Raw genomic sequence first — 54,292 nt, 5'->3', positions numbered from 1 at the left:
AGCCAAAGCGCAGCTTCCCCAGCCAGACGTTCCCACTCGGCGCGGGTCAGCTCAGCGAGAAGCTGGAGCCGTTCCAGCTCTTCGGCCAGAATGCGCTGCTTCCGATCCAACAGACGGGCACCGTGGCGGGCTGTCATAAGCCGGCGCTCGACGCGGACCTTGGCGGCCCTCCCCATGCCATTCATGATCGGTGATTCCGTTGGGGAAGATAATTCTCCAGGAAGGCGGTCGACACCATGTTCAGCTCCTGTTCCGGCAGCGCCGCCAGGGCCGTCCAGGCCCGGCCCAGAGTGTCCTCAATGGACCGGATTTCGTCGCGTCCTTGGTTGAAGACACCGTTTTCCACCAGCGTTTGGTATTTGATGTAGCTGCGGTCGGTTTCACTGAGCGCGGCCTCACCGATCAGCTCAGCCAGTTCGGTGGCCTGCCGCGCGCGGGCCATGGCCGCAAGAACCTGGGCTGCAACGTCGAGGTGGTCTTCGCGCGTCCGGTCCTTGCCGGCGCCGTTGCGCATGAGCCGCGAAAGGGAGGACAAGACGTCCACAGGCGGATATATTCCGCGTGCGGCTATTTCAGGCGAAAGGACAATCTGTCCCTCCGTGATGTAACCGGTCAGATCCGGTACCGGGTGGGTAATGTCGCCGCCCGGCATCGTCAAGACGGGGATGATCGTTACCGATCCATCGTGGCCCTTGACGCGGCCACAACGCTCGTAGAGAGTTGCGAGATCACTGTAGAGGTAGCCGGGGTATGCCCGGCGGGCCGGGATTTCCCGCCGCGCTGCGGACACCTCACGAACCGCTTCGGCGTAACTCGTCATGTCTGACATGATGACGAGAACATCGTATTCTTCGGTGTACGCCAGGTGTTCGGCTATGGTCAGCGCGATCCGCGGCGTGAGGATCCTCTCAATCACCGGATCGTCGGCCGCGTTCAGCAAAAGAACCAACTCCCCGCCGGCAGAACGACTTTCCAGGCGATCCCGGACATATGCGATGTCCGCATGGGTCAACCCCATGGCAGCGAAGACCACCCGGAACGACCGGCCGCTTGAGGCCGCCTGGGCAGCGATCTGGGTGGCCAGCGTCAGGTGCGGGAGCCCGGGCACGGAGAAGATCGGGAGTTTTTGTCCCCTGACCAAGGTGGTCAATCCGTCGATGACGGAAATACCGGTCAAAACAGGTTCCTGGGGAGGTTCGCGGTAAACGGGGTTCAGCGGCCAACCACTGACAGGAAGTGTTGCCGAGCCCGTCACCGGCGGTCCGCCATCGAGCGGTTCACCGCGCCCATTGCAGACGCGCCCGAGCCATTCCGTTCCCACCTCGACGTGCAGAGGGCGCCCCTCAAAGCGGATCCGAATCCCTTCCAGCGACATGCCATCGGTGGTTTCGAGCACCTGCAAGGTGGCGAGGTCCCGGTCGACTTCAAGGACCAGGCCGTGCCGCTGCTCTCCGCCGTCCATGTCAATGGTGGCAAACTCATCCCAGCCGACGCCATCTATCCCGCCCGCGACGAGCAGCGGTCCGCGGAGCTCCCTGACGTCTCCATGCGAAATCTGTGCGGCGAAGGCCGGGGTCGGCGGTGCAGGGCCGGTACCGTTGATTTCCTGGGCTCTTTCATGGTTCATTGCAGGCCAACCAAAGCCTTGAGCATCTCGGCGTTTCGGGCTTTGACGGCCGCCGCATCCGAAGGCCCCGTTTCTTCCCGTGCACGAAGAACGCGACCAAGATCGGCTTGCTCGATGGTGGTGGCCGCCACTCCGCGTTCCACGAGTCCCTGGCAGGCATCGACGACGTCGAGCGCGAGGTCCAGCAAAGCGGCACCTTTCTCCGCGGAACAGAACCCGTCGTTGACGCTGAGCGCGTTCTGCATCAGCACTCCGTCCCGTAGCAGTCGACCGCCAAGCAGAATCATCCGCTCATGGCCGGGTAAGGACGAGGTCCCGATGATTTCCGCTAGTTCGGCCAGCCTGTCCGACTCAGCCAGCAGCGCAGCGGCCCGGGCCCGACGGGTAGCCCAGCCCGGGTCTCCGTTTGCCGTGTGCCAGATGCCGAGGGCTTCCGCATCGCGGGCAAAAGAGCCGGTCCAGCTCACCGCCGGATAGTGCCGGGAATAGGCAAGGTCCCGGTCCAACACCCACAAGGACCGGACAAAGCGCTGGGAGTCCGTGGTGACCGGTTCGGTCATGTCGCCGCCCGGCGGGGAAACAGCCCCGATCACGGTGACGGATGCGGTCTTCCCGCCTAGCGTTGTCACCCGGCCGGCCCGCTCGTAGAAAGAGGCCAGTTCCGACGCGAGGTTCGCCGGGTAGCCCTCCTCGGCGGGAAGGTCACCGTTTCGGTTGGCGAATTCGCGCAGGGCCTCTGCCCAGCGAGAGGTCGAATCCGCGATCACGACGACGTCGTACCCCATATCGCGGTAGTATTCCGCGACCGTAATCCCGGTGAAGATGCTCGCCTCACGCGCCATCATGGGCATATTTGAGGTGTTGGCGATGATGACGGTGCGGTCAATCAGCTTCCCGCCTGTCCGGCCGTCCTCAAGCTGCGAGAGTCCTTCGAGGACGTCGGCCATTTCGTTTCCCCGCTCCCCGCAGCCCACATAGACAATGATGTCCGCATCGCTCCACTTGGCGATCTGCTGCAACATCATCGTCTTGCCCGTTCCAAATCCGCCCGGAACCGCCGCTGCCGCCCCGCGCGCCACCGGAAACATCAGATCCAGGACCCGTTGGCCGGTATGCAGAGGCACGGTGCCGGTGTGCCTGGACCTGAAAGGCCGCGGGCGACGCACCGGACACCGCTCGGCGAGCGCCACATCGTGGCCGGCAATCACGGCTACGGTATCGAATAGGTGGACCGGGCCCTCCGTCGCCAGCCAGTCGAGCTCACCCGCCACCCCCGCCGGCACCAGGACCCGGTGCTCCACGGAGCCCGAGTCCGGCACAGTACCCAGGACGTCTCCGGAATTGACAAAGGTGCCAGCCACCTTTTCCGGTTTGAAGGTCCATTCGCGGGCCAACGACGTCGGGTCTTCACCGGATCCCGAACGCTCAGGTGTCAGCCACATCGGCGCCGACGACAGCGGGCGCATGAGCCCGTCGAACACGTGCCCAAGCAGCCCCGGACCCAACAGTCCGGAAAGCTCGCCGCCGGTGGGCACTGCGACGTCACCGACCTTCAGCCCACCGGTGTACTCGTAGGCCTGCAGCGTTGCCCGCGTCCCGGAAACGGCCACCGTTTCGGCGCTGATGCGCCGCGGGCCGACGGCGATCAACTCAAGCATGGACAGCCCGCCAACGCCTTCGATCTCCACGAGTGGCCCGCTGACATGCACCACGGTCCCGTCCCTCCGGGGTGCTACCGGGTCCATAGTGCACGCGCCCCTGGGGCGGATTCCACGGTTATCCCAGCCAGCACATGAAGCGACAAATCCAGACGGCGTGAGCCCGCTTCGGCGACGACGCCGCCCTCAGGGCTTTCTGACACGACGGCATCGCGGCCGAGCAGCTCCCGGCACTGTTCCGTCAGCCGCGCCATCAACTTCGCGTAGCGAGGGTCTGATTTGAGCCCGGCCGCCGCCTCCCGTACCCGGCGGTGGAGTTCCATGCGCAGGGAATTGCGCTGCGCCAGGACCAGCTCGTGCGCTTCGCGGCGTGCCCGCGCCAAGCTCAGCGCGGCCTCTGAACGGGCGGCGGATTCGCCCTCCTGGGCTGCGGCGGAAAGGATCGCTGCTGCTTCGGCCCTTGCCGCTTCCACGAGGGCATTGGCATTTCTGCGAGCTTCGTCCTGAAGCTCAGCGGCCTGTTTCTCGGCCGCTGCGCGGAGGGCCATGCGCACCGGCTGCAACGCAGCGTCGGATTCCGGCGCCAACCCGGTCATGGGAGGACCACGGTCATGGGTGATCGGGGATGAGCCAGGAGGGGCCCCAATGCGTGCGCAGAAGCGGGAGTGAGGATAACGATCGCCGTATTCGTGGGCAGCGCCCGCCAGGCGCGGAGGATTTCCGCATCGTTGGAACAGGCAAGGACGCTGACGCCAGCGAGACGAAACCCGTTCAGCAGGGCCTGTTCACCGATCGCGGCAATCGATTGGAACATCTCGGCGTCCCTTGCTCAGGCCTTGCCGATGAGGATGATGGCGATGATGAGTCCGTAGATGGCGATCCCTTCCGCGAGTCCGACCACAACCATGGCCCTACCGAAGATTTCCGGGCGCTCACTCATCGCGGCGAGAGCAGCCGACCCGGTGTAGGCAACGGCAAACGCTGCGCCGATTGAGGAACCCGCCACGGCAATCGCGGCCGCGATCAGTGCGGAGCCACCGGCGCCTGCCGGCGCGTCGGTTGCTGCCGCCGCGAGGGCCGGGGCAACTCCACCGGAAGCGGCCGCTGGCGGCGCATTCAACGCGCCGAGCAGTAATACCAGGGATCCGCCCATCACCAGGACATTGAGGGCTGCAAGTACCGTGAATGCGGACTTTCGCCAGCGTCTGACCAGGAGGATGGCCCCTGTTGCGGCGATGAGGAAGACAGGAACGGTTCCGAACCAAAGATTCACGGGAGTTGCCTTTCAGCCTGCGTGCCGGACCTGACATTTGGATTATCGGTGCCGGGTATTCCGGCGGTGGTGAGCTCCGGCGACCAGGGCTTGAACGGGCGGCCCTCGGACTGGAAGATTCGTGAAAACAGTTCGTAGTATTCGAGGCGCAGGGCCTGGATTCCCGCCACCAGCGCTTCGAGGGCAAAAGTTACGATATTGCCGACAACAAACAACAGGATCGCAGCGGCAGCGCGCCAATCCGGTGCCCACAACGCCGTCGTCCCGCTCCACACCACTGTCAGCAGTGCAGCGTGGGTCAACCCGAAGGCCGCGAGCCGGGCGAAGGAGACGAGGTTGGAGCCCAGCCGGATCACAGTGTCAACAAGTTCGACCCCGGCCTGGAAGGCGGCGGTGACCCCTCCTCCGGCCTCAACGTAGAGACCGATGAAGATGAAGACCAGCGCGCCAAGCGCGATGACCGATGCCACGGCGGTGAGAAGCCCGGTGCCGGTCCCGAGTCCCCAAACGAGAAGCCCCACGGCGAGGAACAGCAGGGAGCCTGCCACGCCGGAACGCGCATAGAGGGCGTATGCCCAGCCGCCCTCCCTGACACGGTTGATGGTGCCCACGGCATAGGCTCCGGCAAGCAGGAACGCTCCGACTCCCAGTCCCGCCAGCAGGAGTGGCACTGGATTGGCCAAGGGTTCCAGCCACAGCACGGGCACCAGCCCGGTGGGGCCGAAAGCTTCCCCGTACAGCGCTCCGAAGACCATTGCGGCCACACCCGCCCCACTCACGAAAAGCCAGGTTCTTTGCAGCTTGGCGAGTTTCTTGATGCGGCCGCCGCGCAGCAGGAGACCGGCGGCACAAAGGATCGCTCCGTGTCCCATGTCGCCGAACATCATCCCGAACATCAGAACGTAGGCAATTCCGGCGAGGCGCGAGGGATCCAGATCCTCATATGGCACGGTCCCGTAAGTATCCACAAGGGTTCGAGAGACCCTCGAGGTGCCGCTTCCGCCGTCGAGCATCGTGGGCGGTTGAAGCCACCTTGGCCGAGGGAGCGGGACGACGGCCGCTCCGATCCGCGCAAGATCTGCGCTGAGCTCGGGAATCCCGGATCTGGGCGTCCAGCCCACCAGACCCGCTGACGGCCCGGATACGATCGCGGCGGCCGCCGCCTTGTCCAGTTCTTCGGTGCTGTTACCCGGAACGTACGGGAGGTCTAGTTCGACGAGGGCGCTCCGTGCCACTTCGACGAGCATGCGCCGCCGGTCCTGCTCCGGCACCACGAGGGCTATCCGCTCCATCGGCGCCGGGGATGCCAATTCACGCCGCCTCATCGAGCACCTCGCTTGACCCGGCGCCCGCAGCAGCGGCAGTGAGCGCTGCCCGCACGCGCCACCCGTCTGTGAACAGGACGGCAATGGCGCCGAGCACCACGTCAGGTCCGGGCATCGGGCCGCGAAGCAGCTTAAAACCATCCCGCTCCACCGCGGCATGCAGGCGGGCCTCGGCACGCCACAGCTCCTTCGGAGACGAAATACCCCGGACCACCGGCCACAAAGACGGCGGAAGCGCGGAAGAGAACTCGGCAATGCTTTTGGCTGACTCCCAGGAGCGGCCGATGGCTGGCCGCAACAAGCGACGGACCATTTCCGGCGGCTCCACTCCGTCAACAGCCAGAATCCGGGCTGCCACAAGCACGCACACCGCGCCGTACCACGGCCGGGCAGCAGGTGCCACCGCCGCCAGTCTCCGCACCCAGGCCACGGTCAATGCGTCCTTGAGCGCTCCCGTACCGCCAGCACCTACGTCACCCCACGCCGAGCCGCTCAGAATGGTGGCCAGTTCTTCGCTCGACCCTGCCGCCTGCACACGAGGCCACGCGGTGGCAAGGGCACCCAAACGATAGGGCTCCGGGGCCTTTTCACCACCAGCAAGTTGGTGGGCCAAAGCCATGATGTTCTCAATTTCAAATGCGCCCGCAGCCCCCCTGGCAAGTGCGGTGCCGAACGCCGGAAGCCAACCGGCAAGCACCCGCAATTGCCACAGGACCGTCTCCTGGATGGCCCGTTCGGCGGCCGCAAGCCCGGATCTTCCTGAGAGGCGCCCGGCGTAGCTTGATCCCTCAAGCAAGGTCATCGCGCCATCGAGGCTCGGAAGAGCGGCAATTTCCCGGCTCGTGCCAGCTCCTACCCGGCGCTTCGCCATGGACCTGGCACGCACCGACGCAGCCACCCAATCCGCCTTCATTCCTGCCCGGCATCCTGTGCAGCCAGCAAGGCGTCAATGACTTCAGCGACGACTGTTGGGATGCGCGACAAGCCGGATTGCTCAAGAGCCGCAGCCTCGCGACGTGCCTGCTCCAACAGCTGCGCGTCCCGAAGCGACGCCGCTTGCTGAATCTGCGCGGCGGAGCGTGCGCGCTCGGCACCAGCCTCAAGCCGGGCCTTGGACAAGATCGCGGCGGCTTGGGCACGGGCCCGGACCACTTCGCCGTCCGCATCTCGTCGTGCTCCTTCAACAAGTGCCACGCAGTATGCGACATCGCTCGCCAGCGCGGCGAAAACCGGGCCGAGCTCAGCAGCCGGGCCTTGGTCATCAGCAGCGGGTACACCAGCCGGACCGGCGGGCCCGGGAGCGCCGACTGGCCTGAATCTGTCTAGGAAACTCAATCGTGCCATGGCACCTGCCTCGGGAATGTCCTCAGAGCCACAGTCTAGGCCCGCTCACGGCCGATTGACATGAACCACGTCACGCGACCCGGAGCGGCCGGTGTTTGGCTTGATTCGAGACGTGAGATCCAGCCCGCCAGGGTCACTGTGCCGGCGTCGCCATCTACGGTCGCCCGCTGCCCGGTGACTATGCGTTGTGTCCCGTTGCCCGCGCCCATCACCGCGGGGATGCCGTACTCGCGAGCGGCGATAGAGCCGTGGGCCGCCACTCCGCCGATGTCCGTGACCAGGCCCTTCGCTTGGGCGAGGAGAGGGGTCCACGCCGGCACGGTCGTGGGGACGGTCGGCGGCCGCAGAGTATCCGCCAACCGCATCCTCTCCCTCGCCGATCGCGGCGTACGCGCATCCACTATCCAGCTCCCCCGCACCGTGCACAACCGCACCGTGCACAACCGCACCGTGCACAACAAGGGAGACGGCGGATTCGCCGGGTTCCTCACCCGGATGGCCCACCAGACCGGTGTGGCAAGCTACCCGGGCGACGGCGACCAGCGCTGGCCGGCCGTGCATGCCCTCGACGCCGCCGTGCTCTTCAGGCTCGCGCTTGAGAAGGCACTCGGCGGCACGGCGTGGCACGCCGTCGCGGATGAGGGCGATTCGGTACGCGGCATCGTCACCGTAATCGGGCGGCGGCCCTAGCTTCCAATCGAATCGCTGCCGGCTGAGCACTTTGGCCCCCCTCGGTGCAATCTTCGTGGTCGACCAGCCAGCGTCAGGCATCCGCACCCGCACCGAGCTCTGCTGGTCAGTCGTTTGCCCGTGTTTCTTATCGAAGATATGAAGTGTGGTCGTTGCCGCGCATTCGAACGGCGACGACTAAGCCGGAGGCTGCGGTAAGCGCGGCCACGGTGGCGATGGCTGCGGGAACCCCATACTCGTCCGCGAGGAGACCGGCCAGGAGCGCCCCAATGGCGAACCCGCCGTCGCGCCAGAGCCGGTAGACCCCGACCGAGCGGGCACGCCAGGCGGGGTGTGAGACGTCTCCGATTGCAGCCAGGAGTGCGGGATAGACCATTGCCGTTCCAAGTCCCAGGAGGATTCCGCCGACGAGCCAGGGTCCGAAGCTGTGGGCTCCGGCGACTATCCCGAGTCCCGCGGACTGCACGAGCATGCCGGCCGCAATGAACCACTTGCGGCCCCACCGGTCCGAAGCCGCTCCGGTGAAGAGTTGCCCCGCGCCCCAGACCGCGGGATAGACGGCGGCCAGGATGCCTATTTGGTTCAGGCTTAGCCCGGAGCTGACGAACAAAACCGGGAAGAGGCCCCAGGCGAGGCCGTCGTTGAGGTTGTTCACTAGGCCAGCCTGGCTGGCTGCGGAGAGTGAGCGGTCCTTGAAGCTGGTGAGCGTGAAGACCTCGCGCGTGCTGAGGCCGGCGTGCGCATCGGCGTGAGCGCTGACGTGCTGGGACGCTTCAGTCCTGGCGTGGTGGTGGGTTTCGCTCACGGTCAGGACAGACAGTCCCAAACCGAGGGCGATGTATGCAGCTCCGAGGAGGAAGGGGCCGGGCCGGAGACCGTACGCGGAGGCGATGTACCCGGTCGCGAGGGCAGTGACGGCGACCCCGAGATAGCCCGCCGCTTCGTTCAGGCCCATGGCGAGGCCGCGTTGCTTCGGTCCGACGAGGTCCATCTTCATGATCACTGCCGTGGACCAGGTCAGGCCTTGGCTGACGCCTAGGAACACATTCGCCGCGACAATCCATCCCCAGGACGGCCCGAAGATGAGCATGACCGGCACGGGGATTGCCACAAGCCATCCGGCGACGAGGACGGGCTTGCGGCCATAGCGGTCTGAGAGGGTTCCGGCGAAGTAGTTCGTCGCGGCCTTGGACAGGCCGAACGCGAGAATGTACGTCAGCGCACTTGTATAGAGGTCCAGGTGGAATGTCCGGGAAGCGAGCAGGGGCAGGACAGTGCGTTCCTGCCCGAGCGTGCCGCCCACCAGGGCGTTAACTGCCACCAGCAGCATGAACTGGGCCAGGTTCCGCCGAAGACCCAGCATGGTTCCTGTGGATCCTGGGTTGTGGCTCGGCGGTCTACTTCCCGGCATTCGGGGTGCTCCGTTCATGATGGGGTCGAAGAAGTGCCCGGGCGCGTGGGGGACGCGCCCGGGCTGGATGTCCGGGCCGGAGGGGGGACCTGCCCGGACTGTTGGGGTTACTTTCCTGCGACGGCGTTCTGCTGCGTCTGATGCCACATCGTCCAGGCTGCATAGCTGCCGTCGAGTTCGACGACGTCGTAGCCGGCGCGGCGCAGGGCGCTCGCGGCAACGGAGTTCCGGACACCGGACTGGCAGTAGCTCACGATGGTGCCTTCGGCGGGGAGCTGGTGCAGGTGCCACATGACCCTGCCGCCGCTGAGCTGGTGCGAGCCGGGGATGTGTCCGGCGGTGTGCTCGGTACGGTTGCGGACATCCAGCACCATGAAAGCGTCGAAGCCGCCGAGTTCCTCGGGCTGGATCAACTTCGGGGTGGTCGCGGGCAGCCCGTCGATGCTGGTGAGGTAGCCGGCGACGTTGTCGATGCCGACGCGTACCAAGTGGTCCCACATATCCTGGGCCTGCTCATGGTCTGCTGCCAGCAGCACCAGCGGGTTCTTGTCCGTCTCAGGGTTCACCACCCATGCGCCGAAGCTTGCCATTGACTTGCCGGCGGGGACGTTCAGCGAGCGGGCAACGGTTCCCTGGTGGACCGCAGTGTTGGAGCGGGTGTCGATGAAGGTCAAGGTGTCTTCTTCCAGGCCTTCGGCGACGGTAGCGGTGTCGAGTTCCTTCAGCGGGGCTCGTTCGCCCATGACGGCCGGCCCTACCCGGTTTTCACGCTTCATCCGCCCGAAGTAGGCGTGTGCGTCCGGTTGGCCGTCCAGGAGTTCGTTGATGAAGCCCTGCTCGTCGTCCGCGGCAAGGTAGGGGCCCCACCAGGAGTAGAGCCGCTCGTAGCCCACCGTGGTAGAGGGAATGGCACCGAGGGCCTTGCCGCAGGCACTGCCGGCGCCGTGGGCCGGGTGGACCTGGACGTAGTCCGGCAAGGTCAGGAACTTGTCGCGCAGGCTGGCGAAGAGCTGTTTGGCGCCTTCGAAGCGTGTGTCCACCCCGCCGGCCGCCTCATCAAGCAGGTCCGGGCGGCCCAAGTCGCCGGAGAAAACAAAGTCACCCGAGAGCAGGTAGCCGGGCTGGTCGCTGAACGCGCCGTCCGTGATGAGGAATGACAGATGCTCGGGGGTGTGGCCCGGCGTGTGCACCGCCTGGATGCTGATATTGCCCAAGGCGATAGTGTCGCCGTCGTACAGCCGATCGCCGTCGAATTCGTACTGCCAGTCCGGCCCGCCCGCGCCGGAGACGTAGATCTTTGCCCCGGTCGCTGCGGCAAGTTCGCGGGTGCCGGAAAGGTAGTCGGCGTGGATGTGGGTTTCGGTGACGGCCACGATCTTCATGCCGTTCTTCTCGGCGAGATCCTGGTACACCGCGATGTCGCGGCGGCCGTCGACAACAATGGCTTCCCCCTTGGCCTGGCAGCCGATCAGGTAGCTGGCCTGGGCGAGGTCTTCATCGTAAATGCGCTCGATAAGCATCTGGCGCTCTCCTTCGGGTAGGGGTGGAGGGATATTTTTTCGGTGTGCTCGTAGCGGGGTATCCCCCGGCAATCCGTGCGTGCGTCAGGCCTGCTGCCGGGCATCATCAGCCCGGAGTTTGACCATGTCCAGGTTCTTTACGGCCTGGATGATCTCTTCCAGGCCGGTCGCGTTCAGGGCTCCGGGCTGGGAGAAGACCAGGGTCTTATCCTTGAAGGCCATCAGCGTGGGGATCGAAGTGATGCCCGCAGCTGCGGCAAATCCCTGTTCGGCTTCCGTGTCGACCTTGGCGAAGGTGATGTCCGGGTGCCGTTCTGCAGCGTTCCCGTAGGTGGGTGCGAACATGCGGCAGGGACCGCACCATGCCGCCCAGAAGTCAACGAAGACGATCTCGTTGCTCTCCAGGGTCTCGGCGAAGCTCTGTTCGGTGACGTCGATGGTTGCCATGATGATTCGTATCCTTTCGGGTGGTGGGTGGTTGGATTCGGGCAGGGCTCAGGTGGTGGGGAGTCCGGCGCTGATCCAGGCGATCATGCCGCCGGCCATGGTGTCTGCCGAAAAGCCGGCACCGTTGAGGGCGTCGGCCACGGCGGCGGAGCGGTTGCCGCTGCGGCAGACCGCGATGACCGGGATTGCCGGGTCCAGTTCGGACAGGCGTGCCTGCAACTGGCCCATGGGGATGTGCAGGGCGCCGGGAATCATGCCTTCGGCGACTTCGAAGTCCTCGCGGACATCGAGGATGCGGGCGGTGGTGCGGCGCTGATCGGCTTCGGTGATAGTGATTTCAGCCATGGGGTTCTCCTTCGAAGTATTGGGCGTTTCTGTTAGCGGACGGGTTCGCCGGCCTTGCGCCAGGCCGCCATGCCGCCGCGCAGCGAGTAGGCGTCGTACCCTTTCGGGGCGAGCAACCGGGCCGCGGAGGCGGACCGTACCCCGGAGGCGCAGACGGCGATGACGGGCCGGGCCTTTTGAATCCCCGCCTGGCTGGCCTGCAGCCGGTCCAGGGGGACGTGCTTGGCCTGGGGCGCTCGTCCGGAGCGCCATTCCTGGGCGGACCTGACGTCGATCAGGGTGGCACCCGAGGCCAGAAGTTCCTTGGCCTGGGCGACGCTTATGGTTCTGTAGGGCTTGTGGAATGCCTTCTTGAGGGAATCGATCAGTCCCATGGTGCTCTCCTATTGGGCGAGGTCAGGCGGTGACCGTACCGGCGGTGACCCACACCGCGACGGCGAAGATGAGTACCGCGAATGAGATGCGGATGTGCTTGTCCTTCAGGCGGCCGGCCAGCCTGGCGGCCACGAGGGAACCGAGGATGGCCGGGACCGCGAACGCCATGGTGGTGGCCCAGTCGATGGTGTAACCGGCAGCGTGGGCACTGAATCCGGCGGCGGAATTGATGACGATGATCGCCAGGGACGTACCGACGGCCTGCTTCATGCGCAGGCCCAGGAAGATCGTCAGTGCGGGGGTGATGAGGAAGCCTCCGCCCACCCCGAGCAGTCCGGTGAGGAAGCCCACGAGCAGCCCCACCCCCACCGCCTTTGGAGCGCAGGACCGGAAGGACCGGTGTGGGCCGGTGCTGCAGGATCCCTCGGTTTCGCGGGATCTGCTAAGCATTCGGATGCCCGCTGCCACCATGATCACGGCGAAGGCCAGCATCAGGATGTTCGGGTCCAGCAGCCAGCCTACGGCCGCACCGCCCCAGGCAGCCGGGATGCCGGCAGCCCCGACCAGCGCGATGACCGGCCAGTTCAGGCCTTCCCGGACCCGGGGCAGCAGGGCGGCCAGCGAGGACACCCCCACCACGAGCAGCGATGTGGGGATGGCCTGGGCGGGGCTCATGCCCACCCCATACACCAGGGCCGGAACCGCGATGATCGACCCGCCGCCGCCCACTACGCCCAGGACGATCCCGACGACGAGCCCCAGACCCAGGGCGGGAATCATGCCGCGGCGTCCTCTTCAAGGGCCGGCGCGGGAAGCCGCAGGATGGCGTTTTCGCGGGTGGGCTCCGTGGCGGCCTTGTTCCACGGCATGGCCGAGAGGGCCTTGCCCATGGCGCACGTGTTGGTGGCGGCCGAGAACGTCAGGCCGGCTCCGATGGCCCCGGCCAGCATGCGCACCTTGGGAGAGACGAACCTGCCCCCGGCCAGTCCCAGCACCACCAAGGAACCGGCAGCGAGGCGGACCTGGCGTTCCAGGTCCCAGCGGTCGTTGCCCTTGACAACATCGCCGCCTGCGACAGCGAACCCGGGAACACCGCCCGTCAGGACGTAGGCGCCGTCGATCCCTGACTTGGCAAGGCGCTGGCGTGCCTGCTCGGCGCGGACGCCGGACTGGCACACCAGGACCACGCGGGAACCCAGCCGCGCGGCGAGCTCGTCCGTGTGCTCGGAAAGCAGCGCAAGCGGCACATTGTAGGAGCCGCGGATGTGCATGGACTCGAATTCAGCGGCGGAACGCACATCGATCACCACCAGGTCCTGGTGTTCCTTGAGCCAGGACTGGAGGTCTGCAGGGGCGAGCGAGGTAACGGCAGGGGGCGTGGAAGGGGAAGTCATTGCTGGCCTCTCAATAGGGAACGTGAATACCCCACCGAGTATCACAGATACCCCTGGGGGTAGTCAAAACACCCTAGGGGGTATATTATTAGTGCAAGCACACCACTAATGGAGACCCCCATGGAACTGAACCCAACCGAACTCACGCCTGTGATCAACCGCCTCAAACGCGCACAGGGCCAACTCGCCGCCGTCACCCGCATGCTGGAGGAAGGCCGGGACTGCAAGGACGTCGTCACCCAGCTCGCAGCCGTATCCAAGGCCCTCGACCGCGCCGGGTTCGCCATCATCGCCACAGGCCTGGAGCAGTGCATCGTTCAGAAGGACGCAAGCATGGACAGGAAAGACCTGGAAAAGCTCTTCCTCTCCCTCGCTTGACCAACCCCGCCCTGAGGTCATCCAAGGAAAATCATGACGTTCACGCTCAGCACGACCATCGATCTTCCGTGGGCCGAAGCACTGGACCACACCCGGGACGCCCTGTCAGCCCAGGGGTTCGGAAACCTTACCGAAATCGACGCGCGTTCCACCTTCGAAGCCAAGCTTGGAGCCGAAGCCGCTGACGCTGTGGGCCCGCAGACCATGGTCCAGCTCAGCGCCGCGCCGGCCGTCCAAGTAATCGCCGACGACGCCGCCAATCGCCTGCGCAAAGCCCTCACCGCCTTGAGTAGCTAACACGCGCCATGCCCGCCGCCCAAGGCCCCGGCTCCACAGGAATGGTACGTCCCAGGCCTGCTCATCCATGCAGCCGGCCCGCTTGCACCAGACACTTTCGCTGGCATCCTTCGCAGTAAGGTCGCTGTTTCATCGACTAGACGACCGGTTTATTTTGGAATAGAGTCAGGCAGGTGCCCACTAAAATCGACAGCCGCCGGAGCATCCTGGATGCCGGGCAACGCGCCATCGCCCGCAAGGGCTGGGCTGCTGTCGGCCTCACCGAGATTCTCACAGCCGCTGGCGTGCCTAAGGGATCGTTCTACTATTACTTCGGCTCAAAGGAAACTTTCGGCGAGGCCATGCTGGCCGAGTACTTCATTGAATACTTGGCCGACATGGACCGGCTCTTCGCTCAACCAGGCTTTTCCGCGGCCGAGCGGCTGATGAGGTATTGGGAAGGTTGGCGTGCTACGCAGAGCATGGACGACTGCCAAGGGAAATGCCTCGCTGTGAAACTTGGCGCGGAAGTCGTCGACCTTTCCGAAACCCTCCGCCTTGCACTCAAAAATGGCACCGCCGCGATTACCGGGCGCATCGAAACGATCATCGAAGCCGGCCTCAAGGACGGGTCCCTGTCGATCGACATCCCCGTGCCGGTCGCAGCGCAGACTCTGTACAACCTATGGCTCGGCGCCAGCGTCATGGCGAAAATCCAACGAACGCCCGCACCGATGGACAACGCACTGACCCTCACGGGTCAAATGCTCCACCAATAACATTGCTTCCTCGTACCCCACCGGCAGTACGAGGCTTTACCGAATACTAGATGACCGGTCTACTGGAAGAAGAAGTTTTTCATGAAGATTCTCATGGTTCTCACGTCCCACGACCAGCTCGGCGATACCGGCAAGAAGACCGGTTTCTGGCTGGAAGAGTTCGCCGCACCTTACTACCGCTTTGTTGAGGCAGGAGCGGACGTCACTCTCGCGTCTCCCCAGGGAGGCCAACCGCCGTTGGATCCGAAGAGCAACGAGCCCGACTTCCAGACCGACCAAACCCGCCGCTTCGAAAGCGACACTTCAGCACAGCAGGCCCTTGCCACCACCGTTCGGCTGGACTCGGTGTCCTCCGAGGACTATGACGCTGTTTTCTACCCCGGCGGCCACGGGCCGCTCTGGGATCTCGCCGAGGATCAGGACTCCATCCACCTGATCGAGGCGACTCTGCGTTCCGCAAAGCCTGTTGCGCTGGTCTGCCACGCCCCCGGCGTCCTGCGCCATGCCCGCAATGAAGACGGCAGCCCACTTGTCAGCGGCCGGAAGGTCACCGGCTTCACGAACAGTGAAGAAGAGGCCGTGCAGCTGACCAACGTCGTGCCATTCCTGGTAGAGGACGAGCTGACTAAGTTGGGCGCCGAATACTCCAAGCGTGCCGACTGGGCATCATATGTCGTCGAGGACGGCCTGCTGATCACCGGTCAGAACCCGGAATCGTCGGCCCCAGCCGCCGACGCGCTGCTTGCCATGTTGCGCACCCTGACCGCATAAGCGGCAGTATCGACGGAATTTCCGCTCGCAGGCCATATTCCCGGTAGCCTACCGGAGTCCTCATCAACCGCCGATGCTTCTCCGGACAGGTTCGCCGTACACCGGAACGGCGGACCTGTCCCGGCATCTTCATCACGCCCCGGAGGAAACGAAAAACCGCCGGACCGGCGGTCCTCGATACGCCGCATCAAAGCCGCGAAATTGGCCCGGCGACAAATGCTTCCGGATACGGTGCCTGAGCAGAGATATCGTAGAACCCGACGAAATATCGGATTTCGATATCCACATTCGACAATGGGATTGCGATGCGTGAACTGATGCGTGCTGCGGTGCGACTGCACATCCTCCACCACGCCGCCAAAGAAGACATCCACGGCGCCTGGATGTCCGAAGAGCTAGCCAAGCACGGGTATTCAATCTCTCCCGGAACCCTGTATCCGACGCTGCACCGCATGGAGCAGGACGGCCTGCTGGTCTCCCGCCGGGAAGTGGTCGGCGGCCGGCGCCGCCGGGTCTACCGGTCCACTCAAGCGGGCCTTGATGTGCTGGCCGACGGTCGCAAGTCCGTTGCCGAGCTCGCCGCCGAAATCCTTCCCGAATCTCCGAAGGAGAATCCGCATGAGTAACCCCCAGGCTCTGGTCCGACGACTGGGCACCTTTGACGCCGTCATGATCGGCCTTGGCTCGATGATCGGCGCCGGCGTGTTCGCGGCTTTCACCCCCGCGGCCCAGGCTGCGGGATCGGGCCTGTTGGTCGGACTCGTCGTTGCCGCCGTGGTGGCCTACTGCAATGCGACGTCCTCGGCACAGCTCGCCGCCGCCTATCCGACCTCAGGCGGGACCTACGTCTACGGCCGGGAACGCCTCGGGCCCTGGTCCGGTTTCCTGGCGGGGTGGGGCTTTGTGATCGGGAAGACGGCCAGCGCCGCGGCCATGGCCATGACCTTTGCCGCGTATGCCGCCCCGGCGGGGTGGGAACATCCCGTGGCCATCACTGCCGTCATCGTTCTTGCTGCAGTGAATTATCACGGAGTGACGCGGACGGCCGGGCTGACCCGCATCCTCGTCGTGCTCGTGATGGCGGCCCTTGCGATCGCGGTTACCGCCTGCTGGGGAGGTTCAGTCCCGGATCCGGGCAGGATTCTTGGGGAAGGGCTGCTGGCCCACGGCTGGTACGGAATCCTGCAGTCCTCAGGTCTGTTGTTTTTCGCTTTCGCCGGTTACGCCAGGATCGCGACCATGGGTGAAGAAGTCCGTGACCCCAAACGCACGATCCCGCGGGCGATCGGCATCGCCCTGGGCCTCACCATCATCATCTACGCCATCATTGCCGTCACCCTTCTGGCGACCATCGGCCCCGACGCAGTGGCGTCCAACTCCACGCCGCTCGCCGCCGGAGTAGAAACCGGGACAATGTCATGGGCCGGCCCCGTCGTCAGGGCCGGGGCAGCGATCGCGGCACTGGGCGCACTACTGGCCCTCATCGCCGGGCTGGGACGGACCAGCCTGGCCATGGCCCGCGAACACGACCTTCCGCACTGGCTCTCCGCCATCCACCCCCGCTACAAGGTTCCCCATCGGGCCGAGACCACCCTGGCCGTGGTGATCTGCACGATCATCTCCGTCGCCGACCTGCGGGGCGCGATCGGTTTCTCCTCGTTCGGCGTGCTCATCTATTATCTGGTAGCCAACATCGCCGCGTTTACGCAGCCGGACACGGACCGCAGATACCCCAAGGCCCTCCAGGTCCTTGGCGCCTCGGCATGCGTGGCCCTGATCGCCGCCCTCCCACCGATTTCCGTGGTGTTCGGCATCCTCATGTTCGCGGCAGGGATCATTCTGCGCCTGGTCAGGCTGCGAAGGAGATCCTGACCCAAACGGGTCATGGTTTGGGTCAGGATCCCAGCAACTTGGTCGAGTGCTTCCTGAGTCAGACTGGGGACTCGCCCAACGCCTGCGGAGCCGGCAAGCGATTCAGCCATTCCCTGGCGTCCTCGATAGACCTGATGAACCCGCGCGGGCACTCCTGCTCACGCAGCACAGCACCAGCCATCACACGGTCAACCACCGTGGCCCCGACCAGAGCCACAGCGGACACAAATCGAATCCCCGAGAGTGTCGCTCCGGCGCCGGGATACATACACACGTCCGCGAGCTCAACGAGCATCGGCTGCAACCGGCCCCGGCTCACGCCCCGGATGGCCGCTATGCACGTACGCGCCCGCCCCGAGCCCTCCCTTGGGAGCCTGCCGACGGCGTTTCTCCGGACGACCACGTCAAGCCGGCAGCCTGCCAGACTGTAAGTGCAACCCTCGATCGAACAAGGTGGACCACGTGACGGCTGAATCCCAACAGACGAGCGGCCCGCTGACGACCGCCCGGACGAGTCTTGCGCGTCAAATCACGGCACTTTTGGGATTTCTCGTCCTCTCGTACACGGTATCTTTGCTGGGGTCCATGGCCATCCTTGGCAATGCCTCCGGCTGGTACGCAACGGCCAACAAAGCGCCCTGGACGCCGCCGGCCTGGGTCTTCGGATCGGCCTGGACGGTGCTGTACACGGCGATGGCCGTGGCTTCGTGGCTGGTCTGGCGCCAGCACTCGGCCAAGACCCGCGCAGCCATGACAGCGTACGGTATCCAAATGCTGCTCAACCTCGCCTGGGCGCCGACCTTTTTCGGCATGTACCCCACATGGGGCGACGCCGCACTTTGGCTGGCCCTTGTCCTCATCGCCGCACTGGCCCTGGCAGTGACAGCAACCCTCATCCGTTTTGGACCGATAAACGCGACAGCAGGAGTACTGATGCTGCCCTACCTTTCCTGGATCGTGTTCTCGGCCAGCCTGAACCTCTATGCCGCAGCCCACAACTGACAAGCCTGGCCAAGGCTTCCGGCCAGCTACCTTGTCCACAATCGAGCGGTTTTCTTCCGCACGTCCGCCACCGGAACCATCGCGAACGCCGTTCCTCGCCTGAGCACTTCATTTGAAATGACGGAGCCAGGTCAGCCGCGACGTGCATTTACGCTAAGCCCGGACACCGCGGCGCCAATCGTCTACGGCACTCCGGCGTCTGTTGGAGCCCGGCGGCCACGCACCAGGCCCTTCGGCCCTTGTGAGCCGTCGGACGGTCGTGAACAATGACAGGGCCGGACAAACCATGATGGACCGGCGCGACCGCGACCCCGGCCACAGGCTGCCGGACAGGAGGACCATGAATCGGCCAGCAGCACAAGGTGGCCCAGGGAACTCCGGCGCAGGACCAATCCGCGTCTATATCCTCGATGACCATGAACTTGTCCGGCGCGGGCTTCGCGAACTTCTGGAAAGCGAGGGCTTCGAAGTGGTCGGCATGTCCGGCTCCGCGGACGAAGCCACCCGGCGTATCCCGGCGTTGCGCCCGGACGTGTCGATTCTGGACGGCCGGCTGCCCGATGGTACCGGGATCGAAGTGTGCCGGGATGTGCGTTCCATCGATCCCTCGCTGAATTGCCTGATTCTGACCAGCTACGATGACGAACAGGCCTTGCGCGGTGCGGTTCTTGCCGGCGCGTCGGGATATGTCTTGAAAGAAATCGGTGGCACGGACCTTTTGGACGCCTTGCGCCGGGCGGCCCGGGGCGAATCCTTGTTTGACGCAGGGGTTAAGGCGAAAATCATCCAAGGACTCACCGCGCCTCAACGGGTAGATCCCCGAGTCGCCTCACTGACCCCCCAGGAGCGCCGGGTCTTGGAACTCGTCGGCCTGGGCATGACGAACCGCCAAATCGGTGAGCAGATGCTGTTGGCCGAAAAGACCGTGAAGAACTATGTGTCCTCGATGTTGGCCAAACTCGGATTTGAGCGACGCACCCAGGCAGCCGTCTACATGGCCCACGGGGCAGAGACGGATACGGGAACGGTTCGCTAACGGCTCCGAATACTATGAAGCCACGGACGGGCGGGTTATCAGCGTGGGGCACCGGACATTGAGTAGCACGTGCTGAGCCACGGAGCCGACCAGCACGCGGGCACCGCCTCTTCCTTTGCAGCCCATGACCAGCAGCCGCGCACGGGCACCGGCGTCCAGGAGCGCTTCCGCCGGCGCGCGCTCAAGGTCCAGGATCTTGAGTATGGCCAAACCCGGGTGCCGCTCCTCCAGGCCCTTGACCGATTTGGACAACAGCGCGTGCCCATCGAGCCCAGGTTCTGCAGCCCCGGTCCCGCGCCCCGGTGCCTCTGACGCGACAGGATCACGGCCGCTACCAGCATGGACGATCACGAGTTCCTGCCGCATCCGCTGTGCCTCGTCAGCGGCACACTCGACGGCGAGCTCGGAGTCCGGGGAGCCATCGACACCAACCACTACGCCAGATGACTCACGCGTTGAACGCGCAGGCACAATGGCGACAGCGCAATGGCTGATGACCGCGATCTGAAAGCTGACGGAACCAAATCCTTCGCCGTGGTTGCCGGGGCGCCTGTCCGTTCCCACGACCACCATTTCCGCGTCCGCAGAAAGCTTGCGCATGGTCTCGGCGGGCTCTCCGGAACTGAGCGTCGTAACTACCCCAAGGGAGGGAAACCGTGCGGTGACCCGTGCTGCCTCGCCTTTCAGCAGGTCCTTGGCTTGTGCGGTCGCGCCGTCGTGGAGGGCCTTCTCCGGGAACGCCCATGGCTCAGGAACGGCATGGACCAGGTTGAGCTGAAGTCCCAGATCCCTGGCCCGTTCGGCGGCCCAGTCCACGGCAGCACTGCCGACCGCGGACCCGTCGACACCAACGAGAACATTCTTCTTCACGAGCGCACGTGCCTTCCTGGAACCAGCGGCATTCTCTCCCCAGTTTCGTCGGCTGCAAAGGTGACATGCAAGGGCCGGAAGACCCTCCCAGCGCACGCAGTTTCCGGGTTATGTTCCCTGAGGGGGATCGCGTCCCAAAGCCCGGTACCGCGCGGTCTTCGTGAAAGGACATCGGCGTGCTGATCCTTGTATTGAATCCAGGTTCCTCATCCTTGAAGTACCACCTGCGTCGAATCGGCACATCTGAAGTTAAGCCCGGGATCCTGCTGGAACGGGCCATCGACGGCACGCAAGGGGGCACGCTGGATCCCGTCTTCCTTGGCAACGTGTTCGACGAGATCGATGCTGCCGTCCGGGACATGCCGGGCGGGGAACGCCCAGACGCAATCGGGTTCAGGGTGGTCCATGGCGGGGAACGCTTCAGCTCCCCCGTCCGCGTCACCCCGGACATCATGGCAACCATCCAGGAACTTGGCGAGTTGGCGCCGCTCCATAACGCGGCAAGTGTGGCGTGCATGCGGGCAGCGGCCGAGCGTTGGCCGGATACGCCGCAGGTCGCTGTGTTCGACACGGCATTCCACCACACGATGCCTGAGTTTGCGTCCCGCTATGCCGTTCCCGAGGCCCTCTATACGAAACACGGGATCCGGCGGTACGGTTTCCACGGGATCTCCGTCGAGATGGCGTGCCGCGACACAGCGGCGTTCCTTGGCGTCTCGGTAGGTTCACTGAACGCTGTTGTCGCGCACCTTGGGAATGGCGCGTCCGTCACCGCGGTTAAGAACGGCCACAGCGCCGATACCTCGATGGGTATGACACCGCTGGAGGGGCTGGTCATGGGTACCCGTTCCGGTGATCTTGACCCGTCCGTTGTCACCTTTCTCCAGCGCCGCGGCCTCGGCCCGGATGAGGTCGATAATCTCCTCAACCATCGTGCAGGCCTCTTGGGCGTGGCCGGTTCAGCCGACATGCGCTCGGTTCAGGACGCAGCGCTACGCGGGGATCCCCGGGCCATCCTCGCCTCCGACATGGCCGCCTACCGGCTGGCAAAATACATCGCCGCCTACAACATGGCTGTCGGCGGGGCCGAGGCACTGGTTCTTACCGGTGGGATCGGTGAGCATTCCATCGAGTTCAGGTCGCGCGTGCTGTCGCTGCTCGGGCCGCTCGGTCTCTACGTCGACGAGGTCAGGAACCAGTCCCGGGACACAGGCATCCGCACCATCAGCACCGACCGATCAAGGTTTCCTGTCCTGGTCGTCCCCAGTGACGAGGAACGGGCTATCGCGGAGGCGACAGCCGCCGTCGTTCTTTCGGATGATCCGGCGTGTCAACGGGCCGCCGCTATTGACCCTTAGGCCGCCGACGCACTGGACGCCTTGGCACAACCGCGACAACCGGTGCGCTGAAGCGGGCGGCGCGGCGGGAGATGCGGTGGGTTTCCGGCCGACGCCGGATCCGCGTCGGCACGCCCGGCAACTGCTGCGCGGCGCGGGAGAAGAACACGCTCTTGGCGAATTCCACCATGACCATGTAGATGACCACCATCCCTAGCAGAGCCAGGAAGAACGGCACCGGCAAAGGATCGAAACCCAACAGGCCGGCCAACGGTGACAGCGGCAGGAAGATCCCCGCGGCGACGACTCCCAAGGAGGCGCTCAAGAGGCCAACTGAAGGACGGCTTCGCAGGAACGGAACCCGCCGGGTCCTGATGGCGAAAATGATGAGGGTCTGCGTGGCGATCGATTCGATGAACCAACCCGCCCGGAACTCCCCCGGGACGGCGTTGAAAACGAAAAGCATCAGCGCGAAGGTCGCAAAGTCGAAGATTGAGCTGATCGGCCCGAAAAGGAACATGAAGCGCCGGATGAAGGCGATGTTCCAGTGCGAGGGTGCCAGCAGCTGTTCCTTGTCCACGCGGTCGCCAGGGATGGCCAGCTGGCCGCTGTCGTAGAGCAGGTTGTTGAGCAGGATCTGCCCCGGCAGCATGGGCAGGAAGCTCAGTACCACCGACGCCGTGGCGGCGCTGAACATGTTGCCGAAGTTGCTGGACGTTCCCATCAGCACGTATTTGATGGTGTTCGCGAAGATCCTCCGGCCCTCCATCACGCCCTCGGCAAGGACGCCCAGGTCCTTTTCCAAAAGGACCACATCGGCAGCGTCCTTGGCGACGTCCGTGGCGCTGTCCACGGAGATCCCGATGTCCGCTTTGTGAAGGGCCAGGGCGTCGTTGACGCCGTCGCCCATGAAGCCCACTGCTCCGCCGCTTTGGCGGAGCAGTGTGATGATCCGCGCCTTCTGTTCGGGCGAGACACGCGCAAAGATGGTGGATTGCCGGGCGGCGGCGGCCAATTCGGTATCGGACAGAGCGTCAACGTCCGCGCCGACAAGCGTTCCACCGGAAATCACACCAAGCTCGGAACAGACTTTTTCGGCGACTTTGGCGTTGTCTCCCGTGGCGATTTTCACGGAGATGCCCAGCGTGGCCAGGCGTTCGAGCGATTCTTTCGCGTTCGCTTTGGGGCGATCGAGGAAAACGAGGAATCCTGCGAGGACGAGGGCCTTTTCGTCGGGAGGCGTGATCTTACTCAGCTCCGGGGATGGGCGGGTAGCCACCGCGACGACGCGCGATCCGGCGTCGAACTGTTCATCCAGCATGGCCTGGACATTCGGCGGCGTCGGCCCGCAGAGGGCGAGGACGTCTTCCGGGGCGCCCTTGGTAACCAGACGTGCCGGGCCGCCGGCTTCCCGCACGAGGACGCTGGTGCGGCGGCGCTGGTGGTCGAAGTCGATCAAGTCGAGGCGCTCGAAGCGGTCGGGATCAAAGGCCGCGGCCCGGGCGCTTTCCCACAGTGCGGCGTCGAGCGGGTTCTGCCCGGCCGTGGATTGCTTGGCCTCGGCATAGTCGGTTTCAGTGGCCAGCAGACCCAAGGTGACGAGTTCGACGTCGGACACCTCCGGTGAGGCGGGCAGCGCTCCGGTGAAACTGATGCGTCCCTCAGTGAGGGTGCCGGTTTTGTCGGTGACCAGGATGTCCATGTCACCCAGGTCCTCGATGCAGACCAGTCGTTTGACCAACACTTTCCGCCGGGCCAGCTGGCGGGTGCCGGTAGCGAGGCTGGTGCTCACGACGGCGGGCAGCAGCTGCGGCGTGATGCCGACGGCGATTGCGAGGGAGAACAGCAGCGACTCGACGAGCGGGCGCTGCAACAGCAGGTTCGCGATGAAGATCAGCGTGGTGAGCCCGATAGCCACCTGCAACAGCAGGAACGAGAACCGCTTCAGCCCGAGCTGGAATTCGGTCTGGGGTTGGCGTTCTCCCAGGCCCAGCGCGATACGGCCGAATTCGGCGCGGGCCCCGGTCGCTACCACGACGCCAGTGCAGCCGCCGGACTGGATGACAGTTCCCATGAAGATGCAGGAGGCGAGGTCGCCCAGGGACGAGCCGGGCGCCACAGGAGCCGGATCCTTCCCGGCTGGCAGGGACTCCCCCGTCAGGATGCTCTCGTCGCAGAGGAGGTTCTTGGTGCTGAGCAGGCGGATGTCGGCGGGGATGATCGCGCCCAGGCTCAGGTGCACGACGTCGCCCGGCACCAATGCGGTCACGTTGACGTCCTCCGTGGTTCCGTCGCGCAGCACAGTGGCGCGGTGGGTCACGCGGGAGTGCAGGGCTTCGGACGCGCGTTCGGCGCGGAACTCGTTGGTGAAGCCCAAACCCACGCTGACCAGGAGGATCACGCCGATCACGATCGAATTGGTGGCATCGCCCAGGAACAGGGACAGGCCGGCCGTGATGATCAGCAGGATGAGGATGGGACTGGCGAACTGCCGGCCCAACACCGCCCAGCCGTTGGCCCGGTGGGTCCGCACGGCGTTGGGGCCGAGTTCTGCAAGGCGCGCGGCGGCTTCTTGGTTCGTCAGGCCGGTCGGGCCGGAGCCGAGGTGTTCGAGCACTTGGTCCGGAGGAAGGCATGCGGCCTCGTTGATCGGCAGCTGGACTGAGTGCCGTTCCTTGACGTTGATATCTGACATGCCGTATCCGTTCGAATGCGTCGCCTGAGGGAGTCGCCCTGGGATAAGGGTAAGGCTTGGGAAAGGTGCTTGGAGCCCGCGCGTGCACTAGCGGAGATCCGGCTGCCTAGAGACTGCCACAGCGGCGCAGCCCAGGGCCCTATGGCCCTAACCGCCCCGGCCGAGCATCTGACACCGTGAAGACCGGAACAGTCCAGGCACCAGAGACGCGTGCATTCGGCAGGCCGTCGACCCCGGAAGAGGCAAACCCATGGAAACCGGAACCTCCCTTACGGAAGCTTCGAGCGAGGACTTCGAGCTACTGAACCGGTACTGGTCCGCAGCCAATTACCTCACGGTGGCCCAGATCTACCTCCAGGAAAACCCCCTGTTGCGGGAGCCGCTGCTCCCCCACCACATCAAGCCCCGGCTCCTTGGGCACTGGGGAACCAGCCCCGGTTTGTCGTTGATCTACGCCCACCTAAATCGTCTGATCAAACGAACTTCGGCGGAAATCCTGTTCGTTGCGGGTCCGGGCCATGGCGGCCCCGCCGTCGTCGCGAACCTCTATCTGGAGGGCACCTACTCGGAGATCTATCCCAAAGCGGGGATGGACCTCCAAGGACTCCGGCGTCTTGTCCGGCAGTTTTCGACGCCGGGCGGGATCGCGAGCCATGTCGGTCCGGCCACTCCCGGTTCCATCCACGAGGGAGGCGAGCTTGGCTACTCCTTGATGCACGCCACCGGCGCGGCCATGGACAACCCCGGGCTGATCGTCGCTTGCGTCATCGGCGATGGCGAAGCCGAGACCGGCCCGTTGGAAGCATCATGGAAAGCGCCGTCCTTCCTCAATCCGGCCCGGGACGGCGCCGTGCTGCCGATACTCCACCTGAACGGGTACAAGATCTCTGGCCCCACCGTTCTCGGCCGGAGATCCGACGAGGACGTCGAGGCGCTGCTCAGGGCCCATGGCTGGGATCCGGTGACGGTTTCCGGCGACGATCCCCGACTTGTCCACCGCGCCCTCGCCGCAGCGATGGACGGGGCGTATGGGAGTATCCGCGAACTGCAATCCACGGCGCGCAGCCAGGGCGTGCACGCCCCGGCCCCGTGGCCCGCCATCATCCTGCGCACGCCCAAAGGGTGGACCGGGCCAGCCGTGGTGGACGGGGTCCCCGTCGAAGGAACCTTTCGCTCGCACCAAGTGCCCTTGGCAAACGTCCGCGAGAATCCTGAACACCTGACCCAGCTGGAGGCCTGGATGCGCTCGTACCGGCCGGAATCCCTCTTCGACAACACAGGCCGGTTCGTCACCGAAGTGGCCGCGCTCGCTCCGGAGGGCAGCCTCCGCATGGGCGCAGCCCGTGCAGGCCGGGGCGGGACCGGGACTGCCCTTGAGATCCCCGAGCTGGAACGGTACGCGGTGCCGGCTTCCCCGCGGGGATCGATCATCCTCGAGACCACCAGGCCCCTGGGTGAACTGCTCCGGGACATCTACATCGCCACGGCCGCCGATGCACGGTTCCGGCTCTTCTGCCCTGACGAAACCAACAGCAACCGGCTCGGGGCAGTCTTCGAGGCTACCGACCGCTGTCTCCTGGAACCGGCCAGGGCCTTCGACCATGCCCTGGCCGAAGACCATGTCTCGCCGGGCGGCAGGGTCATGGAAGTCCTCTCCGAACACCTGTGCCAGGGCTGGCTGGAGGGATACCTCCTCACGGGCCGCCATGGACTCTTCGCTAGTTATGAGGCCTTCGCGATGGTCAGCGCGTCGATGACCGTCCAACACGCCAAATGGCTCCAGCATGCGCGGGAACTTGAATGGCATGCCCCCGTGCCGAGCCTGAACATTCTCCTGACCTCCACCTGCTGGCGCAACGACCACAATGGCTTCAGCCACCAGGGGCCCGGACTGATCGACACGGTACTGTCCCTGTCGGGGACGGTCACCCGCGTCTACCTGCCACCGGACGCTAACACCCTCCTCGTCACCGCCGACCACATCCTGCGCAGCAAGGACTACGTCAATCTGGTGGTCGTGGACAAACAGCCGCACCCGCAGTACCTCACCCTGGAGGAGGCAAGGCGCCATGCCGCGGCAGGAGCGTCCATTTGGTCTTGGGCCGGGAACGAGCAAACCGACGGCGCCCGGGCAGTGCCCGACGTCGTCCTGGCCTGCGCGGGGGACATCCCCACCCAGGAGACGCTCGCCGCAGCCTGGTTGCTGCAAGGGCATCTGCCCGGACTCGTGGTCCGCGTTGTCAACGTCATGGATGCCATGATTTTGCCGCCCCGGGACACCCACCCCCACGGCCTGTCCGGTGAGAAGTTCGAAGAGCTGTTCACGGCAGACGGAGAAGTCATCATGGCCTGGCACGGCTACGCCCGGGCCCTGCACCAACTCCTGCATGGAAGACCCCGCCCGGAGCGGTTCCACGTCCGCGGCTATAACGAACAAGGCACCACCACCACCCCTTTCGACATGGTGGTCCTGAACAAGATGAGCCGCTACCACCTGGTCCTCGAAGCGCTGCGCCGTGTTCACCGGCAAGTCATGGGCGCGGATGAACTCGTCGACTTCTGCCGCAGGCAGCTGGATGCGCACACGCGCTACATCCTGGAGCACTTCGAAGACCTCCCGGAAATCCGGGACTGGGTCTGGACACCGCCCGTTCCCTGACGTCTGTGTGAGAGGGGGTCATTCTCGGCGCCTGAGAGCAGCCCGGCGAGCCGTGAGTTCTGTTTCGTCGATCTCTCCCCGGGCGAACCGCTCATTGAGGATACGCTCGGAATCATCGGGGGGCCCTTGGAAACCCCGTCCGAGCGAGTGGTTTCCCCTCAGCAGGAGGACAACCAAGGTGGCAATGCCACCCCAGACCAACAACATCATCAGCCCCATGACAATCCAGCCGCCGGTGCCGAAGTTTCCACCCCATCCCCACATCATGGCCAATCTCCCTTTGAATTCGATTGCGTACCTGCATCCAGTGTCGCCCGTTACTGATCCCTCCCACAGGGCATTTAGTCACACCGCAGGGTCTTTCGGCCCTACAGCAGGAGAAGGGCGCTCAATAGGCTGCAGGGAGTTGCGGGGCTTCATCCCCGCGATCGTGTCCCGGACGATCGAATATAGGAGCAGGCATGTCACTCCCCAGCATGGACGCAGGCCGCGTTGACGGCGGACTGCACGTCGCGGAAGAACTCAGCCAGGAACAGTGCTGGGAACTCCTGCGTTCAAACACCACCGGCCGCTTTGGCTTTGTTGAGCAAGGCAGGGTGGTAATCCTCCCCGTGAATTACCTGGTCGACGGCCAGTCCATTTACTTCCGTACGGCCGGAGATGGATCCATCGCCGAGGCAGTCCCGTCGCTCGGGTCGTCCTTTCAAATAGACGATTCACGTGCCGATCGGGCCGAAGGTTGGTCGGTACTGGTCAGTGGGGCCTCATCCCGTGTTGAGGACAAGGACCTGCTGACCCGGCTATGGGGAAGGGTCATGGCCGAGCCGTGGGCCGGTGGAGCACGGAACCTCTTTATCCGGATCCAGGCACACAGGGTCACCGGACGCCACGTGCATCTGGAGTGAGCCCATCGAAAGTGAGCCCGGAGCCATTCCGGTTTCACACACGCTCACGGGCAAGGAGACCATGGATACCGCGGAAGAAATCATCGTTGGGTACGACGGGTCCGCCGCGGCTGTCCCGGCCGTCCGCTGGGCTGCCCGCCAGGCGGTTCAGCGGAACTGCAGACTCCACTTGGTCCACAGTTCCCTGTGGCCGGCAATCACCCCCGAGCCCGGTCCGATGCCAGGCGTCGAAGGCAGCGGGTTGCGACGCGCGGCGGAGGACATCGCTGCGGAGGACATTCTGACCGATGGCGTGGAACAGGTCCATGACACGGTTCCCGGATTGGCTGTCAAAACGACGCTGGTCTTTGGATGGCCGGCCGAACACCTCAGGACCCTCTCTTCCGGTGCCGCGCTGCTCGTTACCGGCACCCGGGGCGCAGGGGGATTCAAGGGACTGCTGATTGGCTCCGTCAGCCTGGAACTCGCGGCAACAGCCGATTGCCCGGTTGCCGTCATCCGCTGCGGAGAACACCCCGGCGGGCCGGTAGTCGTCGGCGTCGACGTCGACGATTGGGAACTACCGCTTCGGCACGCCTGCACCCTGGCTGCATTGGCGGGTTCAGCCCTTCGAGTGGTGCACGTCCGGAAGGAACACTGGGTTCCACGCCATCTCCAAAACGCGGGCACCCCGACTCAAGACCAAGCAGATCTCCTCGTCCAGGCCGTTCTCGACTCCGCGGCGCGGAATGCCCAAGAATCAGTTCCGGGCCTTGATCTCCAGATACGATCTCCGATCGGCTCATCAATCCCGGGCACGATTCTGGCGGACGCTCAAGATGCCTCCATCATCGTCGTCGGGACGAAAGGACGCGGACTCATTCGGGGTACCATCGGTTCGGCCGCCCACGCTGTGCTTCATCACGCCAGCTGCCCGGTCCTGGTTGTGCGCCGGCCCAGCTGAGATCTCCTGTGAACAGCTGCTGTTCAGTACAAGTCGCCAGGGGCCAGCTCGTCACTTTCCGGCCCCCGGTGAATGCGCCTCCCGGTAATGGACGTCGGGATGATCTCAACGAAAACCCGCTTCTTGGTAGAGGTCAATTGTTGGCGCGGAATCCTCTCTGCGGCTTCTATCTCGGCACCGGATTCCAATTGCCGCGCCCTGCCTTTAACCACCACGCTCCAGACCGAATCGCTGCCGACCCCGTCCGTCTCGAACGCAACTTTGTCGTTGATCGTGAGCGCGAACAGCTTCTCTCCGGGATTGGTCCGGAGGAGAATTTTTCGGTCGTGGGCAACGAAATTGATCGGATAGATCTCGGGTTCATTGGCGATGCTCAATGCCAACCGCCCGAGCGTCGCACCCAAAAGGATATTCCAGCATTCTTCCTCGTTCAGGACCTCCACGGGGTTTGCGGTATCCGGTGACATGGCGGGTCCTTTCGATTGCGGCATTCCAAGCCATTCCAGCATGCACGCCGTCCGCACTATCCAATAGGGCCCTTGGACCCGTGTCTGTTGGCCAGCAAGCTTGTAGCGTTTCGTTCTAAGGACAGGTTCTCACCCTCAGGAACGCCCTTCGTCGAAAGAGGCCATGATGCTCGGAATAGAACAGTCGGATGCTGGAATGCCGGATCCCGGAATCTATTTCCAGTGGGGTGACTTCCTCATCCAATTCGGCAATCTGATGGTGATTGCGGTTATGGTCGTGCTATTCATTCTCGCCCTGGTGGTTCCGTTTCCAGGCCGAAGGAGTCGAAAATGAGGGTTGACCGCGCGCCCGTTCCGACTGACGAGGAGCCACGCTTTTCCACCTGGACAGGAAAGGCCCGGGGCTGGGCCTTGCGCCGGCTGCCACCGGACAAGCTGCTTCCCGAAGGCCAGCCGAGCTACGTATCGTCCTGGATTTACGTCTTCGGCATGGGCGCCGTTGCAGCGTTCGTCTACATCCTCGGTTCCGGTGCCGTACTGGCGTTGAACGGACCCACCTGGTTCCACGTCTCCGGCCTGGGCCGTTTCATCAACAGCACCCATTTGTGGAGCGTTGAACTTTTCTTCATGTTCATGGTGATCCACCTTTGGGGCAAATTCTGGATGGCTGCCTGGCGGGGCGGCAGGGTGCTGACGTGGATCACCGGGATGCTCGCATTCGTCGTCTCGATTGTCACCGCCTTCACCGGATACCTCCTTCAAACAAATTTCGATTCGCAGTGGATTGCGTTCCAGGCAAAAGACGCCCTCAACGCGGTCGGTATAGGTGCGTGGTTCAACGTCGCCGATCTAGGCCAGCTACTCATGTGGCACATCACGCTCCTTCCCTTGGTGGTCGCCGTCGTCGTCGCCCTTCACGTCGTACTCGTACGGATGCACGGGGTGGTACCCCCGTTGGAGGCTGCAGCATCCGATGCCCAGCTACGATCGACGGCGCCAAACCCGGCCACTGACAGCGAGGACACGAAATGAGCAAGGCTCCAGGGTCAACGTCATGGCGCGCACGAAATGACATCGCCAGCAGGCCATGGACCGGCACGTTGCGCGAATACGACCTGTTCAAGGAACTTGCTGTGGGCCTGGTGGTTGTCGGGCTGCTTGTCCTTGGGCTCTCAGCAGTCTTCAGCTCGCCGGACGACCCCAGCGTGACCCTCAAGTCATGGGCCCAGGCCCAGCCCGCGGATTTCGTGGCAACGGCAACCGCGGAACTTGGCGGTACGAGCCATACCGCCGGGTATGGACCGCCCTACAATTCGACGCCCGATGCCTCGCAAAAACTCGGCCCTGTCGACCTTCAGAGCCTTTCGGGCGTGCGGCTACCGATCGACACCGCGAGCGACTTCGTCATCACTCCCCTCCAGACCCTTCCGACACCCCCGGCGGCGGTCGAGGAATGGACGAAGGCAAGCGACGCGCAACACACTGCGTGGACTGCCGCCTACACGGACGCCCTCAGCAAAGCTCCGGACAACGACCCGGCCAAAGTGGGTCCCGGCGACTTCGGCCCCGTACCGGCCCTCACCGGGGCACTTCTGGCCATGGCGCAGCAAGGCGCACTTGATCCGGTAATGAGCGCAAAGTGCTCCTTCTACAACACCGATTACAAAGCCAGCATCCTGTTCCTCGGTGACGGTACCTACTTCCCTGGCCTCGCCGACGCCCAGCACCTGACGGGCGACCAGTGGGGAATGATGAATGAAACCGGGAACTATCCCGGCCAGTCCTGGCTGTGGCTCTTCTCCGCCCTCTACCAAGTGGAACCATTCAAATCATCGCCGAACGCCGATGTCCTTGTGGTGTTTTCCATGGTGATCCTGACGCTGCTCCTGACCCTGGTGCCCTTCATCCCCGGACTCAGGTCCTTGCCACGCCGCATACCCGTGCACCGCTTGATCTGGAGGGACTACTACAAGCACCGCTAGTCCCGCGCGCGTTCACTTGAAGTTCGCTGCGTCGAGCGCCGCCTGCAACGAGCTGAGGTAGCCCTCGCTCGTGTAGGTAGCCCCTCCCACTGTGTCCACGTTTGTTGATTGGCTCGATAGCACCTCGGATTTGAGCATCGGCACGGCCTGCTGGTCGATTTCACCGGACAGGGACCCGACGTCGGTGAGCTGCAGCGGCACCACGTCGGCGATCTTGCCGCCGGATATCACGGCCTGGACTTGCACCGTGCCATACCGGGTCTGGATCTGGCTGCCGTCGAAGGTTCCATCTTTCGCACCGGAAGCGACCGGGCCCGCGGGACCGGCGCTGGTGCTTCCCGCCGTCGGGCTGCCCGGCCCGGAAAGCGTTCCGGTGCCCGACGGCGGATTGGCCGCCTTCGTTGTGGTGCGGCTGGATGCGGAATCAGCTTGGTTTCCGGCATGCCACCCGATCAGGAGGACGGCGGCGGAAGCGAGGCCGGCCAGTACGGCGCTACGGGCCCTCACCAGCTGAACCTTTCGTAGTGGATGCGGAACCGGGGCACGCCCGCGCGTCTTGCGTCCTCAACCACCAGGTCTGTCCAGTCGCTCGGCCCGCACACGAACACGTCGGCGTCCCGCACATGGGGGACGATCGTGGACAGGCTCATGCGGTGGCTGGCCTCGCGGGCCGGAAGCCAGCTGTCGTGGCCCCTTTTCGGCCGACGCCCCAACAGGACGTAGAGCGTTGCAGATTTCTTGACACACAGTTTCTGGAGCTCGCGGTAGAGGTACAGACCCTTCTCGTCCGGCGCCCTGACGATCACCGTCATCTCGCCGGGAGCAAAGTCGCCCTGCTCCAGCAAGGAGATGATGGGCGTAATTCCGATGCCGGCCGCGACCGCAACAGCCCGCCGGGTAGTCCGGGCCCGGTCTGTGAAGAGTCCGTAGGGTCCTTCGATGCTTACCCTGGTGCCGATCGGGAGAGCACTCAATTCGGCGGTTCCGCCTCCCAGCTCACGAACGGTGACTTTGAGACGAAGGACCCCGGGGGCCGCCGAGAGCGAGAAGGGGTGGGCGTGCCACCAGAGCCCGCGTGACCAGAAGCGCCAGATGAAGAATTGGCCGCCGCGGACCCGAAGGTCCGCAAGCGATCGTCCGGTCATCTCGATGGAGTACACGCCCGGCGCCTCGGTGACGATGTTGCTCACCCGAAGGTCGTGCCGCAGAGTCCGCACCACGGGAATGATGAACCGATAGACCAGCAGAGCCGCCGCGACCCCGAGGTAGAGCGTGAGCCAGTAGTAGCGCGCCCAGGTTCCGTCCGCGAACAATTGCCCGGTGCTGAACTGGTGCGGCAGGGCGGCAAGAACGGCGCCATATGCAAGGAAGTGGACAACATGCCATGCCTCGTAGGAAAACTTCCGCCGGACAAGTACCAGTGAGGTGATCACGACGATGGCTAACAGCGCGTACCCCAGGTAGGCGACTTTCATGTCAGGCAGCGAGATGAACATGTCCCATATCTCCGCAAACACGTTCAATCGCGACGTCAGCGCGTAGCCGACCCAGAGCAGCAGCACATGTGAGGAAATGAGGTAGAAGACGGGCTTGCCCAAGCGCTGGTGGACCAACAAGGCCCGGTCGTGGCCAAAGGCCCGGTCAATGACCGGGAGCCGCGCCGCAAGGAGGAGTTGGATCAGCATCAGGTCGGTTCCTACGAGCCCCGCAATGATGCCGACGGCGGTAAAGGCGCCCGGGACGGTCTTGAACTCCACCAATCCGCTGTCCGCCAGGAACAGTGCCAGTACGAGGGCGACCGACAACCAGACGATGGTTTCCAAGAAGTCCGCCAGGCGTGCCCGCCGCAGATAACGCGCCCGTTGTGGCATCCGCCGCTGGGTGGTCGTCCGGTCCGTCGCTCCGGCCCGGGCCGTCATCTGCTACCTCCGCGGGCGCCCCATGGTCTGCTCATGCTCGCAATGCTAGGTTCGGGTTCTTAGAACATTCTTCGAACCCTGGAAACAAAGGCGCGTAACCAGGAACCGGCTGCTGGAGAGTTCCCTTGGTTCCTTCGGATCGGCAGATGCACCACGACTGCCGCTCCGGACGGTTGCGCAGCGATTTCCGCCCGGCCGCCGTGCTGCGCGGCCACTTCAGCCACGAGGGCGAGTCCGAGACCATAGTGGCGCGCCGCGGTGCCGTCCTCCGGAGCGGCGTCGGCTGGCGGCGCGGTTGCGAATCGCTCGAAGGCCCGTGGCCGGACATCGTCGGCAAATCCGGGCCCGTCATCGCGGACCGTGATGACCAGGGTCCTCGCGTCTGCCGTTACCGCCACGTCCACCCTTTCCCGGGCGAAACGGACGGCGTTGTCCAGTAACGCCACGAAAAGCCGGCGCAGCGCCGTTGGAGCGGCAATGATTCCCAGCGGCCCGGTTAGTCCACTTCGTTCAACGGTGACACCGCGACGCGCGGCGGAGACGGAAAACGACTCGACGACGTCGTCCGCCAGTGCCACGACGTCGATCTCCGTGAGCTCGATCCTCCGTGAATCCGCCGAGATGAGCAGGTCTTCGAGCAGACGGGTCAGTGAGCGCGAATCTTCAACCATGGCATCCACGTCCGCCTCGATGCTTGCCGGCGGTTCCTGCAGCGGAGAAGATGCCACACGGCGCCGCAGCATTTGCGCCCGCATACTCAGCAGGGTCAGCGGCGTGCGCAGTTCGTGGCTTGCATCTGCGACGAATCGCCGCTGCCGGTCGAGGGCCTCGGCCATGGGCCGCATGGCTCGCCGGGCCAGCCACACCGCCAGAAGGCTCGCCAACACCACCGCTCCGCCGCACGTCAACAACAGGGCCAGGCCCAGCCGATTCAATTCCTCCAGATTCTCGTGGCGATCGAACACTGCCTGGACTACCCGACTTCCGGAATCGGCGGTCCGGACGGTGTACGGGCGGCCAGCTATGGAAACGTCCTCCTGGGCGGCGTCTCCGCTGGCGGCGACCGCCTCGATGGCCTTGAGGTCCGGCAGTCCGGAGGGCATCCCGGGGGACACCGTCAACACGCCCTGGTTGGAGATCGCGAGCCAGGTTCCGGCGGGGGCGTCAACGATCGAGTCCACGTGCTCGGTGGCGGTGGTCAGGAGGCGTTGGGCTGCGCTGGCCTGGCTCGTGCTGACAATCAAAAGTACCGATCCGGCAATCGCCACCAAAAGCAGCACCAACAAAGCTCCGGTCTGCAGGGCCAGCCGCCAAGAGGAACGCTGCAGTTCGTCCTCGGCTTGGCCCTTCATGCGAGCGTGCCGATCCTGTAGCCGACGCCATGAACCGTCCGCACGCTCCCCCGTCCCAGCTTCCGCCGGAGGTAATGGACATACGTATCGACCACCCCTGCCTCCTCGGCGTTCGGGAAGACGTATTCAAGGATCTCGCCACGCCCGAAGACCCGGTTCGGCCAGCGTGCCAGCTCCTCCAGCAAGGCGCTTTCCCGTTCGGACAGCACCACGACGGAACCATCAGAGCGGGTCACGCTGCGCGCTTCGAGGTCAAAATGACCACCACTGATCCGCAGGGTCGTCGCGGTGGCGATATGCCGCCGTCGCAAGGCACGCAGCCGGGCCAAAAGTTCCTCGACGTCGAACGGCTTCGACAGGTAGTCCTCCGCACCGGCGTCGAGCCCCTCGACCCTGTCCGCAGGATTGCCCAATGCGGACAAAATGAGCGCAACCGTCTCGACGCCCTCCCTGCGCAGTTTCGTCAACAGGTTCAACCCGTCCATGACCGGGAGGCCCCGGTCTAGAACCAGGACGTCGAACTCCCCGGTCAGCGCGAGGTGGAGGCCTTTCTGTCCATCCGAAGCGCTGGACACTTCGTAGCCCTCGCCGAGCAGCAACTCCTCCAACATCGCCCGAAGCTCCACGTCATCCTCGACCAAAAGAACGCGCGGCTTCATCTCATTCATAGTCGGAGTATAGGCGGCGGAGCTGGGGCCAACGGCGTCATTGGTGCAGGCTGAGCGCTTGCGTCGGGCACAGCGCCACTGCGTCCCGGGCCGCGTCTTCCAGGTTCCGGGGGATGGCGATTTCGGAGCCGCCACGGCCGAGCGGGTATCCCCAATCGTCTCGGGTGAGCAGTTCCGGAAGCAATTCGATGCACAGGCCCCGGCCGTCGCAACGGGTCCAGTCGATGTGCATTGTGGTGCGGGGCACCTTTCCCCCGGTCATCGCAGCGCCTCGCATCGCCCGCGCAGGTGTGCTTCGACGTCGGAGGCAAAAGCCATCAGGGCACTGGAGGCAAGCCGTGCTGTCCCGTCCAGATGGGCGCAGCTGCCCCGGCCGGTCACGAGAACAGCGAGCCGGCGGATCTCCTGCGGAAGCTTCCCGGTGGTGTCACCGTAAGCCAGGCGCGCGAACAGCCTTGCGATGGCGGGAAGGCCGTTGGTGCAAGGACCACACTGGCGCGCCGACTGGCCGGCCAAGTAGGCCAGAATGTCAGCGGTAGCCGCGAGGCCACAGGACCCGGACCCCAGCGTCATGACGATCCCCGCACCTGTCCTGGCACCCACAGGGGCCAGCCCTTCCTTTGAGAACGGTACGTCGATCTGGTCCGCGGCGAGCCACGTGCCGTGGTACCCGCCCACAAGAGCAGCGCGGACAGAGGGCAGCTCGATGCCGGTACCCAGGAGGACCTCCGTCAGGCGCACGCCGGTCGGGATCTCGTAGACTCTTGGTCCGGCCGCGTTCCCGGACAGGGTGATGAGTCTGGACCCGGGTGCAGAGCCGGTTCCGACGCCGCGGAACCACGCAGAACCGAAGCGGGAGATCAGAGCGAGATGCGCCAGTGTCTCCACGTTGTGGACCAGGGTCGGCCGCCCATTCAGTCCGCTGTCGCTCAGGCGCCTTGTTCGGTCGCGCGGGATAGCCGGGCCCCCGGAAATAGCACTGACAGCCGCAGTCGCTTCTCCGGAGATAAACGTATCCGGTGCTTCGTGCAGGCGTATACGGGCCTCCCGGCGCTCTTCCAAAGCGCGGGCGACGGGAACCAGCTGCTCCGCGCCGGCATACAAATGCAATTCCCTGGCGCCAAGGCTCCGGCCTGCGATCAGGATGCCGTCGATCACCAAATGGGGGGCGTTGTGCAGCAGGGCTGCGTCCTTCTGGCTCAACGGTTCGCCTTCCGCGCCGTTGGCGACGACGACCGGCCGCCGTCCACCTGCGGGGACCGACGCCAGCTTCTGCCAAGCCGCAAACCCTGCCCCTCCGCGGCCATCCAGCCCGGACTGCAACAGTTCGTCGATCAACGGAGCCAGGTCCATTGCCGGAAGCGGACCAAAGACAGCCTCGTGGCTTGCCAAATCGGCTGAACCGGCGGCAAACAATCGTGTTGCGCCGCCCGGACCGGCAACATGGTCCCGGCGGCTTATGGTGCTCTGGTCCGACGTCATCGGGTGTCCTGGCTGCGCACGTTCCGGTATTCGACAAAGTCTTCGTGCAACCTCCACGCGATGGCCCCTCCCACTGCCAGCAGGCACAGCACCGCAAGGACGAGGAACCAGGGTTCGCGGCCGTTCGTGCCGTTTCCGATGGCATGAAGCACCGAAACGGGCCACATCGCATAGACCAGCCAGTGCACGGCCTTGAACGCCCTGGGACCGATCTTGTTGCGAAGCAAAGCGGTGATCGTCACGACGATCAGGAGATCGAAGGCGATCGTCCCAAGTCCGAGCCAGAACGGCTGATATGCGCCCAGGAAGGGAACGAAGAAATCCACCAGCCTCAGTTGGGCGAATGGATCAAAGAGCAAGGACACAACATGGACCACAACAAACAAGAGCGAAAAGAGTGAGACATTGCGGTGCACCAACGTGACCGCAAACCGCGGGATCCCCACGACAGCCCGCCCGGAGCGGACGCCAATTCCCAGCAGGACGGAAAGTGTCAGGAGCACGAGGGCCACCACGCCGGAGCCTCGGCCCACAGCCCAAAGAGCCTGATCGAAGACGGCGTTCATGATTGACCCGCCATCTCGTCCGGAGGCCAGCCACCGCAGGTGGATACCCTGCCTGCACTGTCAACCAAGCGGGCAGGCACGCCTAAGTCCCGCAACCACGACGGCGCGCGGCGGCCCCGCACCACGCATGCGGTGGAGATTGTATTGGCTTCCGCGCAGCTTTTCGCCGCCACCGTCACCGTCCTCCAGAAGGCTTCCGCCGGCAATCCCGTGTGCGGGTCGATGATGTGGTGGACTTGTCGGCCGGAATGGCTCCATCGGCGCTTTTGCGTACTTGATGTGGCCACCGCGTAGCCGGAGCGCAGCCGGACGCACCCCGAAGGATCGTCCGGCAAATCCTGGACCAGCACCACCCACCCCTCCGGGGGCGCCTCCCCTGCGGTGGCCAGATCGCCGCCCAGGCTCACCATCGAACCGCAGCCAAGCGTTGACGAAATCCGGTGCGCGGCCCAGTCGGCCGCCAAGGCTTTGCCGATCGCACCAAAGTCAAGCATGAGGCCCTTGGGCACTTCAAGCCTGTTTCCGGCAAGTCCTATGCGGGTCCAGGCCGGGGCAACTGTTGTCACGGCAAGTGATCCCTGCGGCTCCGCCGCCCGGTTCCTGGGCACGTCGAGAAGGGCGAAGTCGCGGTCATACCCGAGTCCAAGCAGCGCGCTCCCGATTGTCGGGTCCACATCCCCGTCGGTCATTTCCGCAGCAGCCAATGCGCTGCGGACGATCGCCGCGAGTACGTCGCTGATTTCCTGCCCCTCGGATAGCCGGCTGCCGAGGATCATGAGTTCCGAATCGTCGCGGAAACGGCTGCACGCCATCTCAACGCCGTGGCAGACGTCCCGACATAGATCGACGGCCCGGTCAAGCATCGATGGCTCGGTGACGATGACACATGCCTCGGTGCCCCATAGCTCCCAGCGCCGCGCCGCCGTTACCATCAGGATCCTGACGATCGGCCCTGCGGGGCGGTTGATCCGGGCCCGAGGGGCTGCACCGGCGAGGTGGATGAGTAGTGGTGGCGCGGGCCATAGTTTGGAGTGGTGGACTGCCCCGTATTGCCGGAAGACGTGTCGCCGGAAGAGGTATTGCCCGAAGAGGTATTGCCTGCCGCGGCCGGAGCCGAGACGGCCGCACCGACGACCACGGCGCCGGCCACGCTCGCGGCACCCACCCACGATGTCACTTGACGGGCGATCCTGTGGCCACTTTCCCTGGAGTTCATGGCAGCCTCCTTGGCTGGTGCTTGACCGATGTCGCTGTGTTAATTCTAGGAGCGCCAGAGTTGGCCTCGGCTAAGCGTTTCCTGTGTAGAAGCTGTGTGGAAATGCTGAACCCCATGCACGAACCGCGCCGGAAAACAAGGGCCTTTGGATCATTCAAGATTTTGTGAAAACTGCGTACGTTTGTGGTCATGGACACCGTCATCCAGACTGTCGACTTGCACAAGAACTTCGGGCGCGTCAAAGCGCTCGACGGCCTCGACCTCGAGGTCCACAAAGGCGAGATCCACGGCTTCCTCGGGCCGAACGGCGCGGGAAAAACCACCACGCTACGCATCCTCCTCGGTCTGGCCCGGCAGTCGTCGGGCAGCGCGAGCGTCCTGGGCATGAATCCGTGGGCGGACGCCGTCGAACTCCACCGCCGCGTCGCGAGCATCCCGGGAGACGTGAGCCTCTGGCCCAACCTCTCCGGCGGAGAGGCCATCGACCTCCTCTCCCGCCTCCGCGACGGCGCTGTGGACCACGCCGCCTACAAGGAGCGCAAACATCACCTCTGCGAACTCTTCGACTTCGACCCGGGCAAGAAGGGCCGCGCGTATTCGAAGGGAAACCGCCAGAAGGTCGCGCTCATCTCCGCCCTCGTCATAGACGCTGAGCTGTATCTCCTCGACGAGCCGACGAGCGGCCTTGACCCGCTCATGGAGGCCGCCTTCACTCGAGAAATCCGTCGGATCGTGCGCGAGAACGGCGCGACAGTCCTGCTCTCAAGCCACATCCTCTCCGAAGTCGAGCAGCTCGCCGACCGCGTCAGCATCATCCGCGCCGGCCGGATCGTCGACGGCGGCACGCTCGATGCGCTGCGCCACCTCACCCGCACGGAGGTTTCCTTCGCGCAGGACAGCGTGGACACCCATGCCCTCGCCGCACTGTCGCAGGTCCACGACCTCACCGTGGTTGAGGGGCGCGTCAAGTTCGGCGCCGATTCCGACCGCGTCCACGAGGTGCTGCCCCTTCTCGGTACGCTCGGGGTCAAAGGCCTGCTCGTCGCGCCTCCGTCGCTCGAAGAGCTGTTCCTGCGCCACTATGGCGACACCGTCGCCCAGACCGTCCCGCAGATTGCGGACGACGGCGGCACCCATCACCGACGCCATCGAGCCGCCGCGGCGGGAGCCTGAGATGGGCGCGCTGTGGATCCTGTACCGGCAGCGCTTGCGCCGGGACCGCTGGCAGATCATCGTCTGGATCCTCTCGATCGGCGGGCTCGCACTGCTCGCCGTCGCGGCCATAGCGAAGTCCTTCGGCGACGACGCTACGCGCGCGCAGGTGCTGCAGCTCGCGACCGCGGCGCCCGCGATCCTCGTGCTGCGCGGCCTCCCGCGCGGCCCGGCGCTCGATTCGTTCACGTTCTTCGAGATTTTCGCGTTCCTGGCCCTCCTTGCGGGACTCATGAATACGTTCATGGCCGTCCGCCACACCAGGGCCGAAGAGGAGTCGGGCCGGGCCGAGATCGTCTCCGCCACCGCCGCAGGGCGGTGGGCCCCCCTCGGGGCGACCGTCCTTCACGCCATGGTGGCCAATGTGGTCGTCGCCATGGCCACTGCTCTCGGCTTCATCGCCGGCGGGCTTGACCCCGCGGGTTCACTTGTGGCCGGTCTCGCCACGGGCGCCGTGGGCTTCGCCTTCCTCGGCGTGGGCCTGTTGGCCTCGGAGTTCTTCAGTACATCGCGGGGAGCCAACGGCATTTCTTCGGCGCTCGTGATGGTTGCATACCTGCTGCGCGGCTTCGGCGACGCGACCGGACAGGTCAGTCCCGACGGAATGACCATGACGGCGGCGTGGCCCAGTTGGGTCTCCCCCATCGGCTGGGGCCAGCAGACCTTCGCCTACACGGGCAACCGATGGTGGCCGCTGCTCCTGCCACTCGCGCTTGGGGCGGCTTGCACCGCCGTCGTCGTAGCCCTCATGGCCCGCCGTGACGTCGGTGCGAGCGTACTCGCCGGACGATCCGGACGCGCCAACGCCCGGCCCTGGCTGCGCGGGAGCTTCTCCCTCGCTCTGCGCCTCCAGGAGGGCGCGATCATCGGCTGGTGCATCGGCGGCCTTGCCACGGGCCTCCTCACAGGCTCGCTCGGGGCCGCGATCCAGTCCTCGATCACCTCCAACCCCCAAATCACGGCCGTGCTTCGCGGCATGATCGAGGCACAGGGCACATCCATGACCCAGCTCCTCGTCGCTGCCCTGTTCGAGGTAGCCGGGATCCTTGCCGCGGCGTGCGGCCTCCAGGCCGTCCTGCGCCTGCGCCAGGAAGAGGCGGCCGGAACTGCCGAGCCCGTCGTGGCCGGATCCGTGGGCCGGATGCGCTGGCTGGGCAGCTTCCTCGGACTCGGCACGGTCTCGGTGGTGCTGGTGATGGCGTTCACCGCCGTCGGAGCATGGGCCTCCCTCGTTGCGTCCGGAGATACCTCAGGCTCCGCAGGCGAGGTCTGGCAAACTGCCGTCGACCAGCTCCCGGCAGCACTCATCTACCTCGCCCTGCCCGCCGCAGTCTTCGTCGTCTGGCCCCGGGCCACCATCCCTGCCGGCTGGGCGCTCCTGGGCATCGGCGTTGTCCTCGGCGTCTACGGTGGCATGCTCGGCCTCGACCAGAGGATCCGGGACCTTTCACCCTTCACCCACACCCCCGTCACCACAAGCACCGGAACCGACTGGAGTGGCGGTTTCTGGATGCTCGGCATCGCCGTCGTGGTCACGGCGCTCGCGCTTGCGGCTGTGCGCCGCCGGGAGGTGGGCACGGCATGACAGACTCCGGCATCGCCCGGATGCCCGACGCCGCCGAGACGTCCGCCGCGGTGCTTACGGCCGCCGGAATCCCCAAGATGCCGGCCCGTTCCCTTATGGCCCTTGTAGTCTCCGACGACGGTTCGCTGACCGCGGCCGAGCTCTCCGAGATACTGGGCGCGAGCGCCGCCGCGGTATCCGGCGCCGTGCGGTACTTGCAAACTGTCGGTTTCGTCCACCGGGTCTCGCAGCCTGGCAGCAGGCGCGACCGCTATGCCCTCCCCGCCAATGCGTGGTACGTCGCCTCCCTGCGGCAGAACCCCGTGTACCAGCGCCTGGCTGAGCTCGCCGACTCCACAGCGTCAAGCCTCCCGGAAGGATCGCCGGCGAGGACGAGGGTGAGCGAGATGGGCGCCTTCTACCGGTTCCTCATGACCAGGCTGCCTGCGCTCCTCGATGAGTGGGAGCACATGCGGGTCAAGGTCCAGGCCGCTCCGACTCCGCCTGGGCTTCAAGCCTGAGGCGGATACGGCTGCGGAGGGTTCGGCGGATATGCCTGCACCCATCGGTCGAAGCGCTGACCCCTGGGATTGGCCGGCAGGAGCACAAACACGAGCAACGCAATCCATCCGAGCACCGGAACCAGAGCGAGCAACAAGAAGAGCGCACTAAGATTCGCGTCGTGGAGGCGCCGTGCGCCCAAGGCAAGTGAAGGCACAACCGTCGCCAGGAACCACAGGCCGCCAAGGGCCGTCGAGGTGCCGGTGTTGCCGTTTCCTGTAGCACCGGCCGCATTGATGACCCCGGAGACAATGGCAGAGGCGAGGAACCACCACCAATACTCACTGCGGCTAGCGCGGCCGTGGAAGATTGCGTACTTTTTCCAGAATCGTTTAACGGCCTCGACCGGCGGGGCTCCGTAGTAAGGCAATTCAAGCGGGACTTCACCCGGGGGAAGATTCTGGGGCTGATAGCCGGACATCATTCAAGCCCTTCCATGCAGACTATTCGACACCGGAATGCTAGGCCGTGTCCCGCCTGTCCGAACAGGGCACAAAGCCCCGCCTGGGACAGGTGACACCGCCTAGGATCCGCGGGCGCAGTCGGTCCCTGGCCCCGGCGGCGTCACGAGCGTCGCTAACGGGACTTCCGGCCCTGCCGGGCTGGACCAAACGAGCAGAGGATGGTGCGTAAAGCACCCGGAACGCGGGAGCCACATTTCATGGAGGCGGACAAAGTCATGAAAAAACCAATCGTTGTCGGCGTCGTTGACACCCAGGCGAGCCGGGCCGCGCTGGCTTGGGCAATGAACCGGGCGGCACGACGGAAACTCCCGGTGCTGCTCGTTCACGCCGTCGACACTCGATGGCTCGACGAATCAGCCCATTCCAGCGAGGTGACCAAGGCCGCAGCAAACGAACTGCTGAGCAAAACCGCAGCATATGCCGGCGAATTGGAGCCATCGGTTCAGTTAAAAACCGTGCTGTTCCCCGGCAGCCCCGGGCAGGCACTCAGGAAGCAATCCAAAGGAGCCTCGATGGTAGTCATCGGAACCGGGCACAACTGGCCCGGAGGACCCGTCGCTGACAGGGCACTGCAGATCGCCGCCGTCGCCCAGTGCCCTGTGGCAGTAGTCGGGGAACAGAACATGACAGAGCGCCGCGGCATCGTGGTCGGCGCTGACGGTTCCGAAGAATCAACGCAAGCAGTTTCCTTCGCCGCCGCCGAAGCGGACAGGGACAACCAGGACCTGACAGTAGTTCACGCCGTCCCCGCGCCGCCGCTCATCCACCGCGCCATGCCAGCGGCCGACGTCGCCGAGGACATCCTGGAAGAAGAACGAATCGTCCTCGCCGAAACCGTCGCCGGTCTGGCCGAAAACTACCCCGACCTGATTGTCCACCAGGTTCTGGTATCCAACAACGAACCAGCGGAAGCACTCACGGAAGCCGCAGCCAACGCCACCATGCTGGTACTGGGAAGCCGCGGAAGAGGCAGCTTCAAACGCCTCCTCATGGGATCGACCGCCCACACCGTACTCAGATCCCTGCCCTGCCCAACCGTCATTACCCGCGTACGACGGGCGAAACTCACGGGTTAGACATCCAGCCCAGTCACTACCAACCGCCGAGCCGCTTCCCGTTTCCTCCTGGTCCTCCGAACGCCAAGGAGGCGACTATCCCTCCCCCTTCCCGCGTTGGAACGCCCTCACTGCTTCGCTCACCGTTGGGTGGAAATGCTCGGAGGAGAAACGCGAGCCCATGCCGTATTGCAGCAATTTGTCTTTGACCGGGCCTTTGAGCTCGGCGAACACCAAGTCCACGCCGCGCCGGTCCAGCCATTCGTCAAGCTCCACCAACTCGTCCAGTGCCGTCGTGTCGATCCCCGTCACGGGTTCTGCTGCCAGCACCACGCGCTCTATGCCGTCCGCCGCCTTGTCCAGTTCGTTGCGTACGAATGACCCCAGCAAGGCTCCGTTGCCAAAGAACAGCGGTGCGTCGAAGCGCAGGATCAACAGACCGGGGATGCGTTCCCCTTCCGGATGACGGCTCACGTCGTGGTACCCCGGCACCCCGGGCACGTCGACCAGTTCAGTGCGGTAGGGGTCCCAGGCTCGCCGCAGGAAATCCAACAGGGCCAAGCCGATGGCAACGGCGATGCCCGGGAGGACGCCAAGTATGGTGACCCCCAGAAATGCCGCGAGCATCACCAACGATTCGCTGCGGCTCATGCCGATAAGCCGTCGCACACCACCTGGGTCGGCTATACCTGAGGCGGCAGCGATGACAATGGCTGCAAGGGTTGCTGCGGGCAGGAAGTCCGTGACGCCCGGCGCCACGAGCATGAATCCGAGCACGAGCACTGCACCTACTACCCCTGTGAGCTGGGACTTTGCGCCGGACTCGACTGCCACCGGGGTGCGGGAGGTGCTGGCCGACACGGGGAAGCCGCCCAGTAGCCCGCTGGCAGCGTTCGCCGCACCCAAGGCTGCCATTTCATGGTTGCCGGATACTTTGCTCCCCTCTGCGGCCGCCAAGGATTGGGACAGTGTTCCGGTATCAACGAAGACGATGAGGGCGATCGCCGCGGCGGCGGGCAAAAGCGCCAGCACGTCAGGCCAGCCAATTCCGCCCAGGGCCGGCGCAGGGAGGCCCCGAGGGAGGGCGCCGGTGACCTGCAAACGCCCGTGGAGTCCCAGCAGGGCAACTGCCATGCAGGCCACAACAACCGCAACAAGCACACCCGGAACTTTCCATTTCAGCCAGCGGGGAATCAAGATGAGCACCAGCGAGACCACGCCGAGCAGCAGTGCCGTCACACTGGCTTCGCCGGCAAACACCTTCGGCACGACGGCGATGAGTCTTTCCCAAGGGGTGCCCCCGTCCACGGAAATCCCCAGGAAGGTGGGAAGCTGGGACACGGCTACCAGCAATGCGATCCCGTTGAGATAGCCGAGCCGGATGGGCTTCGACAACAGTCCCGTGACGATTCCCAGCCTCAGCGCCGCCCCGAACAGCAAAATGCCGCCGATCAGCATGGCCAGGAGGCCCGCGAGCGCAACGGATTTCTGCTGGCTATCCCTGGCCAGTGGAACCAAGGCTGCAGCGATCAAAGGGGCAAGCGCGGAATCCGGCCCCAACACCATCACACGCGATGGCCCGAACACCGCGTAGGCAATCAAGGGCACGACCGTGGCGTACAGACCGTTCACCGGTGGAAGACCGGCCGCCTGGGCATACGCCATTCCCGCAGGGACCAAGATCGCGAAGAGAGCGGCGCCGGCCGCCAGATCGTGGCGCAGCCACTCGATCCTGTAGCCGCGAAGGGCTGGCGGGACCGCCCAGAATGGATACGTTCCGGATGGGCGCATATTCCGATCATGTCCCATCATGCCCTTGCCCGCCATCCATGATCGGTGGCCGCGAAGACGGCCGGCACGCAGAAACCATGCCGATGGACAGGTCCGCACATCATCACATCGGCACTTCCATGGAGCAGACGTAGGTGTGGACACTGCAAGCTCGTGGGTCAATGCCGCTGTTCGCCGTCGGGCTGGGTGGCGGCCTGCCCTAGATGATGTGCACGCCGGCGAATGCCAGCGCTGCGATCAGACCCCAGGAGAGCATCGCTGCCATGATGGCCCTGCCGCTGGTCTGGAGCAGGGCCCGGACCTGCACTGATGCGCCAAGCCCGAACAGGGCTGCTGCGAGCAGCAGGTCCTGGACCGTGCCGGCAGCTTCCAGGACAACAGGCGGCAGGATGCCGAGCGTCCGCAGAATGATCATCGCCATGAACCCCGCCACGAAGAACGGAATCAGCGGAGGAAGCTTGATGCCGGTATCCCCTGCGCCGTTTGCCGTCCGACGGCGGCGGAAGCGTCCCACGAGGGCAGCTCCGGTGACCATCGGAGCAAGCATCAGCACACGGGTGAGCTTGACGATGAGCGCGACGGCAAGGGAAGCCGGGCCCGCCGTCTGCGCCGTTGCCACGACCTGCCCCACATCGTGGACGCTTGCTCCCACCCAATAGCCGAACTGGACAGTATCCAAGCCAAGGGGACCCTTGAGCGCGGGAAGGATCGCGATCGCCAGCGTTCCGCACAGCGTCACGAGGGCGATTGGAACGACGGTGTCGCGGTGATCCGTTTTGGTGACCCCGCTCATGGCGCCGATGGCGGAGGCCCCACAGATGGAAAATCCCGTGGCCAGAAGCAGGGGCTGATCGCCGGGAAGTTTCAGCGCCTTGCCCAGGAGCAGCGTTCCCATGAAGGTCAGCAGCACGATGCCAACCACGATCGCCAGCGTCTTCCAGCCGAGCGCAGCCACATCGAGAAGGCTGAGTTTGAGCCCCAGCAGGACAATGCCCAACCGCATGAACCGCTTGGCGGAAAGCACCAGGCCTGGCTGCAGGACTCCTTCCACGGCCGTACTGATCCCGGGGAGATTCGCACAAAGAATTCCCAGAATCACTGACACCGTCAGGAAGGGCATCACCGGGACGGTCGAATGGATCAGCCACGCGACGACGACAGCGGCCGCGGACGCCGCCAGTCCGGGCAACGATTTGTACCGCAAACCCCGGGGAAGCAGCGCACCCTGCCGTGCGTCCTTTAGGGGTGTGGCAACGTCTAGTCTCATGCTTGTCTGTGATCCTCCCGGAGCCGGCGTGCGCCAGGCCCTGGCTGGATCTCCTCCTCTCCCCCAATTCTCGGCCCGGATCATGTGCTGGGATAGCCGCTTTCTTGGCATAGCGATATATCAATATCGCATCACTATTCTCCCTGTTATATGCTTTGCGCATGGCAAAGTGGCCCGATCTGACCGTGCTCGAACTAGTGGTTGGCGTGGATGATTACGGAAGCCTCAGCGCAGCCAGCCGGCAAGCTGGCCTTGCCCAACCCAACGCGAGCCGATCGATCAGGGTGATGGAGCGCCAGCTGGGCATGACCCTGCTGCAGCGCAGTCCAACAGGCTCCACGCTCACCCCCCAAGGCACAGTCGTGGCCCACTGGGCGCGTAGAATCCTTGCGGAAACACGGCAGATGTTGCAGGCCACCGATTCCCTGCGCGCCGAGAGACGGACCGCACTGACGGTATCCGCAAGCATGACTGTCGCCGAGCACCTGGTACCCGGTTGGCTTGGCACCTTTGGAAGGCTGCACCCCGAAGTGCGAATACACCTGCTTGTCCACAATTCCGCGCAGGTTTTCGAGGATGTGACCAGCGGAGCCTGCGATATCGGCTTCGTGGAATCCCCAACCATCCCCCGCACCCTGCACAGCCTCACCGTGGCGCGCGACGAACTCGTCGTCGTCGTCCACCCCAAACACCCGTGGACCCGACGGCGGGAGCCAATCTCCATTGCCGAGCTGGCATCAACATCATTGCTGGTCCGCGAACCGGGGTCTGGCACCCGGATCACGCTTGACCTCGCATTGGCCGAGTACCCGCGTGCGGCTCCCTTGCTGGAACTTGGCAGCGCGGCCGCCATCCGTACAAGCGTTTTGGCCGGCATGGGTCCTTCAGTGATGAGCACCCTTGCAGTGGCAGACCAAGTAAACACCGGGGAACTAAAGATCGTCCCCGTCCAGGACCTTGTCCTTCATCGGGCGCTGCGTGCGGTGTGGAACGGCCCCCGTCAACTATCAGGTCCAGAAGCAGAGCTCGTGCGGCTCGTTCGTAGCCCAAGAACATCCCGAAACTAAACCTCGGAAACAACGCTCGGGAACCTTCACGTGCTGCGCCGCAGTCAGAGCACACCTGCGCCTGTCCGAGGCCGGCGATAGGATCTCGGCCGCTTGTTGCCAAAACGCTGTGCCCGAGGTGGGTTCGAACCGGGTTCCAGCGCGTCGCCAGGAATGCGGCATTTCGCAGCAGGCACTCGAGGAGACTGCCGGGGTTTCAAGGAAGTTCTTCGTTGCCCTGAGCATGTCGACGGCCATCGCTCCAACGCATCCGCCGACTCAAGGATCGGCCCGCTGACTGGAAGTAGCTCTCGGGCTGGACGCCCATCCGATCACCGTCTCGCCCACCGGCACGGTCGCGGTCCTCACCGCGCCCAGTGCCGGTCCTGCGGTGATCGCGGAACCGAATGCGCCTAGGCGGAGAACAGTGCCGACGCCAACCAGGATGGACGACAGCCCGAATCGGCCGGACCTACGATCTTTCCGCACCGGATCTCCTTCGTCATGCCCGGATATGTCGAAGGAAAACATGCGCAAACTTTCAGCTTGCGCTTCCCGGGCACAACACTGCGACTCGCCGTTTACGGACTCGCTGATCCGTCCAGCGCTGTGCGCGATGTGGTTCCGGTCCAACTCCATTTGGCGCTTCGGTTCGACCATGACGCAGGAGTTCCAACCGCTGTCCAAAGACGGTTCCCGGGCACCCTGTGAAGGGAACTCCGTCTCCGGCAGGCGTTCGATGCCGGCGACATGGCACCACTCACCACAGCCGACACGAAGGGTAACCTCCCGCCATTGTCAGACGAACCCGCAGGTCCCGGCGCATATTCTGAGATCAGCCGAATCCGATCCTGAAGGAAGCCATGCCCGACACCTCACGTCCCTTACGCAAACTTGGATTCCTCACCATCGGCCTTTTCGATCCGGCGGATCCCGCCTCGGGCCACGAATCCACACTACAGATCATCGAACTTGGCGAACGCCTCGGATTCGACAGCGCGTGGCTGCGGCACCGTCACCTGCAGTTCGGAATCTCCTCCCCCATCGCGATAATGGCCGCCGCCAGCCAGCGCACCTCACGGATCGAGCTTGGAACCGCGGTAACCCCGCTGGGCTGGGAAAACCCCTTGCGCCTTGCCGAAGACCTGGCCACCGTGGATCTGCTCGCCGGGGGACGCATCAATCCGGGGCTGAGCGTGGGTGAACCGATGCACTACGACACAGTGAAGCACGAGCTGTACCCGGATTCCTCCGAGCTGGAGGATTTCAGCTACGGGCGCCTGAACCGATTTGCCCGTCTGATCGCGGGGGAAAAGGTGCGGGACTTTTCCGGCAGGCAGGGTGTAGTCGAGGAATTCTCCAACCGCGTCGAGCCGCACTCTGCCGGGCTCCGGGATCGCCTTTGGTATGGGGCGGCCAGCAGGAAGTCGGCCGTCTGGGCCGGGGCAAACGGGTTCAATCTGCTCTCCAGCAGCGTCATCTTTCCGGAAGCGGATCAAGAACCGGACTTTGCCCGAATCCAGCAGTCGCAGATTCGCGCCTTCCGTGAAGCCGCTGAATCGTCAGCCCCGGCCCACGGACAGGCCCGTGTGTCGCAGGGCCTGGTGGTGATCCCAACTGATTCCGCTTCGCCGGGTCAGCGGGACAAATACCGGCGGTATGTCGATGAACGCACCCCCCGCACGCAGGCGCCGCAAGGGGCAAGGGGCATGCTGTTCGCCGCGGATCTGATCGGTACCAGCGACGAGATCGCCGAGCAGCTATACGCACACGCAGGATTTCGAGAAGTCGACGAGGTGGCGTTTGCGCTGCCCTTCAGCTTCGACCACGAGGATTACATCCAGATCCTCACCGACATCGCCACCAAACTCGGTCCAGCTCTGGGATGGACTCCAACCGAAGCCCGGCCCGACCCGCGGTAGGCGTCACAGCCGGCAATCGATCACATGTTGAGCATTCCTGGGACGGTGTGCGCTGCACCGGATCCCACACACCGGCACCCCGCGCCGGATTTTGAGCACTACGGACCCGAACTACGACAACCAGCAGGAGCTCAACTGTGCGGTAGCCTTTCGTCCCATGGTCGATGCGAAGCGGTTCCGAGTACTCCTTGAGGAGGAACGTGACCGCAAGGTTGCGCTCTTGAAAGCCCTCCTTGGGGACATCACGTCGGTAAACGTCGCCAGGCAGGACGCGAACGTCGACGACGAACACGATCCGGAAGGGAGCACGATCGCCTTCGAACTTTCCCAGGCTTCCGCACTCATGGAGCAGAGCCGTGTGGGCCTGGAACAGATCGAGGCCGCTTTGCTGCGGATTGCCAGCGGGAGTTACGGACTGTGCGCCGTGTGCGGCAAGCCCATCGCGGAGGGTCGCCTGGAGGCAAGGCCTTGGACTCCGTATTGCATAGAGCACGCGTCCGGTCAGGGCTAAGCCAAGGCGAATAATTCAAGGAATGCGCCACATCAACGCACAGATCATTTCCCTGCCGCCTTGGACGCTTGTCTGGGCCGCGAGGTAGCAACCGCAGACGAGCACATATGTACCGGACACCAGGGTCCTGACACAAAGAACGAACGGGGACATTCCCCTGACCCGCTCAGCCAGGGGTCTTCAGGTCAATGGCTATCTCGTTGCGTCGCATGAACCATGGCTTGAACGGTGGATCAAACCGCGCGAATCGCGGAGTCCCGGCAGGGGTGAGTCCAGCCGCCTTCAAAGCGCTTCTTAGCTTCTCAAGATGGCGCTGATAGCTCACCGCACTCCAGCGCCCGCTGTAACGGATCGCCGCGGCAAGGCTTTCGGGAACTGTCCGCAAGTGCACATTCGGGTCGGTGGGGACGGGCGCGTTCTCGATGGTGAAGCCTTCCGGCAGAACAAAAGCAATCCGGAATTTCTGCTCCTCACCCGGCTGCCTTTCGATTCCCTGCTGCACGACCGGAGCAGTCATCGCGATCTTTTCAGAAGCCGCGTCCTGAACCACCGGCGCTGTCATCGCTACTTTCTGCTTGGAGCGGTTCTCTCCGCTGATATAGGAAAACAGGTAACGGAACGCACGGTTGCCGGCCTCTTCAAAAGTGCCTTCCACAATGACCTCGGCCAATAGATGCTCAGGATATCTTCGAACCTCAAAATCGTCGTAGCTTCGCACAATCTGATAGGGCTGCTGCGCCGTCATGGCATCACGGTACTCCGGCGGCGATGCTCAAGCCATGAAGGTTCCTAAGGGTGGTGAATATTCGGGTGGTTTTCTTGCCCTGAGGCTTCATCCGACCCGCGCCGATCGGGAAACAAACCGTCGTACCCCTGACCCTTTCACGGCCAGCTCATATCACCTCGCCGTGACTGGTTGCCCTGGTCTACCGCAAACGGTCGGCTGCCGATCCAAGCCAGAACCCCAACGGCAGCAAGAAGACCGTGACACGCTTGTCGTACGATTAAATAGTTAGACGATCGAGCTACCTACTTAAGGGAATGACGTGGCCGAGGACACGCGGAAGGTTCACGATGGTTATTGGTACGAATCCGAAGAAGCCGACCCGGGACCGGTTGACCTGCTGAACGCCCTCCGGGACTACCGGGCGTCGGAGGCTGCGATGCGACGACGGACCCGCACCTCGATGGGGATGGGCGAGACGGATTTACTGGCGTTAAGGTACCTGCTCGAAGCCGAACACCAAGAGCGTGCCGTCAGCCCGAAGGAACTGGCAGCCTGGCTGGGCGTCACCTCCGCTTCGATGACGGCACTGATAGACCGGCTCGTGGCGTCCGGAAATGTCCGGCGCGAGCCCCATCCCAGCGATCGCCGGGCCCTGATCCTCCGCCCCACCCCGGGATCCGACCATGAAGTGCGCAGCACCTTGGGTGGAATGCATTCCCGGATGATTGAAGTGGCTCGTTCCTTTGATGCCGGGGAAGTCCGGGTCATCATCGACTTCCTGCGGCGCATGCAAACAGCTGTCGACACCATCGACGAATAAGCTCCTGACCCCGGCTGGACAATCTTAGTAAGCTCACTTATAAATAGTCCATCAAGCTACTTGCTATATGTACTATCCAGGAGATTGTTATGACGGCAGTTACGGAAAGCCCGGACAGCGACGAACTGGATTCGCCGGCTATCGGGGCTCAGCCGGAGGCGGACCATCAGGTTCTCGCGCTGGTGGTCGAAGACCCTGACCGTTTCGACCATCAGGCATACGTCGTTCACGGGCACGGTGGGCACGGACACGGCGCCGGAACGCCGGTGGTCGACAGGCCGTCTCACTGCGGGAGTGCCATGACGCTTAGTCTCGCAGGAGGAACTCCGCCGCAGGCCTGGATATCGGTGGAACCCGAGTGGCCTGAATGGACTTGCGGGTGCGGGTTGCGGATTTTTGCCGAGGTCGGTGATCTGTTAGGTGCCGTGTTATCGGCATCAGCCAGGGTCCAGACGCTGGAACTGCAGATGGAGGCAGCGCGGGCGGCACTGGAACATGCGGTGCACCAGGCTCGTGGTTCGGGGGTGGAGTACGGGGAACTGGCGCTTGCGTCCGGGTTGAACGGTTCCAAGATCGAAACCCTGCTCAGGTGAGCGTCCTGATGCCGGCAGAGCAGGTACCCAGATATCCCCCGGCAATATCCTCAGTGCATTCTTCGCGGACCTCCCTGTGGGACGGGCGTTACCGGCTTGGCCGGCCATTGGGCGGAGGAGCGGAAGCAGACGTCCTGGAGGCCTTTGATACCTGGAACGCCTCTTCTGTGGTACTGAAGATATTCCGTTCCGCGGGATCCCGCAGCGGAGAACCTTTCCTGCGGGAGATCGAATTCCACAGCCGGCTACGGCACCGGAATATTGTCCGCGTCGCCGGGCACGGCCGTCACCAACTTGCCGAGGGCGGCAGGGAGGGGCGTGACTACTTGGTGATGGAGCTAATGGCTGGCGGGGACCTGCGGTCAATCATCAAGAATGGCCCGTCCTGCCCCCCAACCGTCGCGAAATGGGTGGCCGATATCCTGGAAGGACTGGCCCATCTACACCTCAGACGCATCATTCACAACGACGTTAAGCCCGGAAATATCCTCATCGGCGCTTCATCCGGCAACGACACGGCGGGCCCGGCGAAGCTCTCGGATTTCGGAATCGCGACCAGCGGAAGACGCCGCGCGCGGTATCCATCCGCCGGAACACCTCACTACCTGAGCCCGGAAGAGGCCCGCGGCCACCCGCCGACCGCGGCAAGCGACATCTACGCCACCGGGGTAGTCGCTCTTGAATGCCTCACCGGCACCAAAACCTACCCGGGAACACCTTTGGAAACGATGGTCGCCAGGACCTTGCGCGAGCCCCGTGTTCCCGGCACCGTGCCCAGGCGCTGGGCCAGGGTACTGCTCGACATGACAAACCCCGACCCTCTCAAACGGCCCTCAGCCAGGAAAGCCGCCGGAATCATCCTGCGCCTTAGCGAGGCCACCGGCACAGACACATACAACCCGGCACCGGCGCGCAGAACCCACCCACTCCGTCTGCCCAGACAGGCAGGACACATGGAACCACCGGCTGGACCAATCCCGCTCTGATCGAACGAGCAATCGCGAAAGCAATCAAGCCCCCGGGAGTCAAAGGGGGGCGGCTGGCTCGCGACCCTGTTGGCTGGCATCGTCGCCGCACTGGTGGACCAGGCCGGGATAGTGGACGTCGCCGGCCGGGGTGACGGGTTCGGCCTGTTCCCGGACTGAAGTATCCACGCACAGTGTAAGGTAAGTATGCTTAGTAATTTGGACAGAAGGCGCCCTCACCGGCCGCATTCGGGTCAGGTCCGAGCAGGCGCGTGGGTTCCTGCCGGATTCCGTGTTTGACCAAGCAATAGGAGCACGAATGGACGTTTGGCCAGGATCCGCATACCCGTTGGGTGCCACTTTCGATGGCACGGGAACGAACTTCGCGTTGTTCAGCGAGAAGGCGGAGAAGGTGGAGTTGTGTCTCTTCGATGATGACGGGGAAGAGGTTTCCTACACCGTCAGCGAGGTGGACGGCTATGTTTGGCATTGCTACCTTCCGCATGTCCAGCCCGGACAGAAGTATGGCTACCGGGTGCATGGTCCGTATGATCCTGCCGCCGGGCAGCGGTTTAATCCCAACAAGCTCCTCCTGGATCCTTACGCCAAGGCCATCCACCGGCAGATCGACTGGGATCCGGCGCTTTTCTCGTACAACATGGGTGATCCGGACTCCCGTAACGACAAGGACTCCGCGCCCCACATGATGTTGGGTGTGGTCATCAATCCGTTCTTCGATTGGGACGGTGACCACCTTCCGCGGATCCCGTATCACCGGTCCGTGATTTACGAGGCGCATGTCAAGGGCCTGACCCAGCTGCACCCGGAGGTTCCGGAGGAACAGCGCGGCACCTATGCCGGTGTCGCCCACCCGGCGGTGATTTCCCATCTGCAGAAGCTGGGGGTCACGGCGATCGAGCTGATGCCGGTGCACCAGTTCACGAACGACGGCATCCTGCAGGACAAGGGGTTGAACAATTACTGGGGTTACAACACCATCGGGTTCTTCGCCCCGCACAACAGCTACAGTTCCAAGGGCGATACCGGCCAGCAGGTCCAGGATTTCAAGGCCATGGTGCGTTCCCTTCACCGGGCCGGCATCGAGGTCATTCTTGACGTGGTGTACAACCACACGGCCGAGGGCAACCATTTGGGCCCGACGCTGTCCTTCAAGGGCATCGACAACTCCGCGTACTACCGTCTGATGGAT

At 64.4% G+C, this 54,292-nt stretch carries 61 protein-coding genes (1 of these 61 cut by a window edge); 26 read left to right on the top strand and 35 right to left on the bottom strand.

Annotated features, from left to right (window positions below):
* The 10 genes in view from KNN17_RS08950 to KNN17_RS08905 are tightly spaced (at most 35 nt apart) and all read right to left on the bottom strand, a layout consistent with a single transcriptional unit that may run on beyond the window.
* A protein-coding gene (locus tag KNN17_RS08950) for a V-type ATP synthase subunit D (RefSeq protein ID WP_241708392.1) crosses the window boundary here: on the bottom strand, positions 1–185 show its 5' end (the start). Its footprint begins 463 nt before the window's first position; the window shows 185 of its 648 coding nt (coding positions 1–185); its start codon is at positions 183–185; its stop codon lies beyond the left edge, outside the window.
* On the bottom strand, positions 182–1,627 hold the full coding sequence (locus KNN17_RS08945; RefSeq protein WP_241708391.1) for a V-type ATP synthase subunit B: 1,446 nt from the start codon (positions 1,625–1,627) through the stop codon (positions 182–184). The genes KNN17_RS08950 and KNN17_RS08945 overlap by 4 nt, the downstream gene beginning before the upstream one ends.
* Positions 1,624–3,372 carry a V-type ATP synthase subunit A gene (locus tag KNN17_RS08940; RefSeq protein ID WP_241708390.1) on the bottom strand — a complete coding sequence of 583 codons (1,749 nt, stop codon included), beginning with the start codon at positions 3,370–3,372 and terminating at the stop codon, positions 1,624–1,626. The genes KNN17_RS08945 and KNN17_RS08940 overlap by 4 nt, the downstream gene beginning before the upstream one ends.
* The gene (locus KNN17_RS08935; RefSeq protein ID WP_241708389.1) at positions 3,360–3,881 is read right to left on the bottom strand and encodes a hypothetical protein; all 522 of its coding nucleotides are present in this window, start codon (positions 3,879–3,881) and stop codon (positions 3,360–3,362) included. Before KNN17_RS08935 ends, KNN17_RS08940 begins: the two co-directional genes overlap by 13 nt.
* Positions 3,878–4,099, bottom strand: a complete 222-nt coding sequence (locus tag KNN17_RS08930; protein WP_241708388.1) for a V-type ATP synthase subunit F — start codon at positions 4,097–4,099, stop codon at positions 3,878–3,880. The genes KNN17_RS08935 and KNN17_RS08930 overlap by 4 nt, the downstream gene beginning before the upstream one ends.
* Before the next feature lie 15 nt (positions 4,100–4,114).
* Positions 4,115–4,558: an ATP synthase subunit C gene (locus KNN17_RS08925; protein WP_241708387.1), complete on the bottom strand. Its 444-nt coding sequence runs from the start codon at positions 4,556–4,558 to the stop codon at positions 4,115–4,117.
* Positions 4,555–5,883, bottom strand: coding sequence for a V-type ATPase 116kDa subunit family protein (locus KNN17_RS08920; protein ID WP_241708386.1), 1,329 nt, complete (start codon positions 5,881–5,883; stop codon positions 4,555–4,557). Before KNN17_RS08920 ends, KNN17_RS08925 begins: the two co-directional genes overlap by 4 nt.
* Positions 5,870–6,796, bottom strand: a complete 927-nt coding sequence (locus tag KNN17_RS08915; protein WP_241708385.1) for a hypothetical protein — start codon at positions 6,794–6,796, stop codon at positions 5,870–5,872. Before KNN17_RS08915 ends, KNN17_RS08920 begins: the two co-directional genes overlap by 14 nt.
* Positions 6,793–7,227: a hypothetical protein gene (locus KNN17_RS08910; protein WP_241708384.1), complete on the bottom strand. Its 435-nt coding sequence runs from the start codon at positions 7,225–7,227 to the stop codon at positions 6,793–6,795. The genes KNN17_RS08915 and KNN17_RS08910 overlap by 4 nt, the downstream gene beginning before the upstream one ends.
* A gap of 35 nt (positions 7,228–7,262) precedes the next feature.
* Positions 7,263–7,547, bottom strand: a complete 285-nt coding sequence (locus KNN17_RS08905) for a PEP-utilizing enzyme (protein ID WP_241708383.1) — start codon at positions 7,545–7,547, stop codon at positions 7,263–7,265.
* A 4-nt stretch (positions 7,548–7,551) separates the two neighbouring features.
* On the opposite strand from KNN17_RS08905, the gene KNN17_RS08900 reads away from it, so the two are divergent.
* Positions 7,552–7,917, top strand: coding sequence for a hypothetical protein (locus KNN17_RS08900; RefSeq protein ID WP_241708382.1), 366 nt, complete (start codon positions 7,552–7,554; stop codon positions 7,915–7,917).
* A 127-nt stretch (positions 7,918–8,044) separates the two neighbouring features.
* Here the strand turns inward: KNN17_RS08900 and KNN17_RS08895 are convergent, their stop codons facing one another.
* The 7 genes from KNN17_RS08895 to KNN17_RS08865 all read right to left on the bottom strand — a co-directional run bounded on the left by KNN17_RS08895 (position 8,045) and on the right by KNN17_RS08865 (position 13,409).
* Positions 8,045–9,328, bottom strand: a complete 1,284-nt coding sequence (locus tag KNN17_RS08895; RefSeq protein WP_372489649.1) for an MFS transporter — start codon at positions 9,326–9,328, stop codon at positions 8,045–8,047.
* A 107-nt stretch (positions 9,329–9,435) separates the two neighbouring features.
* Positions 9,436–10,848, bottom strand: a complete 1,413-nt coding sequence (locus KNN17_RS08890) for an MBL fold metallo-hydrolase (protein WP_241708380.1) — start codon at positions 10,846–10,848, stop codon at positions 9,436–9,438.
* 84 nt (positions 10,849–10,932) lie between these two features.
* Positions 10,933–11,295, bottom strand: a complete 363-nt coding sequence (trxA, locus tag KNN17_RS08885) for a thioredoxin (RefSeq protein ID WP_241708379.1) — start codon at positions 11,293–11,295, stop codon at positions 10,933–10,935.
* Between the two features lie 48 nt (positions 11,296–11,343).
* Positions 11,344–11,640, bottom strand: a complete 297-nt coding sequence (locus KNN17_RS08880) for a rhodanese-like domain-containing protein (RefSeq protein WP_241708378.1) — start codon at positions 11,638–11,640, stop codon at positions 11,344–11,346.
* 32 nt (positions 11,641–11,672) lie between these two features.
* Complete coding sequence (locus tag KNN17_RS08875; RefSeq protein ID WP_241708377.1) at positions 11,673–12,014, bottom strand: rhodanese-like domain-containing protein; 342 nt, start codon at positions 12,012–12,014, stop codon at positions 11,673–11,675.
* Positions 12,015–12,036: 22 nt separating this feature from the next.
* Positions 12,037–12,795: a sulfite exporter TauE/SafE family protein gene (locus KNN17_RS08870; RefSeq protein ID WP_241708376.1), complete on the bottom strand. Its 759-nt coding sequence runs from the start codon at positions 12,793–12,795 to the stop codon at positions 12,037–12,039.
* The gene (locus KNN17_RS08865) at positions 12,792–13,409 is read right to left on the bottom strand and encodes a rhodanese-like domain-containing protein (RefSeq protein WP_241708375.1); all 618 of its coding nucleotides are present in this window, start codon (positions 13,407–13,409) and stop codon (positions 12,792–12,794) included. The genes KNN17_RS08870 and KNN17_RS08865 overlap by 4 nt, the downstream gene beginning before the upstream one ends.
* 120 nt (positions 13,410–13,529) lie before the next feature.
* Between KNN17_RS08865 and KNN17_RS08860 the strand changes: the two genes are divergently transcribed.
* The 8 genes from KNN17_RS08860 (at position 13,530) to KNN17_RS08825 (ending at position 19,523) form a co-directional block, all read left to right on the top strand.
* Positions 13,530–13,787, top strand: a complete 258-nt coding sequence (locus KNN17_RS08860) for a metal-sensitive transcriptional regulator (protein WP_241708374.1) — start codon at positions 13,530–13,532, stop codon at positions 13,785–13,787.
* 33 nt (positions 13,788–13,820) lie between these two features.
* Positions 13,821–14,084, top strand: coding sequence for a hypothetical protein (locus KNN17_RS08855; RefSeq protein WP_241708373.1), 264 nt, complete (start codon positions 13,821–13,823; stop codon positions 14,082–14,084).
* A 173-nt stretch (positions 14,085–14,257) separates the two neighbouring features.
* The gene (locus tag KNN17_RS08850; protein WP_241708372.1) at positions 14,258–14,842 is read left to right on the top strand and encodes a TetR/AcrR family transcriptional regulator; all 585 of its coding nucleotides are present in this window, start codon (positions 14,258–14,260) and stop codon (positions 14,840–14,842) included.
* Between the two features lie 81 nt (positions 14,843–14,923).
* The gene (locus tag KNN17_RS08845) at positions 14,924–15,613 is read left to right on the top strand and encodes a type 1 glutamine amidotransferase domain-containing protein (RefSeq protein ID WP_241708371.1); all 690 of its coding nucleotides are present in this window, start codon (positions 14,924–14,926) and stop codon (positions 15,611–15,613) included.
* 305 nt (positions 15,614–15,918) lie between these two features.
* Positions 15,919–16,239 carry a PadR family transcriptional regulator gene (locus tag KNN17_RS08840; RefSeq protein WP_241708370.1) on the top strand — a complete coding sequence of 107 codons (321 nt, stop codon included), beginning with the start codon at positions 15,919–15,921 and terminating at the stop codon, positions 16,237–16,239.
* On the top strand, positions 16,232–17,485 hold the full coding sequence (locus tag KNN17_RS08835; protein WP_241708369.1) for an APC family permease: 1,254 nt from the start codon (positions 16,232–16,234) through the stop codon (positions 17,483–17,485). Before KNN17_RS08840 ends, KNN17_RS08835 begins: the two co-directional genes overlap by 8 nt.
* Positions 17,486–17,947: 462 nt before the next feature.
* Positions 17,948–18,487: a TspO/MBR family protein gene (locus KNN17_RS08830; RefSeq protein WP_241708368.1), complete on the top strand. Its 540-nt coding sequence runs from the start codon at positions 17,948–17,950 to the stop codon at positions 18,485–18,487.
* Positions 18,488–18,827: 340 nt separating this feature from the next.
* Positions 18,828–19,523 carry a response regulator gene (locus tag KNN17_RS08825; RefSeq protein ID WP_241708367.1) on the top strand — a complete coding sequence of 232 codons (696 nt, stop codon included), beginning with the start codon at positions 18,828–18,830 and terminating at the stop codon, positions 19,521–19,523.
* Positions 19,524–19,535: 12 nt separating this feature from the next.
* On the opposite strand, the gene KNN17_RS08820 is transcribed toward KNN17_RS08825, so the two are convergent.
* On the bottom strand, positions 19,536–20,393 hold the full coding sequence (locus KNN17_RS08820) for a universal stress protein (RefSeq protein WP_241708366.1): 858 nt from the start codon (positions 20,391–20,393) through the stop codon (positions 19,536–19,538).
* Between the two features lie 176 nt (positions 20,394–20,569).
* On the opposite strand from KNN17_RS08820, the gene KNN17_RS08815 reads away from it, so the two are divergent.
* Positions 20,570–21,751 (top strand): acetate/propionate family kinase, encoded by a 1,182-nt coding sequence (locus tag KNN17_RS08815; protein ID WP_241708365.1) that lies wholly within the window; start codon positions 20,570–20,572, stop codon positions 21,749–21,751.
* Here KNN17_RS08815 and mgtA read toward each other — a convergent pair.
* On the bottom strand, positions 21,738–24,425 hold the full coding sequence (gene mgtA / locus KNN17_RS08810) for a magnesium-translocating P-type ATPase (protein ID WP_241708364.1): 2,688 nt from the start codon (positions 24,423–24,425) through the stop codon (positions 21,738–21,740). The genes KNN17_RS08815 and mgtA overlap by 14 nt on opposite strands.
* A gap of 250 nt (positions 24,426–24,675) precedes the next feature.
* Here mgtA and KNN17_RS08805 point away from each other — a divergent pair, with 250 nt between their 5' ends.
* On the top strand, positions 24,676–27,084 hold the full coding sequence (locus tag KNN17_RS08805) for a phosphoketolase family protein (RefSeq protein ID WP_241708363.1): 2,409 nt from the start codon (positions 24,676–24,678) through the stop codon (positions 27,082–27,084).
* An 18-nt stretch (positions 27,085–27,102) separates the two neighbouring features.
* On the opposite strand, the gene KNN17_RS08800 is transcribed toward KNN17_RS08805, so the two are convergent.
* Complete coding sequence (locus tag KNN17_RS08800) at positions 27,103–27,351, bottom strand: SHOCT domain-containing protein (RefSeq protein WP_241708362.1); 249 nt, start codon at positions 27,349–27,351, stop codon at positions 27,103–27,105.
* Positions 27,352–27,545: 194 nt separating this feature from the next.
* Between KNN17_RS08800 and KNN17_RS08795 the strand changes: the two genes are divergently transcribed.
* Positions 27,546–27,989: a pyridoxamine 5'-phosphate oxidase family protein gene (locus tag KNN17_RS08795; RefSeq protein ID WP_241708361.1), complete on the top strand. Its 444-nt coding sequence runs from the start codon at positions 27,546–27,548 to the stop codon at positions 27,987–27,989.
* A gap of 61 nt (positions 27,990–28,050) precedes the next feature.
* Positions 28,051–28,932 (top strand): universal stress protein, encoded by an 882-nt coding sequence (locus tag KNN17_RS08790; protein ID WP_241708360.1) that lies wholly within the window; start codon positions 28,051–28,053, stop codon positions 28,930–28,932.
* A 23-nt stretch (positions 28,933–28,955) separates the two neighbouring features.
* Here the strand turns inward: KNN17_RS08790 and KNN17_RS08785 are convergent, their stop codons facing one another.
* Positions 28,956–29,399 carry a pyridoxamine 5'-phosphate oxidase family protein gene (locus KNN17_RS08785; protein WP_241708359.1) on the bottom strand — a complete coding sequence of 148 codons (444 nt, stop codon included), beginning with the start codon at positions 29,397–29,399 and terminating at the stop codon, positions 28,956–28,958.
* Between the two features lie 330 nt (positions 29,400–29,729).
* Between KNN17_RS08785 and KNN17_RS08780 the strand changes: the two genes are divergently transcribed.
* On the top strand, positions 29,730–30,431 hold the full coding sequence (locus tag KNN17_RS08780) for a cytochrome b N-terminal domain-containing protein (RefSeq protein ID WP_241708358.1): 702 nt from the start codon (positions 29,730–29,732) through the stop codon (positions 30,429–30,431).
* Positions 30,428–31,381 carry a hypothetical protein gene (locus KNN17_RS08775; RefSeq protein ID WP_241708357.1) on the top strand — a complete coding sequence of 318 codons (954 nt, stop codon included), beginning with the start codon at positions 30,428–30,430 and terminating at the stop codon, positions 31,379–31,381. Before KNN17_RS08780 ends, KNN17_RS08775 begins: the two co-directional genes overlap by 4 nt.
* 12 nt (positions 31,382–31,393) lie before the next feature.
* On the opposite strand, the gene KNN17_RS08770 is transcribed toward KNN17_RS08775, so the two are convergent.
* From KNN17_RS08770 to KNN17_RS08730, 9 genes are read right to left on the bottom strand one after another with little or no spacing between them, the layout of a single operon-like run.
* Positions 31,394–31,888: an FMN-binding protein gene (locus KNN17_RS08770; protein ID WP_078105280.1), complete on the bottom strand. Its 495-nt coding sequence runs from the start codon at positions 31,886–31,888 to the stop codon at positions 31,394–31,396.
* Positions 31,885–33,300, bottom strand: a complete 1,416-nt coding sequence (locus KNN17_RS08765) for a ferredoxin reductase family protein (protein WP_241708356.1) — start codon at positions 33,298–33,300, stop codon at positions 31,885–31,887. The genes KNN17_RS08770 and KNN17_RS08765 overlap by 4 nt, the downstream gene beginning before the upstream one ends.
* 59 nt (positions 33,301–33,359) lie before the next feature.
* Complete coding sequence (locus KNN17_RS08760) at positions 33,360–34,652, bottom strand: sensor histidine kinase (protein WP_241708355.1); 1,293 nt, start codon at positions 34,650–34,652, stop codon at positions 33,360–33,362.
* Entirely contained in the window at positions 34,649–35,320 is a 672-nt protein-coding gene (locus KNN17_RS08755) for a response regulator transcription factor (protein ID WP_241708354.1), read from the bottom strand. The genes KNN17_RS08760 and KNN17_RS08755 overlap by 4 nt, the downstream gene beginning before the upstream one ends.
* A gap of 37 nt (positions 35,321–35,357) precedes the next feature.
* Complete coding sequence (locus KNN17_RS08750; RefSeq protein WP_241708353.1) at positions 35,358–35,582, bottom strand: ferredoxin; 225 nt, start codon at positions 35,580–35,582, stop codon at positions 35,358–35,360.
* Positions 35,579–36,802 (bottom strand): NADH-ubiquinone oxidoreductase-F iron-sulfur binding region domain-containing protein, encoded by a 1,224-nt coding sequence (locus tag KNN17_RS08745; RefSeq protein ID WP_241708352.1) that lies wholly within the window; start codon positions 36,800–36,802, stop codon positions 35,579–35,581. The genes KNN17_RS08750 and KNN17_RS08745 overlap by 4 nt, the downstream gene beginning before the upstream one ends.
* Positions 36,799–37,368 (bottom strand): ferric reductase-like transmembrane domain-containing protein, encoded by a 570-nt coding sequence (locus tag KNN17_RS08740; RefSeq protein ID WP_241708351.1) that lies wholly within the window; start codon positions 37,366–37,368, stop codon positions 36,799–36,801. The genes KNN17_RS08745 and KNN17_RS08740 overlap by 4 nt, the downstream gene beginning before the upstream one ends.
* Complete coding sequence (locus tag KNN17_RS08735) at positions 37,365–38,300, bottom strand: FAD:protein FMN transferase (protein ID WP_241708350.1); 936 nt, start codon at positions 38,298–38,300, stop codon at positions 37,365–37,367. The genes KNN17_RS08740 and KNN17_RS08735 overlap by 4 nt, the downstream gene beginning before the upstream one ends.
* Complete coding sequence (locus KNN17_RS08730) at positions 38,300–38,584, bottom strand: hypothetical protein (RefSeq protein ID WP_241708349.1); 285 nt, start codon at positions 38,582–38,584, stop codon at positions 38,300–38,302. Before KNN17_RS08730 ends, KNN17_RS08735 begins: the two co-directional genes overlap by 1 nt.
* A gap of 189 nt (positions 38,585–38,773) precedes the next feature.
* On the opposite strand from KNN17_RS08730, the gene KNN17_RS08725 reads away from it, so the two are divergent.
* Genes KNN17_RS08725 through KNN17_RS08715 form a run of 3 tightly spaced genes read left to right on the top strand, consistent with a single transcriptional unit; the run spans position 38,774 to position 41,881 of the window.
* Positions 38,774–39,757: an ABC transporter ATP-binding protein gene (locus tag KNN17_RS08725; RefSeq protein ID WP_241708348.1), complete on the top strand. Its 984-nt coding sequence runs from the start codon at positions 38,774–38,776 to the stop codon at positions 39,755–39,757.
* Between the two features lies 1 nt (position 39,758).
* On the top strand, positions 39,759–41,381 hold the full coding sequence (locus tag KNN17_RS08720) for an ABC transporter permease (RefSeq protein ID WP_241708347.1): 1,623 nt from the start codon (positions 39,759–39,761) through the stop codon (positions 41,379–41,381).
* Entirely contained in the window at positions 41,378–41,881 is a 504-nt protein-coding gene (locus KNN17_RS08715; RefSeq protein WP_241708346.1) for a GbsR/MarR family transcriptional regulator, read from the top strand. The genes KNN17_RS08720 and KNN17_RS08715 overlap by 4 nt, the downstream gene beginning before the upstream one ends.
* On the opposite strand, the gene KNN17_RS08710 is transcribed toward KNN17_RS08715, so the two are convergent.
* A complete protein-coding gene (locus KNN17_RS08710; protein WP_372489651.1) occupies positions 41,872–42,342 on the bottom strand; it encodes a DUF805 domain-containing protein in 471 nt (156 codons plus the stop codon). The two genes, KNN17_RS08715 and KNN17_RS08710, sit on opposite strands and share 10 nt — an antisense overlap.
* A gap of 258 nt (positions 42,343–42,600) precedes the next feature.
* On the opposite strand from KNN17_RS08710, the gene KNN17_RS08705 reads away from it, so the two are divergent.
* Positions 42,601–43,461, top strand: coding sequence for a universal stress protein (locus tag KNN17_RS08705; RefSeq protein ID WP_241708344.1), 861 nt, complete (start codon positions 42,601–42,603; stop codon positions 43,459–43,461).
* A gap of 75 nt (positions 43,462–43,536) precedes the next feature.
* Here KNN17_RS08705 and KNN17_RS08700 read toward each other — a convergent pair whose 3' ends face one another.
* Both KNN17_RS08700 and KNN17_RS08695 read right to left on the bottom strand, forming a co-directional pair.
* On the bottom strand, positions 43,537–45,231 hold the full coding sequence (locus tag KNN17_RS08700; RefSeq protein WP_241708343.1) for a SulP family inorganic anion transporter: 1,695 nt from the start codon (positions 45,229–45,231) through the stop codon (positions 43,537–43,539).
* A 199-nt stretch (positions 45,232–45,430) separates the two neighbouring features.
* Complete coding sequence (locus tag KNN17_RS08695; protein WP_241708342.1) at positions 45,431–46,498, bottom strand: YeiH family protein; 1,068 nt, start codon at positions 46,496–46,498, stop codon at positions 45,431–45,433.
* A gap of 161 nt (positions 46,499–46,659) precedes the next feature.
* Between KNN17_RS08695 and KNN17_RS08690 the strand changes: the two genes are divergently transcribed.
* The 3 genes from KNN17_RS08690 (at position 46,660) to KNN17_RS08680 (ending at position 49,977) form a co-directional block, all read left to right on the top strand.
* Entirely contained in the window at positions 46,660–47,565 is a 906-nt protein-coding gene (locus tag KNN17_RS08690) for a LysR family transcriptional regulator (RefSeq protein ID WP_241708341.1), read from the top strand.
* 842 nt (positions 47,566–48,407) lie between these two features.
* Complete coding sequence (locus tag KNN17_RS08685; RefSeq protein ID WP_241708340.1) at positions 48,408–49,466, top strand: LLM class flavin-dependent oxidoreductase; 1,059 nt, start codon at positions 48,408–48,410, stop codon at positions 49,464–49,466.
* Positions 49,467–49,623: 157 nt separating this feature from the next.
* Positions 49,624–49,977: a TraR/DksA family transcriptional regulator gene (locus KNN17_RS08680; RefSeq protein WP_241708339.1), complete on the top strand. Its 354-nt coding sequence runs from the start codon at positions 49,624–49,626 to the stop codon at positions 49,975–49,977.
* Positions 49,978–50,143: 166 nt separating this feature from the next.
* Here the strand turns inward: KNN17_RS08680 and KNN17_RS08675 are convergent, their stop codons facing one another.
* On the bottom strand, positions 50,144–50,722 hold the full coding sequence (locus tag KNN17_RS08675) for an SOUL family heme-binding protein (RefSeq protein WP_241708338.1): 579 nt from the start codon (positions 50,720–50,722) through the stop codon (positions 50,144–50,146).
* Between the two features lie 301 nt (positions 50,723–51,023).
* On the opposite strand from KNN17_RS08675, the gene KNN17_RS08670 reads away from it, so the two are divergent.
* The 3 genes from KNN17_RS08670 to KNN17_RS08660 all read left to right on the top strand — a co-directional run bounded on the left by KNN17_RS08670 (position 51,024) and on the right by KNN17_RS08660 (position 53,103).
* Entirely contained in the window at positions 51,024–51,524 is a 501-nt protein-coding gene (locus KNN17_RS08670; protein WP_241708337.1) for a MarR family winged helix-turn-helix transcriptional regulator, read from the top strand.
* A gap of 89 nt (positions 51,525–51,613) precedes the next feature.
* Positions 51,614–52,117 carry a hypothetical protein gene (locus tag KNN17_RS08665; RefSeq protein WP_241708336.1) on the top strand — a complete coding sequence of 168 codons (504 nt, stop codon included), beginning with the start codon at positions 51,614–51,616 and terminating at the stop codon, positions 52,115–52,117.
* Entirely contained in the window at positions 52,114–53,103 is a 990-nt protein-coding gene (locus KNN17_RS08660; protein WP_241708335.1) for a serine/threonine-protein kinase, read from the top strand. Before KNN17_RS08665 ends, KNN17_RS08660 begins: the two co-directional genes overlap by 4 nt.
* 39 nt (positions 53,104–53,142) lie before the next feature.
* Here KNN17_RS08660 and KNN17_RS22410 read toward each other — a convergent pair whose 3' ends face one another.
* A complete protein-coding gene (locus KNN17_RS22410; protein WP_274619688.1) occupies positions 53,143–53,271 on the bottom strand; it encodes a hypothetical protein in 129 nt (42 codons plus the stop codon).
* A 130-nt stretch (positions 53,272–53,401) separates the two neighbouring features.
* On the opposite strand from KNN17_RS22410, the gene KNN17_RS08655 reads away from it, so the two are divergent.
* The coding region (locus KNN17_RS08655; RefSeq protein WP_241707145.1) for an alpha-amylase family glycosyl hydrolase at positions 53,402–54,292 on the top strand (891 nt) is incomplete at its 3' end.

It is taken from the genome of Arthrobacter bambusae (assembly GCF_022606295.1).
In the GTDB taxonomy this organism is placed as follows: Bacteria; Actinomycetota; Actinomycetes; order Actinomycetales; family Micrococcaceae; genus Arthrobacter; species Arthrobacter bambusae_A.
This window is presented reverse-complemented; position numbering and strand designations above follow the sequence as displayed.

What these genes read in the sequence shown, in the direction of transcription:
- KNN17_RS08945 (WP_241708391.1), bottom strand. Translation starts at nt 1,627, where the DNA reads ATGAACCATGAAAGAGCCCAGGAAATCAACGGTACCGGCCCTGCACCG.
- KNN17_RS08940 (WP_241708390.1), bottom strand. Translation starts at nt 3,372, where the DNA reads ATGGACCCGGTAGCACCCCGGAGGGACGGGACCGTGGTGCATGTCAGC.
- KNN17_RS08935 (WP_241708389.1), bottom strand. Translation starts at nt 3,881, where the DNA reads ATGACCGGGTTGGCGCCGGAATCCGACGCTGCGTTGCAGCCGGTGCGC.
- KNN17_RS08930 (WP_241708388.1), bottom strand. Translation starts at nt 4,099, where the DNA reads ATGTTCCAATCGATTGCCGCGATCGGTGAACAGGCCCTGCTGAACGGG.
- KNN17_RS08920 (WP_241708386.1), bottom strand. Translation starts at nt 5,883, where the DNA reads ATGAGGCGGCGTGAATTGGCATCCCCGGCGCCGATGGAGCGGATAGCC.
- KNN17_RS08915 (WP_241708385.1), bottom strand. Translation starts at nt 6,796, where the DNA reads ATGAAGGCGGATTGGGTGGCTGCGTCGGTGCGTGCCAGGTCCATGGCG.
- KNN17_RS08910 (WP_241708384.1), bottom strand. Translation starts at nt 7,227, where the DNA reads ATGGCACGATTGAGTTTCCTAGACAGATTCAGGCCAGTCGGCGCTCCC.
- KNN17_RS08895 (WP_372489649.1), bottom strand. Translation starts at nt 9,328, where the DNA reads ATGCCGGGAAGTAGACCGCCGAGCCACAACCCAGGATCCACAGGAACC.
- KNN17_RS08890 (WP_241708380.1), bottom strand. Translation starts at nt 10,848, where the DNA reads ATGCTTATCGAGCGCATTTACGATGAAGACCTCGCCCAGGCCAGCTAC.
- trxA (WP_241708379.1), bottom strand. Translation starts at nt 11,295, where the DNA reads ATGGCAACCATCGACGTCACCGAACAGAGCTTCGCCGAGACCCTGGAG.
- KNN17_RS08880 (WP_241708378.1), bottom strand. Translation starts at nt 11,640, where the DNA reads ATGGCTGAAATCACTATCACCGAAGCCGATCAGCGCCGCACCACCGCC.
- KNN17_RS08875 (WP_241708377.1), bottom strand. Translation starts at nt 12,014, where the DNA reads ATGGGACTGATCGATTCCCTCAAGAAGGCATTCCACAAGCCCTACAGA.
- KNN17_RS08870 (WP_241708376.1), bottom strand. Translation starts at nt 12,795, where the DNA reads ATGATTCCCGCCCTGGGTCTGGGGCTCGTCGTCGGGATCGTCCTGGGC.
- KNN17_RS08865 (WP_241708375.1), bottom strand. Translation starts at nt 13,409, where the DNA reads ATGACTTCCCCTTCCACGCCCCCTGCCGTTACCTCGCTCGCCCCTGCA.
- KNN17_RS08860 (WP_241708374.1), top strand. Translation starts at nt 13,530, where the DNA reads ATGGAACTGAACCCAACCGAACTCACGCCTGTGATCAACCGCCTCAAA.
- KNN17_RS08855 (WP_241708373.1), top strand. Translation starts at nt 13,821, where the DNA reads ATGACGTTCACGCTCAGCACGACCATCGATCTTCCGTGGGCCGAAGCA.
- KNN17_RS08845 (WP_241708371.1), top strand. Translation starts at nt 14,924, where the DNA reads ATGAAGATTCTCATGGTTCTCACGTCCCACGACCAGCTCGGCGATACC.
- KNN17_RS08840 (WP_241708370.1), top strand. Translation starts at nt 15,919, where the DNA reads ATGCGTGAACTGATGCGTGCTGCGGTGCGACTGCACATCCTCCACCAC.
- KNN17_RS08835 (WP_241708369.1), top strand. Translation starts at nt 16,232, where the DNA reads ATGAGTAACCCCCAGGCTCTGGTCCGACGACTGGGCACCTTTGACGCC.
- KNN17_RS08825 (WP_241708367.1), top strand. Translation starts at nt 18,828, where the DNA reads ATGAATCGGCCAGCAGCACAAGGTGGCCCAGGGAACTCCGGCGCAGGA.
- mgtA (WP_241708364.1), bottom strand. Translation starts at nt 24,425, where the DNA reads ATGTCAGATATCAACGTCAAGGAACGGCACTCAGTCCAGCTGCCGATC.
- KNN17_RS08805 (WP_241708363.1), top strand. Translation starts at nt 24,676, where the DNA reads ATGGAAACCGGAACCTCCCTTACGGAAGCTTCGAGCGAGGACTTCGAG.
- KNN17_RS08800 (WP_241708362.1), bottom strand. Translation starts at nt 27,351, where the DNA reads ATGATGTGGGGATGGGGTGGAAACTTCGGCACCGGCGGCTGGATTGTC.
- KNN17_RS08795 (WP_241708361.1), top strand. Translation starts at nt 27,546, where the DNA reads ATGTCACTCCCCAGCATGGACGCAGGCCGCGTTGACGGCGGACTGCAC.
- KNN17_RS08790 (WP_241708360.1), top strand. Translation starts at nt 28,051, where the DNA reads ATGGATACCGCGGAAGAAATCATCGTTGGGTACGACGGGTCCGCCGCG.
- KNN17_RS08785 (WP_241708359.1), bottom strand. Translation starts at nt 29,399, where the DNA reads ATGTCACCGGATACCGCAAACCCCGTGGAGGTCCTGAACGAGGAAGAA.
- KNN17_RS08780 (WP_241708358.1), top strand. Translation starts at nt 29,730, where the DNA reads ATGAGGGTTGACCGCGCGCCCGTTCCGACTGACGAGGAGCCACGCTTT.
- KNN17_RS08775 (WP_241708357.1), top strand. Translation starts at nt 30,428, where the DNA reads ATGAGCAAGGCTCCAGGGTCAACGTCATGGCGCGCACGAAATGACATC.
- KNN17_RS08765 (WP_241708356.1), bottom strand. Translation starts at nt 33,300, where the DNA reads ATGACGGCCCGGGCCGGAGCGACGGACCGGACGACCACCCAGCGGCGG.
- KNN17_RS08760 (WP_241708355.1), bottom strand. Translation starts at nt 34,652, where the DNA reads ATGAAGGGCCAAGCCGAGGACGAACTGCAGCGTTCCTCTTGGCGGCTG.
- KNN17_RS08755 (WP_241708354.1), bottom strand. Translation starts at nt 35,320, where the DNA reads ATGAATGAGATGAAGCCGCGCGTTCTTTTGGTCGAGGATGACGTGGAG.
- KNN17_RS08750 (WP_241708353.1), bottom strand. Translation starts at nt 35,582, where the DNA reads ATGACCGGGGGAAAGGTGCCCCGCACCACAATGCACATCGACTGGACC.
- KNN17_RS08745 (WP_241708352.1), bottom strand. Translation starts at nt 36,802, where the DNA reads ATGACGTCGGACCAGAGCACCATAAGCCGCCGGGACCATGTTGCCGGT.
- KNN17_RS08740 (WP_241708351.1), bottom strand. Translation starts at nt 37,368, where the DNA reads ATGAACGCCGTCTTCGATCAGGCTCTTTGGGCTGTGGGCCGAGGCTCC.
- KNN17_RS08735 (WP_241708350.1), bottom strand. Translation starts at nt 38,300, where the DNA reads ATGGTAACGGCGGCGCGGCGCTGGGAGCTATGGGGCACCGAGGCATGT.
- KNN17_RS08730 (WP_241708349.1), bottom strand. Translation starts at nt 38,584, where the DNA reads ATGAACTCCAGGGAAAGTGGCCACAGGATCGCCCGTCAAGTGACATCG.
- KNN17_RS08725 (WP_241708348.1), top strand. Translation starts at nt 38,774, where the DNA reads ATGGACACCGTCATCCAGACTGTCGACTTGCACAAGAACTTCGGGCGC.
- KNN17_RS08720 (WP_241708347.1), top strand. Translation starts at nt 39,759, where the DNA reads ATGGGCGCGCTGTGGATCCTGTACCGGCAGCGCTTGCGCCGGGACCGC.
- KNN17_RS08715 (WP_241708346.1), top strand. Translation starts at nt 41,378, where the DNA reads ATGACAGACTCCGGCATCGCCCGGATGCCCGACGCCGCCGAGACGTCC.
- KNN17_RS08710 (WP_372489651.1), bottom strand. Translation starts at nt 42,342, where the DNA reads ATGTCCGGCTATCAGCCCCAGAATCTTCCCCCGGGTGAAGTCCCGCTT.
- KNN17_RS08705 (WP_241708344.1), top strand. Translation starts at nt 42,601, where the DNA reads ATGAAAAAACCAATCGTTGTCGGCGTCGTTGACACCCAGGCGAGCCGG.
- KNN17_RS08700 (WP_241708343.1), bottom strand. Translation starts at nt 45,231, where the DNA reads ATGCGCCCATCCGGAACGTATCCATTCTGGGCGGTCCCGCCAGCCCTT.
- KNN17_RS08695 (WP_241708342.1), bottom strand. Translation starts at nt 46,498, where the DNA reads ATGAGACTAGACGTTGCCACACCCCTAAAGGACGCACGGCAGGGTGCG.
- KNN17_RS08690 (WP_241708341.1), top strand. Translation starts at nt 46,660, where the DNA reads ATGGCAAAGTGGCCCGATCTGACCGTGCTCGAACTAGTGGTTGGCGTG.
- KNN17_RS08685 (WP_241708340.1), top strand. Translation starts at nt 48,408, where the DNA reads ATGCCCGACACCTCACGTCCCTTACGCAAACTTGGATTCCTCACCATC.
- KNN17_RS08680 (WP_241708339.1), top strand. Translation starts at nt 49,624, where the DNA reads ATGGTCGATGCGAAGCGGTTCCGAGTACTCCTTGAGGAGGAACGTGAC.
- KNN17_RS08675 (WP_241708338.1), bottom strand. Translation starts at nt 50,722, where the DNA reads ATGACGGCGCAGCAGCCCTATCAGATTGTGCGAAGCTACGACGATTTT.
- KNN17_RS08665 (WP_241708336.1), top strand. Translation starts at nt 51,614, where the DNA reads ATGACGGCAGTTACGGAAAGCCCGGACAGCGACGAACTGGATTCGCCG.